Annotated in this window: 36 protein-coding genes; 18 read left to right on the top strand and 18 right to left on the bottom strand. The window is 33.0% G+C overall.

Translation table 11 applies throughout. The annotated features are described in order from the left end of the window. Window positions 1-38: 38 nt before the first annotated feature. The 3 genes from B8T70_RS12190 to B8T70_RS12180 form a co-directional block, all read right to left on the bottom strand. Window positions 39-1,904, bottom strand: a complete 1,866-nt coding sequence (locus tag B8T70_RS12190) for an alpha,alpha-trehalase (RefSeq protein WP_086895018.1) — start codon at window positions 1,902-1,904, stop codon at window positions 39-41. Next, window positions 1,894-3,114 (bottom strand): sugar MFS transporter, encoded by a 1,221-nt coding sequence (locus B8T70_RS12185; protein WP_086895017.1) that lies wholly within the window; start codon window positions 3,112-3,114, stop codon window positions 1,894-1,896. Before B8T70_RS12185 ends, B8T70_RS12190 begins: the two co-directional genes overlap by 11 nt. 87 nt (window positions 3,115-3,201) lie before the next feature. After that, window positions 3,202-5,847: a TonB-dependent receptor gene (locus B8T70_RS12180; protein ID WP_242667466.1), complete on the bottom strand. Its 2,646-nt coding sequence runs from the start codon at window positions 5,845-5,847 to the stop codon at window positions 3,202-3,204. Between the two features lie 157 nt (window positions 5,848-6,004). Here B8T70_RS12180 and B8T70_RS12175 point away from each other — a divergent pair, with 157 nt between their 5' ends. Beyond that, window positions 6,005-7,033, top strand: coding sequence for a LacI family DNA-binding transcriptional regulator (locus B8T70_RS12175; RefSeq protein ID WP_039114797.1), 1,029 nt, complete (start codon window positions 6,005-6,007; stop codon window positions 7,031-7,033). Window positions 7,034-7,155: 122 nt separating this feature from the next. Here the strand turns inward: B8T70_RS12175 and B8T70_RS12170 are convergent, their stop codons facing one another. Next, entirely contained in the window at window positions 7,156-7,950 is a 795-nt protein-coding gene (locus tag B8T70_RS12170; protein WP_039114799.1) for a DUF2797 domain-containing protein, read from the bottom strand. Window positions 7,951-8,249: 299 nt separating this feature from the next. Here B8T70_RS12170 and B8T70_RS12165 point away from each other — a divergent pair, with 299 nt between their 5' ends. The 3 genes from B8T70_RS12165 to B8T70_RS12155 are packed head-to-tail and all read left to right on the top strand — an operon-like array spanning window position 8,250 to window position 10,743. Further along, window positions 8,250-9,758, top strand: coding sequence for a GH3 auxin-responsive promoter family protein (locus B8T70_RS12165; protein ID WP_039114800.1), 1,509 nt, complete (start codon window positions 8,250-8,252; stop codon window positions 9,756-9,758). Continuing rightward, window positions 9,758-10,483 carry a hypothetical protein gene (locus tag B8T70_RS24105; protein WP_207621528.1) on the top strand — a complete coding sequence of 242 codons (726 nt, stop codon included), beginning with the start codon at window positions 9,758-9,760 and terminating at the stop codon, window positions 10,481-10,483. Before B8T70_RS12165 ends, B8T70_RS24105 begins: the two co-directional genes overlap by 1 nt. A gap of 8 nt (window positions 10,484-10,491) precedes the next feature. Continuing rightward, complete coding sequence (locus B8T70_RS12155; protein WP_039114801.1) at window positions 10,492-10,743, top strand: hypothetical protein; 252 nt, start codon at window positions 10,492-10,494, stop codon at window positions 10,741-10,743. A gap of 510 nt (window positions 10,744-11,253) precedes the next feature. Here the strand turns inward: B8T70_RS12155 and serB are convergent. The 6 genes from serB to B8T70_RS12125 form a co-directional block, all read right to left on the bottom strand. Then, on the bottom strand, window positions 11,254-12,486 hold the full coding sequence (serB, locus tag B8T70_RS12150) for a phosphoserine phosphatase SerB (protein ID WP_039114802.1): 1,233 nt from the start codon (window positions 12,484-12,486) through the stop codon (window positions 11,254-11,256). A gap of 269 nt (window positions 12,487-12,755) precedes the next feature. Beyond that, entirely contained in the window at window positions 12,756-13,199 is a 444-nt protein-coding gene (locus B8T70_RS12145; RefSeq protein WP_086895015.1) for a VOC family protein, read from the bottom strand. Between the two features lie 30 nt (window positions 13,200-13,229). Continuing rightward, window positions 13,230-13,670, bottom strand: a complete 441-nt coding sequence (locus B8T70_RS12140) for an SRPBCC domain-containing protein (protein WP_039118394.1) — start codon at window positions 13,668-13,670, stop codon at window positions 13,230-13,232. Between the two features lie 6 nt (window positions 13,671-13,676). Further along, window positions 13,677-14,087 (bottom strand): VOC family protein, encoded by a 411-nt coding sequence (locus B8T70_RS12135; protein WP_039114807.1) that lies wholly within the window; start codon window positions 14,085-14,087, stop codon window positions 13,677-13,679. A 147-nt stretch (window positions 14,088-14,234) separates the two neighbouring features. Then, entirely contained in the window at window positions 14,235-14,585 is a 351-nt protein-coding gene (locus B8T70_RS12130; RefSeq protein WP_086895019.1) for an SRPBCC domain-containing protein, read from the bottom strand. 37 nt (window positions 14,586-14,622) lie between these two features. Continuing rightward, the gene (locus B8T70_RS12125) at window positions 14,623-15,030 is read right to left on the bottom strand and encodes a VOC family protein (protein ID WP_086895014.1); all 408 of its coding nucleotides are present in this window, start codon (window positions 15,028-15,030) and stop codon (window positions 14,623-14,625) included. A gap of 141 nt (window positions 15,031-15,171) precedes the next feature. Between B8T70_RS12125 and B8T70_RS12120 the strand changes: the two genes are divergently transcribed. Further along, window positions 15,172-16,137 (top strand): GlxA family transcriptional regulator, encoded by a 966-nt coding sequence (locus tag B8T70_RS12120; RefSeq protein WP_086895013.1) that lies wholly within the window; start codon window positions 15,172-15,174, stop codon window positions 16,135-16,137. A gap of 80 nt (window positions 16,138-16,217) precedes the next feature. On the opposite strand, the gene clpX is transcribed toward B8T70_RS12120, so the two are convergent. From clpX to B8T70_RS12095, 5 genes are all read right to left on the bottom strand, one after another. Beyond that, the gene (gene clpX, locus B8T70_RS12115; protein WP_039114812.1) at window positions 16,218-17,450 is read right to left on the bottom strand and encodes an ATP-dependent Clp protease ATP-binding subunit ClpX; all 1,233 of its coding nucleotides are present in this window, start codon (window positions 17,448-17,450) and stop codon (window positions 16,218-16,220) included. A 170-nt stretch (window positions 17,451-17,620) separates the two neighbouring features. Then, the gene (clpP, locus tag B8T70_RS12110) at window positions 17,621-18,295 is read right to left on the bottom strand and encodes an ATP-dependent Clp endopeptidase proteolytic subunit ClpP (RefSeq protein WP_039114814.1); all 675 of its coding nucleotides are present in this window, start codon (window positions 18,293-18,295) and stop codon (window positions 17,621-17,623) included. 172 nt (window positions 18,296-18,467) lie between these two features. Further along, window positions 18,468-19,793: a trigger factor gene (locus tag B8T70_RS12105; protein ID WP_086895012.1), complete on the bottom strand. Its 1,326-nt coding sequence runs from the start codon at window positions 19,791-19,793 to the stop codon at window positions 18,468-18,470. Window positions 19,794-19,912: 119 nt separating this feature from the next. Next, window positions 19,913-20,257: a phage holin family protein gene (locus B8T70_RS12100; protein WP_086895011.1), complete on the bottom strand. Its 345-nt coding sequence runs from the start codon at window positions 20,255-20,257 to the stop codon at window positions 19,913-19,915. A 55-nt stretch (window positions 20,258-20,312) separates the two neighbouring features. Further along, the gene (locus B8T70_RS12095) at window positions 20,313-21,077 is read right to left on the bottom strand and encodes an alpha/beta fold hydrolase (protein WP_086895010.1); all 765 of its coding nucleotides are present in this window, start codon (window positions 21,075-21,077) and stop codon (window positions 20,313-20,315) included. Between the two features lie 214 nt (window positions 21,078-21,291). Between B8T70_RS12095 and B8T70_RS12090 the strand changes: the two genes are divergently transcribed. After that, window positions 21,292-22,710 (top strand): hypothetical protein, encoded by a 1,419-nt coding sequence (locus tag B8T70_RS12090; RefSeq protein ID WP_086895009.1) that lies wholly within the window; start codon window positions 21,292-21,294, stop codon window positions 22,708-22,710. Window positions 22,711-22,764: 54 nt separating this feature from the next. Here the strand turns inward: B8T70_RS12090 and B8T70_RS12085 are convergent, their stop codons facing one another. The 3 genes from B8T70_RS12085 to B8T70_RS12075 all read right to left on the bottom strand — a co-directional run bounded on the left by B8T70_RS12085 (window position 22,765) and on the right by B8T70_RS12075 (window position 26,691). Next, window positions 22,765-23,619: a DUF4249 domain-containing protein gene (locus B8T70_RS12085; protein ID WP_086895008.1), complete on the bottom strand. Its 855-nt coding sequence runs from the start codon at window positions 23,617-23,619 to the stop codon at window positions 22,765-22,767. Between the two features lie 3 nt (window positions 23,620-23,622). After that, complete coding sequence (locus B8T70_RS12080) at window positions 23,623-25,818, bottom strand: TonB-dependent receptor domain-containing protein (protein WP_242667465.1); 2,196 nt, start codon at window positions 25,816-25,818, stop codon at window positions 23,623-23,625. A 159-nt stretch (window positions 25,819-25,977) separates the two neighbouring features. Then, complete coding sequence (locus B8T70_RS12075) at window positions 25,978-26,691, bottom strand: pyridoxine 5'-phosphate synthase (RefSeq protein ID WP_086895006.1); 714 nt, start codon at window positions 26,689-26,691, stop codon at window positions 25,978-25,980. 115 nt (window positions 26,692-26,806) lie between these two features. Between B8T70_RS12075 and B8T70_RS12070 the strand changes: the two genes are divergently transcribed. The 12 genes from B8T70_RS12070 (at window position 26,807) to B8T70_RS12020 (ending at window position 40,900) form a co-directional block, all read left to right on the top strand. Then, entirely contained in the window at window positions 26,807-27,466 is a 660-nt protein-coding gene (locus B8T70_RS12070; RefSeq protein WP_039114823.1) for a CBS domain-containing protein, read from the top strand. 17 nt (window positions 27,467-27,483) lie between these two features. Beyond that, window positions 27,484-28,011, top strand: a complete 528-nt coding sequence (locus tag B8T70_RS12065) for a hypothetical protein (protein WP_039114825.1) — start codon at window positions 27,484-27,486, stop codon at window positions 28,009-28,011. Window positions 28,012-28,025: 14 nt separating this feature from the next. Further along, the gene (locus B8T70_RS12060) at window positions 28,026-28,910 is read left to right on the top strand and encodes an NAD kinase (RefSeq protein ID WP_039114827.1); all 885 of its coding nucleotides are present in this window, start codon (window positions 28,026-28,028) and stop codon (window positions 28,908-28,910) included. A 171-nt stretch (window positions 28,911-29,081) separates the two neighbouring features. Beyond that, window positions 29,082-29,765: a DUF6089 family protein gene (locus B8T70_RS12055; RefSeq protein WP_086895005.1), complete on the top strand. Its 684-nt coding sequence runs from the start codon at window positions 29,082-29,084 to the stop codon at window positions 29,763-29,765. A gap of 5 nt (window positions 29,766-29,770) precedes the next feature. Then, a complete protein-coding gene (locus B8T70_RS12050) occupies window positions 29,771-30,508 on the top strand; it encodes an isoprenyl transferase (protein ID WP_039114832.1) in 738 nt (245 codons plus the stop codon). Next, a complete protein-coding gene (bamA, locus tag B8T70_RS12045) occupies window positions 30,441-33,188 on the top strand; it encodes an outer membrane protein assembly factor BamA (protein ID WP_039114833.1) in 2,748 nt (915 codons plus the stop codon). The genes B8T70_RS12050 and bamA overlap by 68 nt, the downstream gene beginning before the upstream one ends. Before the next feature lie 35 nt (window positions 33,189-33,223). Beyond that, window positions 33,224-34,264, top strand: coding sequence for an OmpH family outer membrane protein (locus B8T70_RS12040; protein ID WP_039114835.1), 1,041 nt, complete (start codon window positions 33,224-33,226; stop codon window positions 34,262-34,264). Window positions 34,265-34,283: 19 nt separating this feature from the next. Then, entirely contained in the window at window positions 34,284-34,781 is a 498-nt protein-coding gene (locus B8T70_RS12035; protein WP_035617878.1) for an OmpH family outer membrane protein, read from the top strand. Window positions 34,782-34,827: 46 nt separating this feature from the next. Next, window positions 34,828-38,016: a gliding motility-associated C-terminal domain-containing protein gene (locus tag B8T70_RS12030; RefSeq protein WP_304529090.1), complete on the top strand. Its 3,189-nt coding sequence runs from the start codon at window positions 34,828-34,830 to the stop codon at window positions 38,014-38,016. Between the two features lie 21 nt (window positions 38,017-38,037). Then, the gene (locus B8T70_RS12025) at window positions 38,038-38,961 is read left to right on the top strand and encodes a type IX secretion system membrane protein PorP/SprF (protein WP_086895004.1); all 924 of its coding nucleotides are present in this window, start codon (window positions 38,038-38,040) and stop codon (window positions 38,959-38,961) included. A gap of 11 nt (window positions 38,962-38,972) precedes the next feature. After that, on the top strand, window positions 38,973-39,707 hold the full coding sequence (locus tag B8T70_RS24215) for a tol-pal system YbgF family protein (RefSeq protein WP_242667463.1): 735 nt from the start codon (window positions 38,973-38,975) through the stop codon (window positions 39,705-39,707). Beyond that, window positions 39,641-40,900, top strand: a complete 1,260-nt coding sequence (locus B8T70_RS12020) for an OmpA family protein (RefSeq protein ID WP_242667462.1) — start codon at window positions 39,641-39,643, stop codon at window positions 40,898-40,900. The genes B8T70_RS24215 and B8T70_RS12020 overlap by 67 nt, the downstream gene beginning before the upstream one ends. Window positions 40,901-40,971: the final 71 nt, after the last annotated feature.

Here is a 40,971-nt window from a genome sequence, read left to right as displayed (position 1 = left end):
AGCCTAAGAATATTAATTCTTAGGCTCTTTTATTTGTTCTAAAACAATGTATCAGGATCTGTTAGTTTATCTAACTCCCCTTTTAATTCTGTTTTTAAAATGCTCAATCCAAGCTGATATGAAGCATTCATCCAACCGAAACCTTCTTCGGTAATATAATCGAATGCTGTACCTACATTCCCATATTCGGCAAATATTTTAAGGGAACTGGTTTCTAAATTAAATTTCTCAGGAATAGTTCCGTTATAATCTATCGCATTGCGAGTAATAAGCCATAACCATCTATAAACCATTTCCTGAGCTTCATCTATATAATTATAGTTTAGTAATCCTTCCCATAAAAACATTTGATGTGGCGCCCACCCAAAAGGGTAATCCCATTGTCGTTGTGGAGAGTTTACATCTAGATCATCAATTGCTTCTTTGGTACTTCCTCCGATTCCTCCTTTTAATTTAAATTTAGGCAATACCTTTTTCACTAAAACTTCCGCTTGCTCTTTGCTGCATAATTTTGCCCAAAGCGGATAAAATGTTGCTGCGGCATCAAATGGATGCGGTTCATTTTTTATAAAATTATAATCATAATAAATCCCTGCTTCCTTGTCCCAAAGCAATTCATTAATTTTCTCTTTTCTTAAAGCTGCTTTTTCTTTCCAATATTCACTAGAATATGTTGTGTGTTTTTCATCTACAAAATGATTATCAAACTCTGTTTCAATCAGGAAAGCAATATCCGTTTCATATTTATAAAGCAAACTATTTAAATCTATCGTGTTTAAATCGGCACAAACATTTACAAATCGATTCGTTGTATCATGACCACTTTCTCGCATGCTGCGATCGTGAACAAAATAAGCATCCAGACTTGCATCGGTAATTTCTCTATCAAGATATTTCTTTTCAAATTCTCTTAATGGCAAATTATATAACAACGCGTATTTTTCCAGAACATCATCAAAATGTCCTACCTCAACTTCAAACGGAAGTCCAATTCCTTCAGCTTTATATCGGTTTAGTCCATTTGGCGTAAGCCTCTTCCCTTCTTGCATCCAAACGGTTTGATATTCTTTTATTGCAGTATGAAGATGTCTTGTAATCCAGTCTTTTTCTGGCTTAGATTTTTTTGTAATCGCAACAATTAAAGAAGTATATAACGGTGGTTGTGTTCTCGTTAAATAATAACTTCTATTGGCATTAAGAATCTTGCCATAATGGTCTATTTGATATTTAAAATTCTCGGCAATCCCTACCGCAAGTTCTGGTTTATTATCTAGTAAAAGTCCAATAGCAATAAAGTAGCTATCCCAACCATACATTTCGTTAAACCTGCCTCCCGGAACTACAAACGGAATACCTTTCATCTCCTTATTATCTTGTTGCAATGCCAGAGCCAAAATCCCAGGTTTTTTATTTAAAGTCAAAACATATTCTGATGAAATATTTTCGGCTAGCTGAACCACTTTTAACTTCGGAATGGATGCTTCTAAATTTTTAAAATACTCAAAAGCTACAGCATCTGTTGCGGGAACATATAAATAAGAAATTGCATTTTCTATTTTTTCATCTTCTACAATTTTTGCAACGCCTTTTGCATCGATAGTTCTCGTTAATCCATTCCAATATAAATCCTTTATTTTTCTGGAAATACGGCTTACAGGATTCTCTATTATTTCGGCACTATCTATTTCTGCAAATTCTGAATTGCTTTTTTTAGCCAATGCCAATTCCTGTAATAAATTAGACAAATAATAAGTTCCTTCAACATTTAGAGAATTTCCATTTTCGTCTTCCAATAAAAAACTTTTTGGCCCATTATCGTCAATCGTAATTTTTTTATCACCATCCGTATCTTCTTGTGCTAATAATCTCTGAAGCGTCTGATTTATGTTTAGTTTAAATTTCATTTTTAGTAGTTATTTTTTTTAATATAAAGAATGAGACCAATAATAATGACATCGGAATCAATGTGTAATAAAATGCATTTTGTGGTCCTTGATTTTGGAATAACCATCCTATTATTCTTGAACCTATCGTTCCTCCCAATGCAGAAAACACTACAATTAATCCGGTCATGGAGCTATGCAACTTTTTAGGCAAAGCACTTAATATAACCGAATTGAGCAACGGATAAATAGGTGCAATAAATAACCCTACGAGCGGAAATGCAAAACCTATTAATGGAATTTCGCTAAAGGAATGAATTGTTTTTACCTCTAGTCCTACTGCTTTTGGCAATACAAAAATTACAATGAGCATAGCGCATATAATACAGAAACTCAATACCCAAATCCAGTTTATTTTTTTGGTGATTTCTCCCGCCAAGATTCTTCCTATTGCCAATGAAATAGCCAGAATACTTGCCATCATTATACTATTATTTTCTGATAGGTGAAGTACTTTATCATTAAATGTTGGCAACCAAGACATGATTCCCTGCTCAATCATTACGAATAAAAAAGCACTTACTACAAAAACTATAACTAATGATTTTGCCATTAGTTTTATCATTTGTACAAAATCATCGGCAAGATTAGCCCCAGGAATTTCTACAGGTTTTTCTATTTTTATAAAGAATAAAAAGCCAAATGATAATAATGTCAATAAAGCTAAAAACCAATACACATTAAGCCAGGAATCGGGATTAGTATCATTATTAAAAGCTGGAAATAAAAAATATGCCAGCGCAATTCCTATCATAAAAACGCCCTCGACACTACTCATTAAAGCGTTGTGCTCTTTCTGATTATTGGTTACTGTACCAATAAGCGAATAAACGGATACTTTTATCAAAGCAAAAGAAACTCCAACGGTGGCAAAAAGCAATTTGGCATAATTAAAAGAGTTGCCATAATATATGGCAATACAGGCAAAAGTTACCAATCCTAACCCAATAAGCATTGCTTTTTTATAGCCTATTCTTGGTAAAAATGAAGCTATTAAAAACGATACAATTGCAATAGGCAAATCCTTAAAAGCTTCTAGAATACTAGCTTGTAATTCATTTACGCCATAATTTTTTTGCGCTTTTAAAATTACTATCCCTACGCTGTTTAGTAATATTGCAAATACAAAGTAATTGAGATATAATACTGCTGTTATTCCTGCTTTTTTCATCTTAACATATTGATTTACTAACGAATGTAACAAAAAACCAAATGCCGTTATTAAAACAGCATTTGGCTGAACTAATTAATATATAAACTAAAAGTTGATTGCTACAGAAAATCTGAAAGCACGTCCTAAAATAGGTCTTGCCAAAAACACATCTGTATCTGATGTTGATTGTCTTGGATTTCCTTCTGTCAAACCAATTTCATTGAATAAATTAGTTCCATCAACAGCAAATCTTAAATTGTTAACGATGTAGCTTAAACCTGCTCCAACTTCTTTAAAAGCTGGTAAAACTTGTTCGTTGTCCTGATTTGTATATTTTTTATCAAAATAAGAATACTGAACATATCCTGATAATCTTTTGGTTATATCAACTTCTGGTCTTATTACACAAAAGAATTTAGGAATTCTACGAGCCGTGTTTCCGTTAAAATTAAACGTACTTCCATCGGCATTTTGTCCTGTAAAATTATCATACTCTGGATTTTGAACTGTAAAATTAAAGTTCAATCTTGCAATACTATATCTTAAATTAGTTTCTACTTCTAAACCTAAATTGTTTACATCGGCGAATTTATTTTCAGATGTTCCATCTGCCAATATATCTGTAAAGGCAACATTTTTTAAATTCATGTGAAACAAATTAGCATTTACCGAAAGGAATGAATTAGCATATTTATACCCCAACTCTAATTGGTTTACAAACGTATTTTCTAGTTTACTCAAATCTTTAGCATTGTCATAAAATGACTCTTCTATTGGTGATCTAAAACCGTGACTGTATCTTATATAAGAAGCCATGTTTTCATTAAACTTATAATTCCCTGCTGCTGTATATGAAAACTCGCTTACATCATATTTCCAGTATGTATAAGGATTTCCTTGTATTGTAGTTACTGCATCATCGGCTGTATTATTATCTAGAACTCCTAGATTCTCAGCACCAAAACGTGCATTATCTCTATATCCTGAATATACATTTTTATCGTATCTCACGCCAGCATTAAACGTTAGGTTATCTGTAGCTTGGATTTCGGCATCAACATAAAAATCATTTAATTTTCCTTTTGTTTCGGCATCTCTTTCAAGCCAGGTAATTCTTTCTATTCCGTTCCAAGTATGTGCAATTCCGCTTGCCGTATTATTTACATTTACTAATCTTGGATTATCGGTAACATCTACCAGATAGTTACTCCAGTTCCAGTATTGTTTCGATTTCCAGTTAGAGTAATAATACCCAACAGTAAGATTAACAGGTTTTAAATCGAAATTAAAAGACAGGTTATTAGCAAAATTTTCCATTTGTTTGTGAATGTACCAATGATCTGCTCTCATTATTAATGCATTTGGATCTAATGCTGTATTATTATCTACGTAAGTATAACTCAAATCTCCTGTGTTTGCTGGAGCTAATTTTTGCACATCTGTTGCATAACCATCTTGTGTCCATGGTCCTCCGCTACTATAAATTGCATTGTAATTCAAGTCTATTTTAGTATTTCTGAATGCGTTTTTTATGGTAACTTTATCAGCGACTTTCTTTTTAAATTCGGTACCAATAGCATCTACAACTGGGTGAACTCCATCTTCTAAATCGGCATTGAAAGTTCCACCTCCATATTGTGGTACACTTAGATGAGAAAAGTTGGCAGAAGTTAGCGTTCCATAATTTGGATTAAACCCAGCTACTCCTTCTACTTTTCCGTTATTGCTTTTTAATGGAATTGGTAAATAGAATGTATTCCTGTCATCTAGTTTTTTGTAATTTAATCTTAAATATCCTCCGTCATCAAACTTATAGGTAAGATTCATTTTTACTTGTCCTCCTTTGTTTGCTGTAAAACCAGTTTTTCTTATTCCGTCATCGGCTCTATAAAATCCTCCTACATTAAAAAACAGTTTATCTTTAACCAATGCTCCTCCTAAATTAAGATCGGTACGGAATAATCCATAATCTCCAACAGTAAGTTTTGCTTTTCCCTGAAACTCATTTTGTCCTGTTTTCGAAATAAAATTGACAATTCCTCCTGGTGCATTCGATGCAAAAATCGATGCTGAACCTCCTCGAACGGCTTCCATTTTGCTTACTGTTTCGTCAAGTCTGTACCAGTTATCTGCATTTGCAAATTGCAAAGCTCCATCTTCAAAAACGGCTAAACCATCTTCCTGTATTTGCACATATTCATAGGCTCCTGCCGATGGAATTCCTCTTGCAAAAAGGTTATTTCCTACTTCTCCTCCCGATGTTTCTACAACAAATCCCGGAATAGTCTGGAGAATATCTGCTGTACTTATTGGCGCTCTGCTCTCGATTGCTTTTGCTCCTAAAGTCGTAATTGCAATACTCGATTCTAGTTTTGACCTTGGGTTTGATGATCCTGTAACGACTACTTCTTTCAAACTTTGTGATTCGGCCTCTAAATGAAAATCGGCTTTTGAATTTTCTCCGTCCTTAATTGTAATGCTCTTTTGAGTTGATTTATATCCTACGTTTGTAACAAGAATAATGTAACTTCCTGCAATAAGATTCGGGAATGTATATCCTCCATCTACATCTGTGCTCACTCCTTGTGAAGTGCCTTGAATAACAACATTTGCTCCCGGTGCTGTTTGTCCGTTTTCATCGAATACTTGTCCAGAAATACTGCTTTTTTCTTGCGAAAAAACCATTGCTGGAAGAATAAATAGCAATAACATCCAGAACGACATTATTGAGCTAGAATTAAACTTTTTCATGATTTATTATTTGGTTAGGTTATTAGTTAGGGTAAAACTATTGCCTATTTATTTATATCAATGAAGAATTTCGCCGAAAACGTTTTCGATTTAACCGAAAACGTTTTCGATTCATTAAATTTAATTAATTATCAATTAGTTTTATTACATTTATTCAATGAATGATACCAGACTTATAGACATTGCTGCCGCTTTAGGAATTTCTGTTACTACAGTTTCAAAAGCGTTAAAAGGGTACACTGATATTAGCGAAAATACCAGAGCAAGGGTTCTTGAAATGGTAGAAACGATGAATTACAAACCCAATGCTAATGCGGTAAACCTTAGAACTAACGAAACCAAAACTCTTGGTGTTGTTATTCCTACTATGGTGCATCATTTCTTTTCGAGTGTTTTAAACGGAATTATAGACGAGGCCGAAAACAGAGGTTATCTTGTAATTATTTTGCAATCTAATGAAAAGTATGAACTTGAAAAAAAACAGATTGCTTTGCTGCAGCAAAAAAGAGTTGATGGAATTTTAATTTCGCTATCAAATGAAACTGATGATTTCTCTCATATAAATGATGCTATAAAAAAGAATACTCCTGTGGTTTTATTTGACAAAATAGCCAAATTGGTCGATTGTTCAAAAGTGATTATCAATGACCGAAAAGCTGCTTATGATGCAGTAACGTATCTAATAAATAAGGGATATAAAAAAATTGCTCATTTTAGAGGTTCTTATACTCCTCAAAATTCTATTGACCGTTTTCTTGGATATAAAAAAGCACTCGAAGATCATAATATTCCTTATGACCCTACTCTGGTTTATTTATGTGATCACAACTCCGATTTTGAAGATGGTTATGCCAATGCTCAAAAACTAGTTGAGGAACACAAAGATGTTGATGCAGTTTTTGCCATCACCGATTTGGTAGCTATTGGTATTATAAAATACCTCAACGATATGCATATTAAGATTCCGGAGCAAATTGCCGTTTTTGGTTTTAGCAATTGGTTTATGTCTACCGTAATTTCGCCAAAGCTTACCACGATTGACCAACCTGGTTATGATATTGGTCAACGTGCAGCTGCTATATTAATAAATGAGATTGCTCAAATTAAAGAACATCTTCCTGTTATTCATCAAACTATCGAACTCCCAACACTCATTATAGAGAGGGAATCGACGATAAGAAATTAATGATTACCCATTAATTTCAATTATTCCAACCATAGAAACATAGCTTAACTTTCGAAGTATAAAAAAGACGTTTCACTTAAAATAAACCATATAGCACTATGTGTTAAATATCAATTTTAGAATTATACATTTATTGTCACTACATATCCTTCGGATCCACGGATATTAAAAACTGTTCCATCTTCAAACAATAAATACTGTCCTTTTATTCCAGTAAGTTTTCCTTGAAAAGTTGGTGTTTTATCTAGACTTAAACTTGCTACTTTTTTTGGATATTCAAGAACAGGATAATGCAGTTCGTACAAATCATTTTTCTCTGGATAAAAATATTCGCGAACTTCGTCAGGAATCAAACTTTCTACTTTAGATTTTTCAAGAATCAAATCAACAGTTTCGATATTATTCTGAAGCATTTTTCTCCAATTTGTTTTATCGGCATAATGATTCTTTAACGCTACCTCGGTAATTCCTGCTAAGTAACGATTTGGAACTTCTACAATCGATAAGGCTTGTGTCGCTCCCTGATCTATCCAACGTGTAGGCACTTGTGTCTTTCTGGTCACTCCTACTTTTACTTCACTAGATAAAGCCAGGTACACAATATGTGGTTGTAATTGTACTTTTTCTTCGTATACCAAATCACGATCCTGAATTCCTAAATGTGCCGTACTTAATTCTGGTTTCATAATCCAATCTCCAACAGCTGGACTTGAATAAAAACAATCATAGCAAAATCCCTGACGGAATATTTTCTTCTTCTTACCACAATTCAAACATTGAAAGCCTACAAAACTAATCTCAATTTCTTTATTCAATAATTGATTAACGTTGATAAAACTGTCCTCAAAAACCAAATAATATTGAATTGGATTCCCCATTTCGGTTTGCATCTTTGTAAGTACGCCCTGATATTGCATTAGATTTTAATTTTTAGTCCCGAAGCTATCGGAAGTTGATTTTAGATTTTAGATTCGTTCACAAGAATTTAAATCTCGATACTGTTAAAACTCCATTTTTGAAGTGGAATCTTTGCCATAAATAGAATTGTCATTTATAAAAAAACACTATTTTTGATACAACGACAAAGTTAATATTTGTGCGTCGATATTCAAATTTTAAATTTCTTGATTTTACACCCATTGTACTATCTGAAATTTAAAATCTAATCCCGAAGCTTCGGGACAACAATCTAAAAATTAAAATCTAAGATTTCTCCATGCCTCTATCAATAATCAATTCATTTGCCTCTTGGGTTCTTAAACAAAGAATTCATCAAATAGAACTTTTTCTTAAATATCCAAATGAAGTTCAGGAAGAACTCCTTCATAATTTATTACTGGCTGCCGAAAATACCATTGTTGGAAAACAATATGATTTTGCTTCGATAAACTCATACAAAACTTTTTCTGAAAGATTACCTATTGCAACTTACGAAGAATTACAACCTTTAATTGAACGCACTCGTCAAGGTGAGCAAAATGTTTTTTGGGAGACTCCAATAAAATGGTTTGCAAAATCTAGCGGAACTACAAATGCTAAAAGCAAATTTATCCCTGTAAGTAATGAAGCTCTAGAGGATTGTCATTATAAAGGAAGTAAGGATTTATTATGTTTGTATTTGAATAATAATGAAGATTCGGAATTGTTTCTGGGCAAGAGTCTTCGCTTAGGCGGAAGTTCTCAGATTTATGAAAACAACAATACTTTCTTCGGAGATTTATCGGCTATTTTGATTGAGAATATGCCTATTTGGGCAGAATTTAGTAGCACACCTAGCAATAAAACTTCGCTTATGAGCGAATGGGAAACCAAAATTGCTGCTATTATAAATGAAACTAAAAATGAAAACGTAACCAGTTTTGCTGGTGTTCCTTCATGGATGTTGGTTTTAATGAATCGTGTTCTGGAAGATTCTGGAAAAGGAAATTTATTTGAAATCTGGCCAAATCTGGAAGTCTACTTTCATGGAGGTGTAAGTTTTTCTCCTTACAGAGAACAATACAAAAACATATTACCTAAAAAAGATTTTAAATACTACGAAATATACAATGCTTCTGAAGGTTTCTTTGCCATTCAGGATTTGAATAATTCCAGTGATTTATTGCTAATGCTAGATTACGGAATCTTCTATGAATTTATCCCGATGGAGACTTTTGGGAAACCAGAGCAAAAAGTTATTCGATTGGCAGATGTCGAATTGAATAAAAATTATGCAATCGTAATTACTACCAATTCTGGTTTATGGCGTTATTTAATTGGTGATACGGTTCGTTTTACTTCATTAGACCCTTATAGAATTCGTGTTACAGGAAGAACTAAACATCATATTAATGTTTTTGGTGAAGAACTTATGGTCGAAAATACCGATCAGGCTATTGCCAAAGCGTGCCAGTTAACAAATACTGAAGTTATAGATTATACTGTAGCTCCAATATTTATGCAAGACAAAGAAAAAGGTGCACACGAATGGATGATTGAGTTTAAGAAAAAACCTGCTGATATTTCGCAATTTCAAAAAGCTCTTGACGAAACCTTACAATCCCTAAACTCCGATTACGAAGCCAAACGTTACAATAATATGACACTAAATCCTTTGGTGATTAATGTTGCAAGAGAAAATTTATTCTACGATTGGTTAAAAGAAAAAGACAAATTAGGCGGACAACATAAAATTCCGAGACTTTCGAATCAAAGGGATTATTTGGAGCAGTTGAAAGGGATGTGATGAGCAACATCAATAAATACGAACTTAGAGAACCTCAACTTGAAGCCGAGATTTACTACTTAACTGAACAAGAGGGTGGGCGCAAAACTGCTGTTAACAATGGATATCGTGGTCAATTCTACTATAACGGAAAAGACTGGGATGCTCCACAACAATTCATAGACAAAGAAACTTGTAATCTAGGTGAGACAGTAAAAGTTTATTTACAAACATTAAGTACTGACTTTCATATTGGGCAATTTTTTGTTGGACAGGAATTTGAGACGAGAGAAGGTGCCAAAATAGTTGGTAAAGGAAAAATCACCCGTATAATAAGACCAGACTTTAATTACTGGGATGGCTCTACCTTTCTAAAATCACTTGATAAAAGTATTGAGCCATATTCTGATGCTACTGATTTCCTTAAATTTCGCATGGACCTTGAAAATTGGTTAATCGAAACAGAAATAATTAAAAACATTGAGTTTGAAATGACTGGAGATTTAGAGTGCATGATGTTGATAAAATGTAAACTCATTAACAAAGATTTACAACCAAGAGAAGTAGCATATAAAATTATTGAATGCTGGAAAACTAAATTAACAAATTCAAATCAACTTTATAAAATTGAAATGAACACAAGTTTTAACCACAATAAAAATCAATCACAAACTGACAAATTCGTTTTATCGTTTGCAACTTGGCATTCATTTTTTTTAACTGGACAAATTATAGTTCAAAGATAAAATTTAAAATGAATTTAAAAGAGAAACTAAATAAATGGACGGATATGGATATAGCTATTCATCACATTGCCGTTGAATTAAGTTTATTTGAAACTGACAACTTCCCTGGATACTTGTGGATTCAATGGACAGAAAACAAATACAATGATTTCTTAAAAGACATATTACAGAAGTTGATCGAACTTAATATGCTAGAAATAAATGAGAATGAAGGTACGATTAGGTATAACAAAAACTTTGAAATAGAAACTAAACCATAATTATCCTCACAGCTATCGCGAGCGTCTCGCTCGTGAACACAATCATGTATAGCCCGACCCGTTTTTTATACGGGACATGCACCGCTGCTAGCGCGAGCGTCCCGCTCGTGAACACAATAAACTATAAATATATATCTTGCGGGTACGAGCGAGACGCTCGCACTAGCGCTGAGGGGTTTCTTATTAAGATTCTTCCTGCCTCAGAAAGACAAGATTGAGTAAAAACCTGTTAGAGCTTTATAATTTTATTCACGATTAGATCGCATGAGGGATAGCAATGGAAATCCTTTTTGTTTTTTTCTTTAAAAAATAAAAAGATTACTTCGTCAATTCGCTTCGCTCGGGTGGAATGTATAGCCCGACCCGTTTTTTATACGGGACATGCCCATAAAAAAACCTCAGTTTAAATTAAAACTAAGGTTTGTTTTTTTTGTCAGGCTGAGCGGAGTCGAAGCCTATTCCTACTCATAAGCCTTCGACTCCGCTCAGGATGACATTATTATAAATAATCTAAACAATCATATCGATATAGCGGTCATGGTACCCTAATAGGTACAAAACTCCATCGAGTCCTAGACTGGAAATAGAAGTTGATGCACTTTCTTTTACGGTTGGTTTTGCATGAAAGGCGATTCCCAAACCTGCTAAATTTAGCATTGGTAAATCGTTAGCTCCATCTCCTACTGCTATGGTTTGATTAATGTGGATTCCTTCTTTTTCGGCGATGGCTCTTAAATATTCGGCTTTCTTTTGACCATCTACAATTTCTCCTAAATATTTACCGGTTAATTTACCATCTTTAATTTCTAATCGGTTGGCATGAACATAGTCGATACCTAATTCTTTTTGTAAATAATCTCCAAAATAGGTGAATCCCCCTGATAATATAGCGGTTTTATATCCGTAATATTTTAGGGCTTTCATTAAGCGATGTGCTCCTTTGGTGATTGGTAATTTTTCGGCAACGGATTGTAAAACGTCTTCACTCAAACCTTCTAACAATGCCATGCGTTGCTTGAAACTTTCGTTAAAATCTATCTCACCGTTCATAGCCGATTCTGTAATTGCTCTTACTTGCTCTCCTACTCCATTAAGCTCTGCCAATTCGTCAATTACTTCGGTTTGGATTAATGTTGAATCCATATCGAAACAAACTAAACGTCGGTTTCTTCTATAAATATTATCTTCCTGAAATGAGATATCTACATTTAAGGTTCTGGAAATTTCCATGAAACTTGCCGTCATGGCAATTTTATCTACAACATCTCCCGTTAGTGATAATTGTATGCATGAGCGAGGATATTCTTCTTTTTCGACTACTGATGTTCTACCAGTTAATCTTATTATAGAAACGATATTCAGATTTTGATCAGATAATAATTTAGCTACTGCTGCCAACTGTGAAGCAGCTAATTCCTCTCCTAGAATATTAACAATATAACGTTGCTTAGATTGTGTTTTTACCCACTTTTCATAATCTTCGATAGAGATTGGGATAAACTTTACCTTAACTTCTAATTCATAAGCTTTAAACAACAAATCTTTTAGAACTGGTCCTGAAGTTGAACCAGCTTGGATTTCGAACAAAATCCCCAGAGAAAGTGTGTCATGAATATCGGCTTGACCTATGTCTAGAATAACGGCATCGTAAGTTGCCAATACTGCTGTTAATCCTGCTGTAACTCCTGGTTTATCATGACCTGAAACTTTTAATAAAATAATCTCTTTATCTTCTGTTGTCATTTTATCTTTATTGATTTAGAAGTGACAAAAATCGGCAATCTATTGTTGATAAAAAAGAATATGCTTTGTTTTCTTGTAAAGAAAAAACACAAATCGATATGATTTATTTAAATAATTTAATGTTCCGTTCTAATACTTAAAATAACTTGTATAGAAGTAATTTTTAATAAAAAAAGATTATTTAGAACAACTAAAAAAACAAGCAAGTCTTGTTCTAAAATTATTCTAAATAATCTCCTGAATTAATTACCTCGAGGTAATAATTTAATTTAGCTACTTGGCATATTTTCATCAAAATTCACCATCCAGTTTACTCCAAATTTATCGGTAAACATTCCGAAGTAAGCTCCCCAAAAAGTTTTACCCATTGGCATAAATGGATTCCCTCCTGCTGAGAGTCCGTTAAAGATTCTGTCACCTTCTTGTGCACTTTCGACATTAATTGAAACCGAAAAATTCCCTCCAAAAGTCACCTTTCCTGATTGTTCGGTACTATCGCTTCCCATTAAAATGGTTTGTCCAATTGGTAAACTAACGTGCATAATTTTTTCTGCTTCTTCACTATCTTTTGATACTTGAGAACAATTCTCGTCTGCAGGCATATCTTTGAATTTTCCAATATATGCAAATTCACCTCCAAAAACTGATTTATAAAATAGAAATGCTTCTTCGCAATTTCCATTAAATATTAAATAGGGATTTACTGCTGCCATGATATTTTATTTTTATTGTTAGTGTTTTTATTATTTTTCTTCTGATAATTCTTTTACCATTTCTAATCCTTTCGGAAAAACTTCTTTAAAATAATCTATATATTTCTCGAGCGTATCAACTTTAGCTTCGAGAACTGTAAAACCATCCTCTTCGGTCAATCGATAGGTTTCCATTGCTCCACTCCACTTTTTTGTTGCTTCATCGATGGGTAATTCTTTAAAGTCTTTTATTTCACCCAAATGCTTAAAAGCCATATATTCATTTGGAATTTTAGTTTCGATAACACTATACATTCCTTCTCCGTTAGGCGACATGAAATGTATTTTATCGCCTTCATTCCAATCACTTATAGTGTGTGAACCTTCGCAAAAAACACTTGTCCATTTTTTGTAGGTTTCGTCCTCCCATAAAACTGACCAGATTTTTTCTACTGGAGCTTTAATTCTAATTGCAAACTCTAAAGTTTCCATGAGATTTTATTTTGGTATTTTGCTAAAATCCATAAATAAAGAATTCCAACGGTGTCCATCTAAATCTGCAAAAGCACAACCGTACATCCAATCACGACTCTCGGCAGGAGCTGCAAAAACATTTCCTCCAGCTTCCTGAACTTTTTGAGCAAGTGCATCTACTTCTTCTTTACTTTCGGCATCTATAGAAATTAAAACCTCTGAACTTGTTTTTGTATCTGTTAATTTATTTTGAGAGAAGTCTGTAAAGATATTCTCTTCAAAAAGCATTATTACAAATTTACCATCGCCAACAAGCATGCAAGTTGAATTTGGTGTATCATGTTCTTCATTAAATGAAAATCCAATTTTTGAGAAAAAGGCTTTCGATTTTGCTACATCTTTTACTGGCAGATTAAGCCATATTTGTCTTGTCATTTTTAATATTTTTAAGTTATTATTTTTTAACCATCTTTTAGAAAAACCTTTGAACCTTTGCCTCTCTGAACCTTTGCGCCTTTGAACCTTCCTTTAATTACTCTCTACATAACTTTTGAAATTATCTAAAATTGCTTGCCATCCTTGTTATTGGAAGTTTTCTGGATTTTGTGTTTCAGGATCAAAACTTTCTATTACTTCTACTCCGTTTGGTGTTTCTTTAAAACTAATTTCAACCTTTCTTCCATCGGCCATTGCGTATTTAATAGCTTCATTTTCTTTTACCAAGGTATATTCTCCTTCAAAATCAAAACTCATACTTCCGTCTCTGGCTGCCATTGTCGATTTAAATTTACCTCCTGCTTTTAAATCATTTTCGGCATATGGCGTATGCCAATCTGGGGAAGCATTATTCCATTCTTGTATATGTTTTGGTGTTGTCCATATTTCCCAAACTTTTGCTATTGGAGCTTTTATTGTACTTTGTACTGTTATCATATTCAATTGATTAAAATTATACTTTATAAATTGATTTTTATTTTTTTGGTGCTTGACTTTCATCCATGAAAAATATTTCCCAATGGTGTCCGTCTATATCTAAAAAAGCTTTTTGATACATCCAACCGTAATCTTTGGCTTCCATATATTCGGTTCCGCCAGCTTTTACTACTGCTGTAATTATTTCATCTACTTTTTCCCGGCTATCAACAGATAACGCCATTAAGATTTCGGTTGTTGTTGCTGTATTACAAATTTGTTTTTTAGTAAAAGTTTTAAAAAACTCTTCTGTCAAAAGCATTGCAAATATATTTTCTCCGATTTCTAAACAAGCTGCTTTATCATCTGTGAAATTTAAATTGAATGTAAAACCTAATGCTGTAAAAAAAGCCATACTGCGATTTAAATCTTTTACTGGAAGATTTAAGAAAATTTCTGTTTTCATTTTTATATAAATTTACAAATTATTTAAAGCAAATTTAAAGTAATCGTCTAGCCTTTAGACCACAATAAAAGTCATTTTTGGGGTCATTTAAGACAAAAAAACTATTTTTGTATAAGTCATTTTCATTAAAAAAGAGAAATAATGAGCAAAAAAGTTGGGTTAATCGTTCCGCATGACTATAAATTATTGAGTATTGCAGCTATTCTTGAAGTTTTTGAAACTGCTAATAAATTGCATCCTGAAGGTGAAAAACCATTTGAAATATTCGTTTTTCAATCGTCTGAACAAATGGAGCAAGAAAAATTATTTAATTATAAAGTTAATTCTATCCAATCTTCTGAAGAAAAACTTGGATTGGTTTTAATTCCTGCATTTACCACGGATGATATGAAGGGAATGATTGCTAAAAACAGCCATTTTATTCCTTGGCTAAAAAAACAACATTTGCTTGGAGCAGAAATAGCTAGTTTCTGTACTGGTGCTTTCTTACTTGGTGCTTCGGGATTATTAGATGAAAAGCTGGCAACAACTCATGTTGACGCTTGTAGCGCTTTTAACCAATCATTTCCTTTAGTAAATTTAAAACCTGAGGAAACATTAACCGCAGATGGAACTCTTTATACTAGTGGCGGATCTACTTCGTCTTTTCATTTACTGATTCTTTTGGTTCAGAAATATTGCGGAAATGAAGTTGCTGTACAAATTGCCAAGATATTTGCTATTGATTTAAACCGCCACAAACAAAGTTATTTTAGCACTTTTAGACCTAATCATTTACACAATGATACTCTTGTTGCCCAATTGCAACACAAGATAGAAAACGAATACAGTACAATAGAAAAACTGGAAGAGGTCACTAAAGATATCCCAACTAGTAACCGTAATATGACTCGAAGATTTAAACAAGTAGTTGGAATTCCTCCTATAGAGTATTTGCAAAACATTCGTGTAGAGAGTTCTAAAAAGTACCTCGAGCAAACACAACTTTCTATATCTGAGATTATTGAAAAAACTGGTTATAATGACCCTAAATCTTTTAGAAAAGTTTTTTATAAAATGGTCGGAATGAAACCCATAGAATATCGGGAGAAGTTTAGAGTGAGATAAAAAAAATCCCAGCAATGCTGGGATTTTTAATTTTTAATCTTTGTCTGGGTCTTAGACTTTGACAAATTTATTTTAAAACATTACGAAGCAATTTCTAATCGTTTCAATAAATTTTTATTCAATGTTTCTTTAGCGTAATCTTGATCAATTTCTAATGTTTTAACATCTGAACTTGGTAAATCGTACATCGCATCAGTTAAGATTGCTTCGCATAATGAACGCAATCCACGTGCTCCTAATTTATACTCTAAAGCTTTATCAACAATAAAATCTAAAGCTTCATCAGTAATTGTAAACTCTACCTCATCCATTAAAAACAATTTTTGATATTGTTTAATTAATGCATTTTTAGGCTGAGTAAGAATTGCACGCAATGTTTCTCTATCTAAAGGATCCATATGCGTTAAAACTGGTAAACGACCAATGATTTCAGGAATCAATCCAAAGTCTTTAATATCTTTTGGAATGATGTATTGCAATAGGTTGTCTTTGTCGATATTATCCACATTTTTTGATGTACTATAACCAACTGCCTGACGGTTTAAACGTTTTGAAATAATACGTTCTACTCCATCAAAAGCTCCTCCAGCTATAAACAAAATATTTTGTGTGTTTACCTCAACAAATTTCTGGTCAGGGTGCTTACGTCCTCCTTTTGGTGGTACGTTTACAACTGTTCCTTCTAAAAGTTTCAATAATGCTTGTTGAACTCCTTCGCCCGAAACATCACGTGTTATTGATGGATTATCGCTCTTACGAGCAATTTTATCTATTTCATCAATAAAAACGATTCCTCTTTCGGCTTTAGCCACATCATAATCGGCAGCTTGAAGCAAACGTGTCAAAATACTCTCTACGTCTTCTCCAACATATCCTGCTTCGGTTAAAACGGTAGCATCAACAATTGCCAAAGGAACGTCTAACATTTTTGCAATGGTTTTTGCCACTAATGTTTTTCCTGTTCCTGTTTGACCAACCATAATGATATTACTTTTTTCTATCTCTACTTCGTCATCCAACTGTTGTTGCATTAAACGTTTGTAGTGATTGTAAACCGCAACAGACATTACTTTTTTGGTTTGATCCTGACCTATTACATATTGATCTAAGAATGCTCTAATTTCTTTTGGTTTCTTTAATATTAAATCACCAACTAGTTTAGCGCTTCCGCTTGATTTTAATTCTTCTAAAACAATTCCGTGTGCTTGTTCGATACACTTATCACAAATATGTGCATTAATACCAGCAATTAATAAATTGGTCTCTGGCTTTTTTCTCCCACAAAACGAACACTCTAATACTACTTTTGCCATCTATATTTAGTTTTCAGTATCAGTTCTCAGTTCTCAGTTTTGAAAACTGCGACTGTAAAACTGTAAACTGATTTTATTTAACCTAAATTTTCATCTTCAAATTCACAAAACAATGCACTTTGTAACTTAGTGCCTTTGCTCCCGAGACTTCGGGATTGAACCTTAAAAATTTATCCTCTTCTCAAAACTTCATCAATCATTCCGTACTCTTTAGCTTCATCAGCAATCATCCAGTAATCGCGCTCGCTATCTTTATGTACTTTATCAAAAGTTTGCCCTGAATGCTGAGAAATGATGTTGTATAATTCATCTTTCAATTTCAACATTTCACGTAAATTGATTTCCATATCTGTAGCAACTCCTTGAGCTCCTCCTGATGGTTGGTGAATCATTACTCTTGAATGTGGTAAAGCCGAACGTTTTCCTGCTGCTCCTGCACACAATAAAACAGCTCCCATAGAAGCAGCCATTCCTGTACAAATTGTAGCTACATCTGGCTTGATGTATTGCATTGTGTCATAAATTCCTAATCCTGCATAAACGCTTCCTCCTGGAGAGTTTAGGTAAATCTGAATATCTTTAGACGCATCTGCACTTTCTAAAAATAACAATTGTGCCTGAACGATATTTGCAATTTGATCATCGATTCCTGTTCCCAGGAAAATGATTCTATCCATCATTAATCTTGAAAAAACGTCTAACTGTGAAATATTCAACTGACGTTCTTCGATAATATATGGAGTCATATTAGTTGGATTCATTGCACTTACGATTTTATCGTAATACATAGCATTCACTCCTTGGTGCTTTGTAGCAAATTTTTTAAATTCTTTACCGTAGTTCATATTTATTTGTTCTAAGTTGTACGTTACTATATTGTATATTTTATTTCATCAAAGGTCATACCTCTTTATAAACAATGCCAATATGTCTTATTTTAAATTTGAAATCTAAAAAAAGAGAGCGTCAAAGAAAAATATTCTTTTGACGCTCAAATATACTTATTTTTTTTAGAAATTATTCTCCGTAAGAAACTGCAATAAATTCTTCGTAAGTTACTTCTTTAGTTGTTGGGTTTGCTTTTTCTTTAAACAATACCAATAACTTCTCTGCAACAACTTGCTCAGAAAGTCTTTTTACTTCTTCTTGGTTTGATAATACTCTTGCTACAATTGCCTGAACTTCTTCGTCAGTTGGATTTGTTTGTCCAAATTGAGCCATTTGTTGTTTAATAGCGTTTGTTGTAAATGCTTTCAAGTCTTCAAATGTAATTTGGATATTACTTTGGGCCATTGCTTTTCCTTCAATTAATTGAAAACGCAATCCTTTTTCAGATCTTGTGTATTCAACTTCTGCTTCTTCTGGAGATAATTTTTTCTCACCTACAGTTTGCAACCATTTTTTAAGGAATTCAGCTGGCAATTCAAATTTAGTGCTCTCGATTAAGAAATCCTGAACATCTAATAATAATTTTTGATCTGCTTGTTGTGCAAATTGAAGCTCTGCATCTTCTTTAATTTTTGCTTTCAAATCTTCTAATGAAGCTACTTTACCTTCACCAAAAAGTTTGTCAAACAATTCTTGGTTTAATTCTGCCAATTCTGCACCGTTGATAGCTTCGATAGTAAAATTAACATCTACTTCAAGACCGTGAACGTCATCATGACTTACTTTTAAGTAATCCATTAATTGGTGATCGTCTTCAAATAAACCTTTAGTGTTTACAGTTACAACATCTCCAACTTTTTTCCCGATGAATTTATCAGCAGTTTTTTTATCTTTAAAGATAGAAAGTGAGATTGTTGTAGTATTGTTGATTCCTTTTTCTTCGTTTGTAAAAGTTCCTGTAATATCAGAATCTGCTACAACTACGTCTTGAGGAATTGCTTTTCCAAATTGTTTTTGGATACGCTCTACTTGACCATCAATTAATTTATCATCTGCAGTAACGATATATTTTACGATATCATTTTTAGCTTCAAGATTAATTTCAAAGTTTGGTACTAAACCAATTTCGTATTCGAATACTAATTCTTCAGCATCCCAATCAAAATTTTCATTTTCTTTAGCAAGTGGAGTTCCAAGAAGATTTAATCTTTCAGATTGAATATAACGCTCCAAAGCCAAATCAACTACTTTTTTAACTTCTTCTTGTTTAATAGATTTCCCGTATTGTTTTTCAACAAGGTCTTTTGGTACCTGACCTTTTCTAAAACCTTTTACAGTTGCCAATGGCATTTTTTCGTTTATTCTTTTTGCTACTTGACCTTTGTAATCCATATGAACAACGTTCAATACAATTGTCTCATTTACTGCGTTTATTGCGACTCTTTTAATATCCATCTTCTTCTTTAATTTACATAATAAAATTGGGTTGCAAAATTATAAAATTTTTGCAACCCAACCAAGCTTTTTAATATATTGATAAGAAGTGCTTTTTAATACACTTTCTTATTACTCATTTATTTATCCTCTCCTAACACTTTATATGTAATCGACTGTAGTATAGATAGTACGATACTAAAAATTAATGCTGTCCAAAATGAGTCGACTGTAAACCCGCCAACAATTTTAGTACACAGCAAAATAATTAGCGCATTGATAACTAATAAAAACAACCCAAACGTAAGTAAAGTAACTGGCAATGTGAACAATACCAACAATGGTTTTATAAAAACGTTAAGCAATCCTAATACCACAGCAACAATTAAAGCAATAGTAAAACTAGCTACATGAACGCCTGGCATAAAATGAGCAATTAGCAATACTAAACCTGCGGTAATCAATATTCTGAGTAATAATTTCATATTTTTTCGTTTTAAAATTCATTTAAAAGTAATAAAATTTTCATCAAAAGAATAATTATTTCTTCAAAAACTCAATGGATAGTTCGTAAAACATCTTAGGATTTTCGGCATGTAGCCAATGTCCAACATTAGGAATTGTCTCGATACTTGAGTCTGGAAAATGCTGTTTGATATTCTCAAAATCCGAATCTAAAATATATCTTGAAGCACCTCCTCTAATAAACAATGTAGGGTTATTAAAAACTAAATTAGTATCTAGTTCTTTACCAATAGCTTCTAAGTTTGTATTAAAAACTGGCAAATTAAATCGGAATGCTAATTGTCCCGGTTCAAGCCAATACAAATTTTTCATTAAGAATTGTCTTGTTCCAAAATCAGATATATACTCTGCTAAAATAGCTTCGACATCATTACGACTTGGTTTTACCGAAAAATCGACTGCATTTAATCCCGCCAAAATATCCTGATGGTGTTGCGGATAATATTTAGGAGCAATATCGGCAACAATTAATTTATTAACTTTTTCAGGATGTGTTGCTGCAAAAAACATAGCCGTTTTACCTCCCATCGAATGCCCTATTATATCGACTTTATCTAAATTATTAGCTTCACAATATTCTAAAACATCTTGCACCATCGCCTCATAAGTAAATACATCCGAATGAAAACTGCGCCCGTGGTTACGCAAATCTAAAATATGAACCTGAAAACCATCGGCAGCAAATTGTGTTCCAAGCGTTTTCCAATTATCAGACATTCCTAAAAATCCATGAAGAATTAATAATGGCTTGCCTTCGCCTTCTATTTTTGAGTATAACATTTAATATAATTTTATTTTTAATTGACTAAATCATATTACAAAGGTAAAAAACTAATTTAACCTAGCGAAAATCACTAAAATCAGGTATTGTGAGATTGTTAAATAACACTAATTTTGCTTGAGATTTTGACTCTTTTTATAAGAAAAAAATCTAAAATCAACCAGGTCAATCAAAAAGATTGATTAAATATACCCTTAACATAAACCCTTTACCATGATTAAAAAATTACTTCTAGCTTCTGTGATTATTTCACAGTTGGCTATTTCGTGTTCGAGTAATGATGACGAACCTACTACAGACCCTACTGTAACTACTCCTAAAGAGGAAACTCTACAGGAACAAATTGAAAGAATTAGCAAACTACCTTACTCTTCTTTAGCTCCTGCTGACCAAAAAGTAAAACTAGAAGTTGAAGCAAATGAAATGCTTGTACAAATGGAGAAAACGAAAACTTCTGGTGCAATCGAAGCTATCCAAAATTTAGGAAATTTACTAAGTCTTAGCCCAGCTGATATTTTTGGCGGAAAAAATGGAAATGAAGTAGAAGACATTTTAAAAGTAGCTGATGTTTACGGTATTTATACTTGGAACAACACTGACAAAATTTGGACTAAAGCATCTTCAAGTACAGAGTTAAAATTTGTTTTCCCTGCTAAAGCAAATGGAACAGAAAACAACGTAATATTTTCTGCTAAAAGTGTTTCTTCTGACATAAAAGTAGCGTTTACAGATACTTACGGAAGCTGGTCATATGACCCAATAAAAGAAGAAATGATTCAAACTCCAACAATAAATGATTACTTCTTTTTACCTACATCTGCAGATGCAATTTTAACAATTGGTGGCGCTCAAGCTGCAACTTTTGTAACTAATGCAAAATACACTAACGGAATCGTAGCTCCAGACCAAGCTAGCTACAAAATGGTATTAAACGATGGATATACTCTTGAAGTAACTGGTAACAAAAAAGCTACTGACAACACTGGTAAAGGTTCATTTACATATAACGGAAAGAATTTAGTAGAATTTACTGCAGGAAGTACTGCAGATATTGATGGTTTATTAAAAGAAGAACCACTTGCGCAATACAGAGGTAAAGCCAATGGATTAGCAAAAATCATGGATAACTTTCTTATTGTTGCTAATACAGACAATGAAGCAGAAGCAAAAGATGATGAAGCTTTGGAAAAAAGTTTAGTTTATCCTGAGTACCCTGGTGCCTATAATAAGCTTAGCACTGATTACAAAGCATATTATACAGCAAGAAATACATACCGTCAAAAGTATTCTGAAGGTAATGTGAATAATTATAATAAAAATACGAAACTGATTTTAGTATCTAAAAAAGACGGAACTAAGATTGCTGATATTATCCAACGTTCAGAAAAGGGAGACAGCTTCACTACTATATTACCTGTTTGGGTAATTCAGACCAACCTTGAATATTATCCTGATGGAGGATATTGGTCATGGAATGGAACAGGGGAAACAATAATCAACCAAGAATATGAAGAAGTATCTTATTTAAAATTCAATGACAATACTCAAGTAGAAATGAGTGTTTATTTCTCTAAAGGATTTGAAAATATAAAAGCGGACTTCGATAAATTTTTAGGAAGTTTTAAAAGATAATTTACCTTTAAAATAATTAATCTAAAGCCGATTTGAAAACAATTCAAATCGGCTTTATTTTTTTGGAGTTGTTTTAACCTGAACTGTACTTTGTCCGTAACCAGCCCAAATACCTACTCCATCTTTTATATTTGATTTTAAACTTGTATTTGAGGGATAAATTGGGTTTTTACTGTTTACTATTTCGTTTTGCCAACTGTTCCAGAAATCAAATGCCTCTTTGTTCATCGTTCTTAGTTTTACAAAAATTAAATCGCCGTCGGTAAAATAAGGCGTAAACTTAGTTTTAGGAAAAAGTAAAATCCCTCTGTTTATTTGCATAGAAACAGAATGAGTTTCAAATTTTTCATCATCCAGATTCCCATAAAAAGCAGGAACAAAAATTGGCTCTTTCTTATCTATTTTTGTAGCAATTTGATAATAATTTTTTTCGTTTACAGGATCATCAAACTTTATAAAAGCATATCCTGCAGTATCACTCACATTCTTCTTTTCGTATGTTGCACTTATAATTGGTACTGTTTTAGGAATACTTGTAGTAGCTTCTAATACTCTATTTAAATACTCCACTTTTAATGTATAGACCTTCCCTGCTTTCCCAATTATCTCGCTACCAAAATATACAAATGGCGGAACTCTGTCATCATCATTCCTAACTCTTAAAACCTCTGTTGTTTCCCCATCCGATACTGTTATCTTAGCCGAACGTATTACGTGATCCAAAACATTGGTCGAATCAATAACATCGTTTATTGGTATCGTCCTCGATAATATTACTCGAGCGCCATCTCCCTCTTCAATCCAACCTTCAACGGCTAGTTTCGATTCTAATTTAATTCCGTCACTAAAAGTGTCGTTATTACAACTACACACTACAATTATCAAAAGAAATAAAATATACTTTTTCATCGTCTAAAATTTAAATCTCCAACTTACAGAAGGAAGTATTCGATACAAAACCTTTTTCTCTGGCTTAACAATTACACTATTTTTATCTTCATTCATAATCACACTTAATACCACATAAACAGGATTCTCGACACTAAATGTATTATACACAGAAAAATTAAGAGCACTTTCTTTTCTAGCCGTTTTTGTAAAATAATAATTAACCGAAAAATCTGTTCGAATATAATTTGGCATTTGTGCATTATTATACTCGGAATATTCCTTTACCGGATTATTATTTATAAAGTACCAAGATGTCGGCATAGTAAAACGATTACCTGAACTAAAAATTTGAGTAACTCCAAAATTCCATTTTGTACTTAAATCATACGTTCCTACCAATGCCAAATTATGTCGTCTGTCATATTTTGCATAATAAGTATTCCCATTATTAAGCTTATCAAAATTTCTATCAGACCAACTCAAGGTATAACTTATCCATCCTTTAAACTTACCACTACTTTTTTTGAGCATAAACTCTAATCCGTATGCTTTTCCATTCCCTTCTAACAAATCATTTTTTAGTGTCGAAATTTGATTGAACTGTGTAACTCCATAAGGATATTCAAGTAAATGCTTCATCGAGCGATAAAATGCCCCAAACGAAGAACTAAAACTTTTCGAAATTGTTTGATTTGAACCTAAAGCAAATTCGTTTGAAGATTGTGCAGGAATTCCATCGGTACTCGCAATCCAAAAATCAGTAGGAATCCCTACACTCGAAGTTGTTATTAAATTTAAATATTGATTTTGTCTATTATAGGAAGCATAAAACGAGACATTCTTATTCATATAATAATTAAGAACAGCACGTGGTTGAAAATGCAAATACGATTTTGATCCCGAATTATAATAGTTAATTCTTAAACCTAATTCTGCAATTAAATTATCTAATAACTTTGGTTTTGCTGTTGTAAAAACCGCCAGTTCATTAGCTTTAATTAGATTGTTTTGGTTAGCATTATTCGCAGAACTTAAATTTTCTATCTCAATTTTTTGTGGCTGCAAATTATGATGAACATATTGTAAACCTGATTCAAAAGGAATTCCTTTTATCGAATAATCAACTGAATTGGTAAATCCAAAATCTTCTACAAATGATGAAATCCCCATTTGTATCGTCGATTGCTCCATATCTAACTCATTTGTATATCGCGTATAATAAATAGCATTAGACATTGTTACATCAGAAGATAACTTAGAAACTAAAGTAGGCGATATATTAAAATTGCTCCATTTTAAACTCGCATCCAAAGCCAGATTAGAGTCATTTATTCGTAATTTGTCGGCACTTGTAAAAGCTGAGACAGTTAATAAGTTGTTTTTAGAAATCTCGGTAACAAAAGTTAAGTTAGCATCCGAAAATCCGTATTTCATATCCTGAACATCTTCATCCTTAGAATTTGAACTAACCAGCGGAGCAATTATTTCGTCGATATATGTTTTTCTTCCTGAGATTGTAATTCCAGTTTTTTCGCTAATCGGAATACCTAATGTAATTTGTGATGCCAGCAAACCAACATTTCCTTGAACTGTAAATTTTGAAGGGATTGTTTTATTAGGAATTAATAAAGTTGTCGAGCTTAAGCGCCCTCCATATTTTGAGTTAGAACTTGATTTATCAAATTCAACTTCTTGTATATGATCTGTATTATAAAACGGAAAAACACCTAATAAATGTGACATTCCATAAATCGGTGTTCCATCATATAACATAGAGTTATGCCCAGGATCTCCTCCTCTTACATATAAATATCCATTTGCGTCACCAGAATTCTGCACTCCGGGTGTTAGCTGTAAAATCTTAACTATATCGGTTGTTCCTAAAACAGTTGGAACCGTGGATAGTTCTTTAAGACTAAAAGATAGCTTACTACCGGTAAGATTCTTAATTGCCTTTTTTTTATCATTAGCGATCACAACTTCTTTTAAAAGAGAAATATCTTCTTTTAACTCAATAGCGATTATTGTGTCACTCTTACAATCAAAACTGATAGATTTTTCCAGATATCCAAAATGACTAACAGTAAGTTTAACTAATCCCAATGGAAGGTTTTGGGTAAAGTGACCCAAAGTATCACTTACAGAATAGTAGTATTTATTATTAACTTCAAAAGAAATGTTTACTCCAATTAGGCTTTCATTTTCTAATGTTTTCACAGTTCCTGCTATTGTAGCTTTAGATTGTGAAAATAGGTTAGAAAAACAGAGTAAACAAAATAAAATAATTAGTCTCAACACTTAATTTTAATAAGAAAAGTGCGAAAGTAAACAATTATAACCCAATTACATCAGGTTATAATTGTTTTAATTACTATGTTATTTTAGTTTACGTAAGTACATATTAACTACATTATCTAAACCAAGATAAATAGCTTCAGAAATCAAAGCATGTCCAATAGAAACTTCTAATAAACCAGGGATATTTTGTTTAAAAAACTCAATATTATCCAAACTTAAATCATGGCCTGCATTAATCCCTAAACTAAGTTCGTTTGCCAGTTTTGCAGCAGCAACATATGGATCTATTCCATTTTTATTACCTAAACTGTATTGATGTGCAAAAGCTTCGGTATACAATTCAATTCTATCCGTTCCTGTTTTCTTAGCTCCTTCAATAATTTCTAAAACTGGATCAACAAAAATCGACGTTCTGATTCCATTACGCTGAAATTCCTGAATAACTTCGGTTAAATATGATTGATTCTTTATAGTATCCCAACCTGCAGAAGATGTAATTGCTCCAATAGCATCAGGAACTAATGTTACCTGTGTTGGCTTACATTCTAAAACCAAATCGATAAAATTATGTTGAGGATTCCCTTCAATATTATATTCGGTATATACAATCGCTTTTAAATCACGTGCATCCTGATAACGGATATGGCGCTCATCTGGACGAGGATGTATTGTGATTCCTTCTCCTCCAAACTTCTGAATATCGGTAGCAACTTTTAATAAATCAGGTACATTTCCTCCTCGCGCGTTACGCAACGTTGCAATTTTATTGATATTTACACTTAACTTTGTCATATAAATGGATATTAATTCTAGTAACACTATATTTGTTACGACAAAAATACAAAGTAAAACTTAGGAGTTTTTGCTATTTTTTGATTATTTTGCATCAAATATTGCTGATTAATTTATGACAGACATTACAAATTATATTACCAATGACTTTAGAGCAATCAATAGCCAGGAAACCATAGCTTCGGTTCAGGATTTCTTTGCCGATTTGAGTTTCTCTCATTTTCCAGTTCTGGAAGATGGTGTTTACATTGGTAGTATCGCATCCGACGATATTGAAACCTTTGATAGCGACAAGAAAGTAATTGATTATAAATATACTCTCGAACATTTTTTTGCTCGAAGTAATATGATTTGGTTAGATGTATTGGAAGTTTTTGCCAAAAACCACACCAATTTAATTCCTGTTTTAGACGAAAATAACACCTACCTTGGTTTTTATGAAATAACCGATATCATTAAGTTTTTTCACGAAACCCCTTTTTTAAAAGAACCAGGAGGAATTATAATTGTTAAAAAAGGACTTCTGGATTACTCTATGAGTGAGATTACTCAAATTGTAGAAAGTAACAACGGCAGGCTTTTAGGTATATTTGTTTCTGATGCTAGTGCAGATAGTGTTCAGATAACCATTAAAATTAGTTTAGGAGCGATGAATGAAATTATTCAAACCTTCCGAAGATACAATTACGAAATTATATCAGAACACCAAGAAGACACATATATAAATAATTTAAAGGAACGCTCTGATTATTTAGACAAGTACCTTAATATATAGCTATAGAAAAAAGCGGGATGATAGCATTTGACAATAGCCAACTAACAAAACTAGTGCAAAATGAAATTTCGGTTGAAGAATTAGAAATTGACTTTATAAAACTAGGAAATCATTACAGTACTATTGACATTTTTGAAATCATCGAAATTTACATTAATGACCCTGGCATTGAAGGTTATAATTTTGAAAATTCAAATCTTACATTTAAAGAAAGACTAGAAAAACTCAAAACACTAAACGGATACATACATTTTGCTGGCGGACTTTCTTGCAGTGTTAAAGATCAAAAAATTTCGAATTTTACATTAACAAAAAAATACATTGAGCCAATAATTAATTTTAATCGAGAAAATATAATTAAGTATCACGGAAAACCGGATTACGAATTAATTGATGATTTATCTCATGGAGGTTTTGACTATGCGATTGACAGCTATATCTTAGTCTACAATAATTTAAATTTTTATTTAGACCCTAATCAAGATCATTTAATAGAAATTTGCACAAAGAAATTAGACCTAAAATCGTTTACGATAAGACAATAAAGACCACGCAACAAATGAAAGTAGCTATCTACGGACAATACTATCTAAATAGTACAGACCCAATTATTAAAGACATATTTGTTTTTTTTACTTCTAATAATGTCGAAATGATTATCGAAGCCAATTTCCTGAAGATGCTTCACGAAAAAAAGATAATCGAAAAAGAATACAAAACTTTTTCATCTCATACAGAATTAGACAGTAGCTTTGAAATGCTTATAAGCATTGGTGGTGATGGAACTATTTTAAGAGCAGCAACCTTAATTCGCAATTCTGGAGTTCCTATTTTAGGAATTAATGCAGGACGATTAGGATTTCTAGCTACTGTACAAAAAGAAAACATAGCTGCTTTTATGCAATTTGTAATTGACAAAAAATACACTGTATCCGAAAGAACTTTATTAAGTTTAACAACCGAGCCAAGAAATGAAGCTATCGAAGAACTTAACTTTGCAATGAATGAGGTAACAGTAAGCAGAAAAGACACTACTTCGATGATAACAGTAGACACTTATTTAAATGGTGAATACTTAAATTCTTATTGGGCAGACGGATTAATTATATCAACACCAACAGGTTCAACAGGATATTCACTAAGTTGTGGTGGCCCGATATTAACTCCTGATGTAAACAGTCTTGTAATTACGCCTATTGCACCTCATAATTTAACAGCCAGACCGCTTATAATTCCAGATAATACCGAAATTAAACTTCGAGTATCAGGAAGAGAGGATCATTATCTTATTTCTTTAGACTCAAGAATAGCATCGGTTAAAAACGAATCTATTCTAACAATAAAGAAAACAGATTTTAAAATAAATATGGTCGAAATCCCAGGAGAAACCTTTTTAAAGACCTTACGTAACAAACTACTTTGGGGCGAAGACAAAAGAAATTAAGTTCTTTTTAAACATACGACATACTTTTGTAGTTTTTTTCTCGTTTTGCAAGTATCGAATATCCAGTAATTGTTGAGATATTTCATCTTTAATTCAAAAAAAGACAGATTTAACTTAATCAGCATTGATTCGTATTGATAATTATTATATTTGCACGCAATTTTTAATTAAATGAACAAAATTTTTAATTTATTGTTATGTTTCTTCTCCTTTGTAAGCATGAACGCTCAGATACATGAGGTAGGTGTTTTTTTAGGAGGTAGTAACTATGTTGGAGATGTGGGAAGCACGACGTATATTGCGCCAGAAAAGCTTGCCTTTGGCGTATTGTATCGATGGAATCAAAGTCCGAGACATGCATATCGCTTTTCGTACACACAATCAACAATCACTGGAAATGATTCAGATTCAAAAGAAGGTGGTCGAAAACAAAGAGGATGTCGTTTTGATAACACAATCCGAGAACTTTCTGCGGGACTTGAATTCAATTTTTTTGACTTCAATTTACATGATTCCAAAAGAAAGGTTACTCCGTATGTGTTTTCAGGGATTAACTATTTTAGATACGAACAGTTATACATTCAATCGGGGGAAACAGAAAAAGAAAAGAATTCGGGTTCATTTGCAATTCCTATGATATTAGGTGTAAAAACAAATTTAACCACTAATTTTATCTTAGGATTAGAGGTTGGAGCGCGATATACCTTTACAGACAACCTTGATGGTAGTAATCCAGATAATGATAATTTAAAATCATTACGTTTTGGAAACTTAAATAATAATGATTGGTATGTTTTCTCGGGAGTAACTTTAACGTATACCTTTGGAAACAAACCTTGCTATTGCCCTTATTAAAAAAAATGAATTTAGACACATTAGATAAAACAAACTTACCACGACATTTAGCCATTATTATGGATGGAAATGGACGCTGGGCAAAACAACAAGGTTTCCTAAGAGCTTTTGGTCATGAAAATGGAACAAAATCAGTAAAAGAAACCATTGAATCTTGCGCCAAGCTAGGAATCGAATATTTAACATTATACGCCTTTTCTACAGAAAACTGGAACAGACCTAAGTTAGAGATCGAAACTTTAATGAAGATACTTATAAACTCATTAAAGAAAGAACTTGGTACATTACAAAAAAACGACATCAAACTTAATGCAATTGGAAACTTAGAAAAGTTACCTCAATCTGCTCAAAAAGAACTTTTGGATGTTATTGATAAAACAAAAAATAACACAAGGCTTACGCTCACATTAGCTTTGAGTTACGGTTCTAGAGAAGAACTTGTAAACGCTGTTAGAATCATCAGTAATAAAGTTAAAAATAATATAATTTCAATAGACACTATTGACGATTCAATTATAAATGAGCATCTTTACACGCAAAATTTACCAGATGTAGATTTATTAATACGAACAAGTGGAGAACATAGAATAAGTAACTTTTTGTTGTGGCAAATTGCCTATGCAGAATTATATTTTACTAATGTCTTATGGCCAGACTTTAAAGAAAAGGATTTATATGAGGCTATCATTAGTTATCAAAAAAGAGAACGTAGATTTGGAAAAACAAGTGAACAAATTAAATGATTTTTTAGTGTTACAAAAAAGAATAAAAATAGTACTTACCCTATTGGTTTTTGGTAGTTTTTCACAAATAAAAGCGCAAGAAAGAATTCCTTTTGACCAAGGGAAAAAATATATTCTTGCCGACGTATCTGTAATTGGTAAAATAAGTTTCAATGAACAAACAGTTGTTACCTTTTCTGGCCTACAGAAAGGACAGGAAATAACAGTTCCTGGAGAAGAAATAAGTGGAGCCATCAAAAAACTGGGAAAGCTTGGTCTTTTCGATGAAATTTCATTCTACGTAAATAGGATAGAAAACGATAGTATATACCTGGACTTAGACATTGTAGAGCTTCCTAAATTAAACGAAGTCAAATTTGTTGGTATTAAGAAAGGTAAAGTCGAAGCATTAATTAAAGACAACAGTTTAACAAAAAACAAAATTGTAAACGAAAATTTAATTACGACAACCAAGAATTATATTGAAAATAAATACAAAAAAGAAGGGTACTTTAATACAAAAGTAACTATTACTACTACTGCCGATACAACCTCAACAAACCAAGTGAACATGCTGGTGCGTGTAGATAAAGGTGATAAGGTGAAAATTAGCAAAATCGAATTTGAAGGTAATAAAGCATTATCTGATGCATCTTTACGTGGTGCAATGAAAGACACCAAGCAAAAAAATCCTATCCGTATTTTTAAAGCTTCAAAATTCATTAAAGACAAATACAAAGCTGATTTAGATAAAGTTATCGCTAACTACAAAGAAAAAGGATATAGAGATGCAAGGATATTGCATGACTCTATTACGTACGATAAAAAGAAAAATACATTAGCGATAAAAGTAGATATTGAAGAAGGTAACAAATACTACTTTGGTGATATCAAATTCTTAGGAAATACCGTTTACTCAGACCAACAATTAAATCGTTATTTAGGTATTAAAAAAGGAGAGACTTATAATGGTGTACTTTTAGAAAAAAGGATTGCCGATAAGACGAAACCTGATGCAGAAGACATCACCAATTTATACCAAAACAATGGGTATTTATTTTCTAACATTAATGCTGTAGAGGTAAAAACCGTAAATGACACTATTGATTTTGAAATTAGAGTTACTGAAGGTCCAATTGCATATTTTAATAAAATCTCAGTTGTAGGTAACGACAAAACAAACGATAAAGTAATTTACCGTGAACTAAGAACTAAGCCAGGTGAAAAATACAGCAAAGACTTATTAGTAAGAACTATTCGTGAGATTGGACAATTAGGATTCTTTGATCCTGAAGCAATCGACCCAAAATTCAAAAATGTTGATGCTGCCGCAGGAACTGTAGATATTGAATATCATCTTGTAGAAAAAGGATCTAGCCAGATAGAACTTCAAGGAGGTTACGGTGGTGGAGGTTTTATTGGAACCTTAGGGCTTTCATTCAACAACTTCTCTGCTAGAAATTTATTTAACAAAAGCGCTTACAAACCACTACCAATGGGTGATGGACAAAAAGTAGCCCTTCGTTTACAAGGAAGTACTTATTTCCAGACTTATAGTGTATCGTTTTCTGAGCCTTGGTTTGGAGGAAAAAAACCAGTACAATTTAGTACATCGATATCTTACAGTACACAGTTTTTAAATAACTATGTTACACAAAAAGTAGATAAGAGCAAGAGTTTTAACATCTTGACATTATCTGTTGGTAAAGCCAAAAGATTATCTGTACCAGATGATTTCTTTGTACTATCACAATCGATTAGTTACCAACATTACGATTTACATAATTACAACACTGGATTATTTACTTTCGGTAATGGAACATCAAGAAACTTAGCATATACAATTGGACTAACAAGAAGTAATAAAGGGGTTAACCCAATATTCCCAACATATGGTTCTGAATTTAGTATTTCAGCAAAAGTAACTCCGCCTTACTCTTTGTTCAACGGAATAGACTATGCTAACTTAGGAAACGAAAAAGAATACAAATTACAAAACACTGTTGATAGATCAAATGTTCCTGATGCAAATGGAAACATTGTACAAATAGGTGACTATATTGATGCAAACGGAAACAAGGTTAGCGACTATACTCTTGCCGCTACAGACCAAGGAAAAGTGGATCAAAAGAAATTTAATTGGCTAGAATACTACAAAATTAAGTTCAAAGCTGACTGGTACACGAAAATTTATGGTAAATTAGTACTCCGAACGCTAACTGAATTTGGTTTCTTAGGAGCTTATGACCAAGCTAGAGGTGTAGTTCCTTTTGAAAGATTCTATATGGGAGGTGATGGAATGGCTAATTACTCTATGGATGGTAGAGAAACAGTAGCGTTAAGAGGTTACGAAAATAACTCATTAACACCTATAATTGAAGACAGAACCAATCCTAGATATGGTGAACAAATTGGAGCAACGATATATAATAAATTCTCTATGGAATTACGTTACCCAATAACACTGAAGCAATCGGCATCAATTTATGTGCTTACATTTGCAGAAGCGGGTTCATCTTATCCAACCTTTAGAGATTATAATCCATTTGATTTATACCGTTCTGTCGGTGCTGGTTTACGTGTATTCATGCCTGCATTTGGATTATTAGGAATTGACTTTGGTTACGGATTTGATGAATTGCCAGGACAAACAAAACCAAGCGGTTTACGCACACACTTTATTATTGGACAACAATTTTAATCGTATTGGTTAAAAATTTCAAATAAATTAATGTTATGAGAAAACAATTTTTATTTATATTTTTGGCCCTGATTGTAGGAATTACAAGTCAGGCACAAACCAAATCGACAAAAATAGGGTACATCGACATGGAGTATATTTTACAAAATGTCCCTGACTATAAAGAGGCTCAAACGCAATTAGAGCAAAAAGCAGAAAAGTGGAAGCAAGAAATTGAGACTAAGAAATTAGACATCAATAAACTTAAAGATGCTTTGAAAGCCGAAAAAGCTTTATTAACGAATGAGCTAATTGACGAAAGAGAAACAGAGATTAAGTTTCTTGAAACTGAAATGTTAAATTATCAACAACAACGATTTGGTGTTAATGGTGATTTAATTAGACAAAAATCGTCGTTGGCAAAACCAATACAAGATCAAGTTTTTACTGCTGTTCAAGATATTGCTGAAGCAAAAAAATATGATTTTATCTTTGATAGATCATCTGATTTAACGATGCTTTTTGCAGCAAAGCGATACGATGTTAGCGATCAGGTTTTACGAGTTATTACCAGAACAGACAAAAGAGAACAGCTTACGAAAAAACAACTCGCTATAGAAGAAGCGAAAGAAAATAAAGAAGCTGCAATCGATGAAAGTCCAGCTTTACAAGAAAGACAAAAAGTCTTAGATGAAAGAAAAGCTGCAAGAGATAAAATACTGGAAGACAGGAAAGCAGCTCAGGAAGAAAAAATAAGAGTATACGAAGAGAATAAGAAAGCAATTAGAGACGCAAGAGAAGCTAAAAAAAATGGCACGGTTTCTGAAACAGTAAAAAAAGAAGGTGTTTCAACAACTGCGACTCCTACAACGGAAGCAGCAAAAACAGCTGCAACTGATGAAGCTAAAGACAAACAAAGATTAGCCGAAGACAAACAGAAAATGGTTGATGACCGACAAAAACTGTATGACGAACGCAAAAAAGCTTTAGAAGAAAGAAGAAATAAGATTTTAGAAGAAAGAGAAGCTGCCAAAAAAGCAAGAGAGCAAAAGGCTAAAGAGGACAAAGAAAAACAAGGAAATACGACCAATAATTAATTAATATTTTAAAATGATGATGAAACAAATCAAAACTTTACTAATTGCTGCAATACTAGTTTTAGGAGCAAACCAAATGAATGCTCAAGCAAAAGTAGCTCACGTTGATGTAAGCGAAATTATGTCTAAAATGCCAGCAATGATAGACGCACAAAAACAACTTGAGAAATTAAGCGGTACATATGATGCAGATTACAAAAAAATGGTAGAAGAATACCAAGCAAAATTAAAAAAATACGAAGCTGAATCAGCTACAGTTACTGATGCAGTTAACGGAGAACGTTCTAAAGAAGTTCAAGACATGCAAAAAAGAATTGTAGACTTTAGAGATAACGCTCAAAAAGAATTACAACAAAAAGAATCTGATATCGTTAAACCATTAATGGAAAAAGTGAGAGCTTCTATCCAAAAAGTTGGAAAAGCAAAAGGATACCAATATGTTTTAGATGGTTCTACTCTTTTGTTAGCTGACGGTCCAAACGTAACTGCTGATGTAAAAAAAGACTTAGGTTTCTAAAGGAACTTATAATTCAACAACAGGTTTATGGACAGTTGGTAATTTAATTAATGGAAAATCTGAAACACTGCAATTAACAGGAACTGTAAATACAACAGGCGATTATTTAAATATTGCTGAGGTAACTGCAGCAGGTCTTCCTGATCCTGATTCTACCCCAAATAACGGAGTTACTACAGAAGATGATTATGCAACGGCAACGATAATTCCAACGAATCAAGCTTCGGATTTATCATTAACTAAATCAGTTAATAACCCAACTCCATTAGTTGGCTCACAAGTAACATTTAGTGTTGTAGTGACCAATAATGGTCCGCAAGATGATACTGGTGTTCAGGTTACCGATTTGCTTCCAGATGGATATGTATATAACGGATTTACAGTTTCTACAGGAACTTACAATTCTACAACAGGTTTATGGACAGTTGGTAATTTAATTAACGGAAAATCAGAAACCTTACAGATAACAGGAACTGTAAATGCAACAGGTAATTACTTAAATATTGCCGAGGTAACCGCAGCAGATCTTCCCGACCCTAATTCTACCCCAAATAACGGAGTTACTACAGAAGATGATTATGCAACGGCAACGATAATTCCAACGAATCAAGCTTCGGATTTATCATTAACTAAAACTGTAGATAAGTTAAGTCAGTTAATTGGTAATCAAGTTACTTTTGAGGTTATTATAATTAATAGTGGACCTCAGAATGCTACAGGAGTTGAAGTAACAGATTTATTACCTACTGGATATACTTATAGCAGTTTTACAGCTACAAAAGGAACTTATAATAAGACTAACGGAAAATGGAATATTGGATCTTTGATAAATGGAGATTCACAAACGCTACAAATTACTGCCATTGTAAATGCAACGGGCAATTATGTAAATGTTGCTGAAGTAACGGCAAGTAGTTTGCCAGATCCAAATTCAACTCCAAATAATGGTGTTGTAACCGAAGATGATTATGCAACAGCCGTAGTTACTCCTACTAGTCCCATGGCCGATTTATCTCTTGTAAAAACTGTTTTAGGAGACAATTTAAGCCCTGTATTCGACTCAACAGTTACTTTTGAAATTACGGTAAGTAATAGCGGTCCACAAACAGCAACTGGTGTAAAAGTAATCGATTTATTACCAAGCGGATATCAATATATCACCTACAGCTCAACAGTGGGACAATATCTTAATACAACTGGAATTTGGGATATAGGATCTGTTTCTAGTGGTACTTCTGCCTCTTTATTTGTTACTGTAAAAGTAAATACTACTGGTAATTATGCTAACACGGCCGAGGTTTACGCTTCAAATGTATTAGATCCGGATAGTACCCCAAATAATAATGATCCTAACGAAGATGATATTTCTACACTCGTACTTACTCCAGTTTCCGCTGTTGCAGATCTTTCGATAGATAAAAAAGTCGTTAATAATACCCTTACGCCTAATGTAGGGTCTTTAATTACTTTTTCTGTAACAGTAACCAATTCAGGACCGAGTACTGCAACTGGCGTAACAATAAAAGATATTTTACCTTCAGGATATGATTTTGTATTCTATAATGTAACCTCTGGAAGTTACAATCGCGTTAACGGAATATGGTCGCCTGGAACGATTCTGTCTGGTAATAGCCATACTTTGTTAATTAATGTTTATGTTAAAACACCTACCGGAACTACAGATGAATATCTTAATACTGCCGAGATAATGACTTCAGATCAATTAGATCCAGATAGTACACCAGGTAATGGAGTAACTACAGAAGATGATTATGATAGCATATCAGTAACACCAGTAATTGTTATGGCCGATTTATCTATTAGTAAAATAGCATTAAATCAAGATGCAACTCATGATGTGGGTTCACAAGTTATTTTTACAGTTACTGTTACCAATGATGGTCCGGCAGATGCAACTGGCGTATTAGTTAAAGATTTATTACCGCCTGGTTTTGAGTATACAACCAGCAGTCCTACAAGTGGTCTTTACGACTATATTACAGGTGTTTGGAATACAGGAATAGTTGCTAATGGTACTACACAATCTCTTGATATATATACTAAAGTAAACCCTCCAACAGGAGTTGCTAATGAATATACAAATACAACCGAAATTATTGCTAGTAACCTGCCTGATCCTGACTCTACACCAAATAACGGAGTTGTTACAGAAGATGATTATGATAGTTTACAAATTAAAGTAGCTGTTGCCGATTTAAGTTTAGAAAAAACAGTCAGCAATAAAAATGCAAATGTAAATGAAGTCGTAACTTATACCATACAACTAAACAACGATGGGCCGAGTACAGCTACAGGAGTTGCTGTAGAAGATATGATTCCTATAGGATTATCTCATATTACCAACATCAATAACGGAGGAGTATTTAGCAAAAGCATCATAAAATGGGTGAATTTAACCGTACCTGTTGGCGGAATAACGCTAACGTATCAGGTAACAGTCGAGAATCCGCATGGACTTGATAGCTTCGATTATCAAAATATTGCTCAAGTAACTGCTAGTAATCAGTTTGATCCAGATAGTAAACCAAATAACGACAATGGAGACCAAAGTGAAGACGATGAAGATTCAGAATTCATAAACATCCCATCAACTGATATTGCAATAAATAAAGAAGTTGATAAAACAGATGTTCCTATGGGCAGCGAGGTAATCTTCACGATCACAGCAGAAAATCTTGGTGGTTTAACAGCTACAAATGTTGAGGTACAAGACATTCTCCCAAAAGGATATTCATTAACTAGTTTTACTGTAACATCGGGAGCATATAATAGTTCAACAGGAATCTGGACAATACCAAGTGTAAATGCAGGAAGTTCTCAAATATTGACAATTAATGTAAAAGTATTAGACTTTAAAGATTATCTAAATACGGCAAGTTTAATAAAAATGGATCAGATAGATACCAATCCGTCAAACAATCAGGATACTGCAACGATTTCTCCTAATTGCCTGAAAATTTACAATGAGTTTTCTCCAAATGACGACGGACAAAATGATACTTTTTATATCGATTGTATATCACAATATCCAGATAATCGCCTTCAGATATTTAACCGTTGGGGGAATTTAATTTACAATAAAAAAGGATATAATAATACTTGGGATGGAAAAGCAGATGGATCTGCGAAAGTGCTTCCAGAAGGAACCTATTTCTACATCCTTGATCTCGGAGATGGTTCGGCTAAAACCTCAGGATGGCTTTATTTAAAATAAATAACCAAAATTAAATTGGCTATGATTCAAAATATAAAAAAGATTTTCACCATCATAACGATGCTATCTGTATTTAGCAGTTTGGCACAACAAGATCCGCAATACACACAGTATATGTATAATACGCTTAGTGTTAACTCTGCGTATGCCGGATCGTTAGGACATTTGGCTGTAACCGGAATATACAGAACCCAGTGGGTTGGTCTGGAAGGAGCACCAAAAACGGCATCATTTAGTTTAGATACGCCACTAGGAAAACGTGTTGGATTAGGCTTATCTGTAATTAGTGAAGAAATCGGACCTTCGGAAGAACAATACATAGATGCTAATTTCTCTTATACGATACAATCAGGACCAACTCATCAATTATCTTTTGGTATAAAAGGAGGCGGACGCGTATTAAATATCGATTGGACAAAAGGAAGTTATAGAGATCCTGATGCTCAGTTTCGCGAAAACATTACCAACAAATTCTTGCCAGTTATTGGTGCAGGTTTATATTGGCACGGAGAAAGAGATTACATCGGACTATCAATTCCGAATTTTATGACACGAGAACGATATGATTATGATGATATTGCGGATGATCTTGTAAACCAACGCATGCACTTATATCTTATTGGTGGAATTGTTTTTGATTTATCAGCTAACACAAAATTTAAACCAGCAACTTTGCTTAAGTACGTTGCAGGCGCACCATTAATTGCTGATTTTTCGGCCAATTTCATGTTTAACGATTGTCTGACTCTTGGCGCATCATATCGTACCTCAGATTCAGTAAGCGGATTGGTTTCTTTGCAAATATCACCGCAAATACTAGTAGGTTATGCGTATGATTATACCACAACCGAATTACAAAATTACAATAGTGGCACACATGAAATTATGCTAAGATTTGAATTGGTATCACGCAAAAAAGGATTAAAATCGCCTAGATTCTTTTAATACTATGCTATATGAAAAGAACGATTATTATACTTGTATTATTAGTTATGCAGTTGGTTTATTCGCAAACGAAAAACAAAACTGCCGACGCTCTATTTGATAAAATGTATTATATAGAAGCAGCAAAATCGTATGAAATGTCTATAAAAAATGGAGATGTTTCTAAAGAGATTTTGCAGCGTGTTGGTGATGCTCATTATTTTAATACGCAAATGGAAAATGCAAGTAAATGGTATGGTAAGCTCCTTGCCGATTATTCAAATGAAGTTTCATCTGAATATTATTTCCGTTATGCACAATCATTACAAGGAATCCAGAATTATGAATTGGCTAAAAAATGGATGAGAAGCTTTTCTGAAAAACAAAAAGCATCCGATTCCAGAGGCGAGAATTTCTCACTAAAAACAGTAACACTAGAAGATATTAAAGCTATAAAACCACAGTTTATACTCGAAAATTTGGATATAAATTCGGCTTATTCCGATTTTGGGCCAATGTTTTATAAAGGCGATTTAGTTTACTCTACAACCGTAGATTCTTCTTATTTAAAAACAGCTAAATACGGATGGAATGATCAGCCATTTTTAAACCTTCAACTAGGTAAAATTAGCCCAACACAAACCGATGTGACTTTTAAAGAGCGTTTCGGGAAAGAGATTACAACACAATATCATGAAGCATGTGTGGCTTTTCGCCTGACGAAAAAACAATTTATTTTACAAGAAATAATTATAACGGCAAACTGAAAAGAGATGCTAAAGGAATCAATAATTTAAAAATGTATTCGGCAAAAGCAGTAGAAAATGGAAACGGTACTGTAAAATGGGAAAACGTAAAAGAACTTCCTTTTAATAGTGATAATTATTCTGTTGGGCAGCCATCTGTAAGTAAAGACGGAAAGAAACTATACTTTATTTCAGATATGCCAGGAACAATTGGTTCTACAGATGTTTTTGTTGTCGATATTTTAGGAGGAGATCAATATTCGAATCCTAAAAATTTAGGCGAAAAAGTAAATACTAGCGGACGCGAAATGTTTCCTTTTATAACTGATAAAGCATTATATTTTTCATCTGATGGATTCTTGGGTCTGGGTGGACTTGATGTTTTTGAAAGCCGATTAAACAACGAAATCTTTAATACGCCCGTTAATCTTGGCGCTCCATTAAATAGTAGTCTGGATGATTTTGGTTATATCGTAAACGAAGAAACAAATAAAGGTTTTGTTTGTTCCAACAGAAAAACAGGCAAAGGCGATGATGATATTTATTCATTCGAAAGAAGCTGTACACAATCGATTAAAGGATATGTTTTTGATGCTATTTCTAATGCTAAAATAGCGGGAGCCATTGTTACGCTTAAAAATAAAGAAAATCAAAAAATTGATGAAACAGTTTCTAAAATTGATGGTAGTTACGAGTTTGACGGAAACATTGCTTGCAGTACTTCTTACACGATTGAAGCTGCAAAAGATAATTTTGCAACAAATATAAAAGCAATTACTACAGCCGAAAGTTCTGGAGTAATACAAGTTCCTATTGACCTTGACCCTGCTCTTATAGAACGTAAAGACGGTTTGTTAAAAATAAAAATTGGTATTATTTTCTTTGATCTTGATAAATCGAATATTCGATACGATGCTGCAATAGAATTAAATAAAGTAGTTTTATTAATGAGTCAATACCCAAGTATAATTATTAAGATAGAATCCCACACCGATTCCAGAGCTAATGATCAATATAATCTTGAACTCTCTGACCGACGAGCAAAATCAACCAGAGATTATATAATCTCTCAAGGAATTGCCCCTGATAGAATCGAAAGTGCGATTGGTTACGGAGAAACACAGCTTATTAATAATTGCTCAAACGGAGTTTATTGTACTGAAGCACAACATCAAATAAATAGACGTAGTGAATTTATTATCAATAAGATGTAATTTAAAATAATAAAATTATTCTAATGTGGATTACTCAATAAAGTCAGAACAATAAGAATTAAAATATACTA

This window comes from Flavobacterium sp. AJR, assembly GCF_002156885.1.
GTDB lineage: Bacteria > Bacteroidota > Bacteroidia > Flavobacteriales > Flavobacteriaceae > Flavobacterium.
Note: the sequence above shows the minus strand (reverse complement) of the source record. Positions and strands in the feature narration are given on the sequence as shown.

Bases quoted from the DNA above. Each gene is read 5' to 3' on its own strand.
- B8T70_RS12185 (WP_086895017.1), bottom strand. From the start codon at position 3,114: ATGAAAAAAGCAGGAATAACAGCAGTATTATATCTCAATTACTTTGTA.
- B8T70_RS12065 (WP_039114825.1), top strand. From the start codon at position 27,484: ATGATAGCATTTGACAATAGCCAACTAACAAAACTAGTGCAAAATGAA.
- B8T70_RS12140 (WP_039118394.1), bottom strand. From the start codon at position 13,670: ATGGAAACTTTAGAGTTTGCAATTAGAATTAAAGCTCCAGTAGAAAAA.
- B8T70_RS12165 (WP_039114800.1), top strand. From the start codon at position 8,250: ATGCCTCTATCAATAATCAATTCATTTGCCTCTTGGGTTCTTAAACAA.
- B8T70_RS12075 (WP_086895006.1), bottom strand. From the start codon at position 26,691: ATGACAAAGTTAAGTGTAAATATCAATAAAATTGCAACGTTGCGTAAC.
- B8T70_RS24215 (WP_242667463.1), top strand. From the start codon at position 38,973: ATGAAAAGAACGATTATTATACTTGTATTATTAGTTATGCAGTTGGTT.
- B8T70_RS12145 (WP_086895015.1), bottom strand. From the start codon at position 13,199: ATGGCAGCAGTAAATCCCTATTTAATATTTAATGGAAATTGCGAAGAA.
- B8T70_RS12105 (WP_086895012.1), bottom strand. From the start codon at position 19,793: ATGGATATTAAAAGAGTCGCAATAAACGCAGTAAATGAGACAATTGTA.
- B8T70_RS12180 (WP_242667466.1), bottom strand. From the start codon at position 5,847: ATGAAAAAGTTTAATTCTAGCTCAATAATGTCGTTCTGGATGTTATTG.
- B8T70_RS12125 (WP_086895014.1), bottom strand. From the start codon at position 15,030: ATGAAAACAGAAATTTTCTTAAATCTTCCAGTAAAAGATTTAAATCGC.
- B8T70_RS12070 (WP_039114823.1), top strand. From the start codon at position 26,807: ATGACAGACATTACAAATTATATTACCAATGACTTTAGAGCAATCAAT.
- B8T70_RS12155 (WP_039114801.1), top strand. From the start codon at position 10,492: ATGAATTTAAAAGAGAAACTAAATAAATGGACGGATATGGATATAGCT.
- B8T70_RS12050 (WP_039114832.1), top strand. From the start codon at position 29,771: ATGAATTTAGACACATTAGATAAAACAAACTTACCACGACATTTAGCC.
- bamA (WP_039114833.1), top strand. From the start codon at position 30,441: ATGAGGCTATCATTAGTTATCAAAAAAGAGAACGTAGATTTGGAAAAA.
- B8T70_RS12085 (WP_086895008.1), bottom strand. From the start codon at position 23,619: ATGAAAAAGTATATTTTATTTCTTTTGATAATTGTAGTGTGTAGTTGT.
- B8T70_RS12170 (WP_039114799.1), bottom strand. From the start codon at position 7,950: ATGCAATATCAGGGCGTACTTACAAAGATGCAAACCGAAATGGGGAAT.
- B8T70_RS12020 (WP_242667462.1), top strand. From the start codon at position 39,641: ATGTGTGGCTTTTCGCCTGACGAAAAAACAATTTATTTTACAAGAAAT.
- B8T70_RS12090 (WP_086895009.1), top strand. From the start codon at position 21,292: ATGATTAAAAAATTACTTCTAGCTTCTGTGATTATTTCACAGTTGGCT.
- B8T70_RS12025 (WP_086895004.1), top strand. From the start codon at position 38,038: ATGATTCAAAATATAAAAAAGATTTTCACCATCATAACGATGCTATCT.
- B8T70_RS12120 (WP_086895013.1), top strand. From the start codon at position 15,172: ATGAGCAAAAAAGTTGGGTTAATCGTTCCGCATGACTATAAATTATTG.
- B8T70_RS12190 (WP_086895018.1), bottom strand. From the start codon at position 1,904: ATGAAATTTAAACTAAACATAAATCAGACGCTTCAGAGATTATTAGCA.
- B8T70_RS12135 (WP_039114807.1), bottom strand. From the start codon at position 14,087: ATGACAAGACAAATATGGCTTAATCTGCCAGTAAAAGATGTAGCAAAA.
- B8T70_RS12095 (WP_086895010.1), bottom strand. From the start codon at position 21,077: ATGTTATACTCAAAAATAGAAGGCGAAGGCAAGCCATTATTAATTCTT.
- B8T70_RS12055 (WP_086895005.1), top strand. From the start codon at position 29,082: ATGAACAAAATTTTTAATTTATTGTTATGTTTCTTCTCCTTTGTAAGC.
- B8T70_RS12060 (WP_039114827.1), top strand. From the start codon at position 28,026: ATGAAAGTAGCTATCTACGGACAATACTATCTAAATAGTACAGACCCA.
- B8T70_RS24105 (WP_207621528.1), top strand. From the start codon at position 9,758: ATGAGCAACATCAATAAATACGAACTTAGAGAACCTCAACTTGAAGCC.
- serB (WP_039114802.1), bottom strand. From the start codon at position 12,486: ATGACAACAGAAGATAAAGAGATTATTTTATTAAAAGTTTCAGGTCAT.
- B8T70_RS12100 (WP_086895011.1), bottom strand. From the start codon at position 20,257: ATGAAATTATTACTCAGAATATTGATTACCGCAGGTTTAGTATTGCTA.
- clpX (WP_039114812.1), bottom strand. From the start codon at position 17,450: ATGGCAAAAGTAGTATTAGAGTGTTCGTTTTGTGGGAGAAAAAAGCCA.
- B8T70_RS12130 (WP_086895019.1), bottom strand. From the start codon at position 14,585: ATGATAACAGTACAAAGTACAATAAAAGCTCCAATAGCAAAAGTTTGG.
- B8T70_RS12040 (WP_039114835.1), top strand. From the start codon at position 33,224: ATGAGAAAACAATTTTTATTTATATTTTTGGCCCTGATTGTAGGAATT.
- B8T70_RS12035 (WP_035617878.1), top strand. From the start codon at position 34,284: ATGAAACAAATCAAAACTTTACTAATTGCTGCAATACTAGTTTTAGGA.
- clpP (WP_039114814.1), bottom strand. From the start codon at position 18,295: ATGAACTACGGTAAAGAATTTAAAAAATTTGCTACAAAGCACCAAGGA.
- B8T70_RS12175 (WP_039114797.1), top strand. From the start codon at position 6,005: ATGAATGATACCAGACTTATAGACATTGCTGCCGCTTTAGGAATTTCT.